The sequence below is a fragment of the Streptoalloteichus tenebrarius genome (assembly GCF_024171885.1).
In the GTDB taxonomy this organism is placed as follows: domain Bacteria; phylum Actinomycetota; class Actinomycetes; order Mycobacteriales; family Pseudonocardiaceae; genus Streptoalloteichus; species Streptoalloteichus tenebrarius.
This window is the reverse complement of record NZ_JAMTCP010000005.1, coordinates 115,344-164,248: the sequence shown is the minus strand read 5'-3', so window position 1 is coordinate 164,248 and position 48,905 is coordinate 115,344. Positions and strand designations below refer to the sequence as shown.

At 72.6% G+C, this 48,905-nt stretch carries 34 protein-coding genes; 18 read left to right on the top strand and 16 right to left on the bottom strand.

The window, feature by feature from the left end:
- The 9 genes from LX15_RS07500 to LX15_RS07460 all read left to right on the top strand — a co-directional run.
- Nucleotides 1-4,488: non-ribosomal peptide synthetase (locus LX15_RS07500; RefSeq protein WP_253668765.1), on the top strand; the 4,488-nt coding region annotated here is incomplete at its 5' end.
- Between the two features lie 79 nt (nucleotides 4,489-4,567).
- Complete coding sequence (locus LX15_RS07495) at nucleotides 4,568-7,873, top strand: non-ribosomal peptide synthetase (RefSeq protein WP_253668764.1); 3,306 nt, start codon at nucleotides 4,568-4,570, stop codon at nucleotides 7,871-7,873.
- The gene (locus tag LX15_RS07490) at nucleotides 7,870-12,363 is read left to right on the top strand and encodes a non-ribosomal peptide synthetase (RefSeq protein WP_253668763.1); all 4,494 of its coding nucleotides are present in this window, start codon (nucleotides 7,870-7,872) and stop codon (nucleotides 12,361-12,363) included. Before LX15_RS07495 ends, LX15_RS07490 begins: the two co-directional genes overlap by 4 nt.
- Nucleotides 12,364-12,408: 45 nt before the next feature.
- Nucleotides 12,409-13,476 (top strand): 3-methyl-L-tyrosine peroxygenase-related protein, encoded by a 1,068-nt coding sequence (locus tag LX15_RS07485; protein WP_253668762.1) that lies wholly within the window; start codon nucleotides 12,409-12,411, stop codon nucleotides 13,474-13,476.
- Nucleotides 13,473-15,863, top strand: coding sequence for a M20/M25/M40 family metallo-hydrolase (locus tag LX15_RS07480; protein WP_253668761.1), 2,391 nt, complete (start codon nucleotides 13,473-13,475; stop codon nucleotides 15,861-15,863). The genes LX15_RS07485 and LX15_RS07480 overlap by 4 nt, the downstream gene beginning before the upstream one ends.
- 23 nt (nucleotides 15,864-15,886) lie before the next feature.
- Nucleotides 15,887-16,087, top strand: coding sequence for an MbtH family protein (locus LX15_RS07475; RefSeq protein ID WP_253668760.1), 201 nt, complete (start codon nucleotides 15,887-15,889; stop codon nucleotides 16,085-16,087).
- A gap of 37 nt (nucleotides 16,088-16,124) precedes the next feature.
- Nucleotides 16,125-17,165, top strand: coding sequence for a methyltransferase (locus LX15_RS07470; protein ID WP_253668759.1), 1,041 nt, complete (start codon nucleotides 16,125-16,127; stop codon nucleotides 17,163-17,165).
- Between the two features lie 127 nt (nucleotides 17,166-17,292).
- Nucleotides 17,293-18,465, top strand: coding sequence for an SAM-dependent methyltransferase (locus LX15_RS07465; protein WP_253668758.1), 1,173 nt, complete (start codon nucleotides 17,293-17,295; stop codon nucleotides 18,463-18,465).
- Nucleotides 18,466-18,569: 104 nt separating this feature from the next.
- Nucleotides 18,570-19,139, top strand: coding sequence for an alpha/beta hydrolase (locus tag LX15_RS07460; protein WP_253668757.1), 570 nt, complete (start codon nucleotides 18,570-18,572; stop codon nucleotides 19,137-19,139).
- A gap of 83 nt (nucleotides 19,140-19,222) precedes the next feature.
- Here LX15_RS07460 and LX15_RS07455 read toward each other — a convergent pair whose 3' ends face one another.
- Nucleotides 19,223-21,820, bottom strand: a complete 2,598-nt coding sequence (locus LX15_RS07455; protein ID WP_253668756.1) for an excinuclease ABC subunit UvrA — start codon at nucleotides 21,818-21,820, stop codon at nucleotides 19,223-19,225.
- Nucleotides 21,821-22,512: 692 nt separating this feature from the next.
- Here LX15_RS07455 and LX15_RS07450 point away from each other — a divergent pair.
- The 3 genes from LX15_RS07450 to LX15_RS07440 all read left to right on the top strand — a co-directional run bounded on the left by LX15_RS07450 (nucleotide 22,513) and on the right by LX15_RS07440 (nucleotide 26,521).
- Nucleotides 22,513-23,694 (top strand): methyltransferase, encoded by a 1,182-nt coding sequence (locus tag LX15_RS07450; protein ID WP_253668755.1) that lies wholly within the window; start codon nucleotides 22,513-22,515, stop codon nucleotides 23,692-23,694.
- Between the two features lie 205 nt (nucleotides 23,695-23,899).
- The gene (locus LX15_RS07445) at nucleotides 23,900-24,373 is read left to right on the top strand and encodes an ester cyclase (RefSeq protein ID WP_253668754.1); all 474 of its coding nucleotides are present in this window, start codon (nucleotides 23,900-23,902) and stop codon (nucleotides 24,371-24,373) included.
- Nucleotides 24,374-24,949: 576 nt separating this feature from the next.
- Complete coding sequence (locus LX15_RS07440; RefSeq protein ID WP_253668753.1) at nucleotides 24,950-26,521, top strand: MFS transporter; 1,572 nt, start codon at nucleotides 24,950-24,952, stop codon at nucleotides 26,519-26,521.
- A 62-nt stretch (nucleotides 26,522-26,583) separates the two neighbouring features.
- Here the strand turns inward: LX15_RS07440 and LX15_RS07435 are convergent, their stop codons facing one another.
- Nucleotides 26,584-27,645: a methyltransferase gene (locus LX15_RS07435; protein ID WP_253668752.1), complete on the bottom strand. Its 1,062-nt coding sequence runs from the start codon at nucleotides 27,643-27,645 to the stop codon at nucleotides 26,584-26,586.
- Between the two features lie 438 nt (nucleotides 27,646-28,083).
- Here LX15_RS07435 and LX15_RS07430 point away from each other — a divergent pair, with 438 nt between their 5' ends.
- Entirely contained in the window at nucleotides 28,084-29,205 is a 1,122-nt protein-coding gene (locus LX15_RS07430; protein WP_253668751.1) for a 3'-5' exonuclease, read from the top strand.
- A gap of 646 nt (nucleotides 29,206-29,851) precedes the next feature.
- Complete coding sequence (locus tag LX15_RS07425; RefSeq protein ID WP_253668750.1) at nucleotides 29,852-31,870, top strand: hypothetical protein; 2,019 nt, start codon at nucleotides 29,852-29,854, stop codon at nucleotides 31,868-31,870.
- A gap of 166 nt (nucleotides 31,871-32,036) precedes the next feature.
- Here LX15_RS07425 and LX15_RS07420 read toward each other — a convergent pair whose 3' ends face one another.
- Both LX15_RS07420 and LX15_RS07415 read right to left on the bottom strand, forming a co-directional pair.
- Complete coding sequence (locus LX15_RS07420) at nucleotides 32,037-32,507, bottom strand: cupin domain-containing protein (RefSeq protein ID WP_253668749.1); 471 nt, start codon at nucleotides 32,505-32,507, stop codon at nucleotides 32,037-32,039.
- The gene (locus LX15_RS07415; RefSeq protein ID WP_253668748.1) at nucleotides 32,504-33,289 is read right to left on the bottom strand and encodes an SDR family NAD(P)-dependent oxidoreductase; all 786 of its coding nucleotides are present in this window, start codon (nucleotides 33,287-33,289) and stop codon (nucleotides 32,504-32,506) included. The genes LX15_RS07420 and LX15_RS07415 overlap by 4 nt, the downstream gene beginning before the upstream one ends.
- A 758-nt stretch (nucleotides 33,290-34,047) precedes the next feature.
- Between LX15_RS07415 and LX15_RS07410 the strand changes: the two genes are divergently transcribed.
- Nucleotides 34,048-34,572 carry a hypothetical protein gene (locus LX15_RS07410; RefSeq protein WP_253668747.1) on the top strand — a complete coding sequence of 175 codons (525 nt, stop codon included), beginning with the start codon at nucleotides 34,048-34,050 and terminating at the stop codon, nucleotides 34,570-34,572.
- 51 nt (nucleotides 34,573-34,623) lie between these two features.
- Here LX15_RS07410 and LX15_RS07405 read toward each other — a convergent pair whose 3' ends face one another.
- A complete protein-coding gene (locus tag LX15_RS07405; RefSeq protein WP_253668746.1) occupies nucleotides 34,624-34,836 on the bottom strand; it encodes a hypothetical protein in 213 nt (70 codons plus the stop codon).
- 408 nt (nucleotides 34,837-35,244) lie between these two features.
- Here LX15_RS07405 and LX15_RS32295 point away from each other — a divergent pair, with 408 nt between their 5' ends.
- Together LX15_RS32295 and LX15_RS07390 are read left to right on the top strand one after the other, a co-directional pair.
- Complete coding sequence (locus LX15_RS32295; RefSeq protein WP_301304170.1) at nucleotides 35,245-36,729, top strand: PPE domain-containing protein; 1,485 nt, start codon at nucleotides 35,245-35,247, stop codon at nucleotides 36,727-36,729.
- Nucleotides 36,730-36,812: 83 nt separating this feature from the next.
- On the top strand, nucleotides 36,813-37,634 hold the full coding sequence (locus tag LX15_RS07390) for an ESX secretion-associated protein EspG (protein WP_253668745.1): 822 nt from the start codon (nucleotides 36,813-36,815) through the stop codon (nucleotides 37,632-37,634).
- Between the two features lie 135 nt (nucleotides 37,635-37,769).
- Here the strand turns inward: LX15_RS07390 and LX15_RS07385 are convergent, their stop codons facing one another.
- The 6 genes from LX15_RS07385 to LX15_RS07365 all read right to left on the bottom strand — a co-directional run bounded on the left by LX15_RS07385 (nucleotide 37,770) and on the right by LX15_RS07365 (nucleotide 41,382).
- Nucleotides 37,770-38,084, bottom strand: coding sequence for a hypothetical protein (locus LX15_RS07385; protein WP_253668744.1), 315 nt, complete (start codon nucleotides 38,082-38,084; stop codon nucleotides 37,770-37,772).
- Nucleotides 38,081-38,410, bottom strand: coding sequence for a hypothetical protein (locus LX15_RS07380; protein ID WP_253668743.1), 330 nt, complete (start codon nucleotides 38,408-38,410; stop codon nucleotides 38,081-38,083). Before LX15_RS07380 ends, LX15_RS07385 begins: the two co-directional genes overlap by 4 nt.
- Before the next feature lie 33 nt (nucleotides 38,411-38,443).
- Entirely contained in the window at nucleotides 38,444-38,701 is a 258-nt protein-coding gene (locus LX15_RS07375) for a hypothetical protein (protein ID WP_253668742.1), read from the bottom strand.
- 1,210 nt (nucleotides 38,702-39,911) lie between these two features.
- Nucleotides 39,912-40,232 (bottom strand): hypothetical protein, encoded by a 321-nt coding sequence (locus LX15_RS07370; RefSeq protein ID WP_253668741.1) that lies wholly within the window; start codon nucleotides 40,230-40,232, stop codon nucleotides 39,912-39,914.
- Entirely contained in the window at nucleotides 40,178-40,507 is a 330-nt protein-coding gene (locus tag LX15_RS33485) for a transposase (RefSeq protein WP_372502474.1), read from the bottom strand. The genes LX15_RS07370 and LX15_RS33485 overlap by 55 nt, the downstream gene beginning before the upstream one ends.
- Nucleotides 40,508-40,908: 401 nt before the next feature.
- Entirely contained in the window at nucleotides 40,909-41,382 is a 474-nt protein-coding gene (locus tag LX15_RS07365) for a carboxymuconolactone decarboxylase family protein (protein ID WP_253668740.1), read from the bottom strand.
- A gap of 525 nt (nucleotides 41,383-41,907) precedes the next feature.
- Between LX15_RS07365 and LX15_RS07360 the strand changes: the two genes are divergently transcribed.
- Nucleotides 41,908-44,010: a HelD family protein gene (locus LX15_RS07360; protein WP_253668739.1), complete on the top strand. Its 2,103-nt coding sequence runs from the start codon at nucleotides 41,908-41,910 to the stop codon at nucleotides 44,008-44,010.
- Between the two features lie 119 nt (nucleotides 44,011-44,129).
- Here the strand turns inward: LX15_RS07360 and LX15_RS07355 are convergent, their stop codons facing one another.
- The 5 genes from LX15_RS07355 to LX15_RS07335 all read right to left on the bottom strand — a co-directional run bounded on the left by LX15_RS07355 (nucleotide 44,130) and on the right by LX15_RS07335 (nucleotide 48,636).
- Nucleotides 44,130-45,500: a lysine N(6)-hydroxylase/L-ornithine N(5)-oxygenase family protein gene (locus LX15_RS07355; RefSeq protein WP_253668738.1), complete on the bottom strand. Its 1,371-nt coding sequence runs from the start codon at nucleotides 45,498-45,500 to the stop codon at nucleotides 44,130-44,132.
- A 555-nt stretch (nucleotides 45,501-46,055) separates the two neighbouring features.
- Nucleotides 46,056-46,256: a DUF8847 domain-containing protein gene (locus LX15_RS33925; protein WP_253668855.1), complete on the bottom strand. Its 201-nt coding sequence runs from the start codon at nucleotides 46,254-46,256 to the stop codon at nucleotides 46,056-46,058.
- A gap of 143 nt (nucleotides 46,257-46,399) precedes the next feature.
- Nucleotides 46,400-46,753, bottom strand: coding sequence for a histone-like nucleoid-structuring protein Lsr2 (locus tag LX15_RS07345; protein WP_253668737.1), 354 nt, complete (start codon nucleotides 46,751-46,753; stop codon nucleotides 46,400-46,402).
- Nucleotides 46,754-47,699: 946 nt separating this feature from the next.
- Nucleotides 47,700-48,197: a universal stress protein gene (locus tag LX15_RS07340; RefSeq protein ID WP_253668736.1), complete on the bottom strand. Its 498-nt coding sequence runs from the start codon at nucleotides 48,195-48,197 to the stop codon at nucleotides 47,700-47,702.
- Nucleotides 48,198-48,426: 229 nt separating this feature from the next.
- Nucleotides 48,427-48,636: an MbtH family protein gene (locus tag LX15_RS07335; protein WP_253668735.1), complete on the bottom strand. Its 210-nt coding sequence runs from the start codon at nucleotides 48,634-48,636 to the stop codon at nucleotides 48,427-48,429.
- Nucleotides 48,637-48,905: the final 269 nt, after the last annotated feature.

The window sequence follows — 48,905 nt, the reverse complement described above, 5'->3', positions numbered from 1 at the left end:
GAGACGGACTCCCCCAGCGAGACGGACTCCCCCAGCGAGACGGACTCCCCCAGCGAGACGGACTCCCCCAGCGAGACGGACTCTCCCGGCGGGACGGACCCCGCCCGTGCGACGGAGCTCCGGCTGGTCGGCTGCGGCCGGGCGATCCCTGACCAGTCGGTCCTGGTCGTGGACCCCCTGACCCGCGCCCGGCTGCCGGAGGGGCGGATCGGCGAGATCTGGGTGACCGGGCCGAGCGTGGCCCTGGGCTACTGGGACGACCCGGAGGCCACGGAGGAGACGTTCCTGGCCCGGCTCGCCGACCCCGACGACCCGACGGCGTGGCTGCGCACCGGGGACCTCGGCTTCCTGGTGGACGGCGAGCTGTTCGTCACCGGTCGGCACAAGGACGTGCTGGTGGTCAGGGGCCGCAACCACTACCCGCAGGACATCGAGTCCACAGTGGAACTGAGCCACCCCGCGTTCCGCCCCGGCTGCTGCGCCGTGTTCCAGTCCCGCGACGCCAGGGGCGTCGACCGGCTCGTGGCGGTGCAGGAGGTGCGGCGGAACGCCGACGCGCGCGCCGTGGCCGACGCGGTGGCCGCGGTCCGGCGCGCGGTCGCCGCTCGACACGGGGTGGCCCTGGACGACGTCGTGCTGGTCGAGCCCGGCACGGTCCCCAAGACGTCGAGCGGGAAGATCCAGCGGAGCGCCTGCCGGGACGCCTACCAGGCCGGGGCGCTCCGCCGCGTCGAGCCCGCCGCGCCCGAACAGCCCTCCCCCGCGCGATCCTCCGCCGGCAGCCATCCCCTGCGGGACGCCCTGCGCCGCGCGCCCCGGGCGGCGCGACACGCCGTCGCGCGGTCGTTCGTGGCCGAACTCGTCGCCGGGCTCGGCGGTGTGCCGGTCGAGGCCCAGGACGAGCGCGGCGGACTGCTCGACAACGGGCTCGACTCCCTGGCCGTCACGGACCTCAAGCACCGGGTGGAGCACGCCCTCGACGTCACGCTGAGCCTGCGTTCCCTGCTCACGGCCCCGGACCTGGGCGCGGTCACCCGGCACGTCCTCGACCGCGTCGACCGCGTCGACCAGGATGACCAGGTCGCCCAGGACGACCAGGTCGACCAGGTTTCTCCAGCCGACCAGGGCGACCGGAGCGACCGCGTCGGCAGCTCGGCCGACGCCATCCCCACGGCCGCATCCCCCGCCCTCGGCGCGGCACGACCGGAGCGGGCACCCGGCCATCCCCTGCCCCTCAGCCAGGGACAACGCGCCCTCTGGCTGCTGGAGCAGCTCAACCCGCACGACCCCGCCCACACCATCGCCCGCGCCGTCCGCCTGCGCGGACCACTGGACGTCGCCGCGCTGCGGTCCGCGCTGCGGGTGCTGGTCGCCCGGCACGAGGCCCTGCGCACGACCTTCACCGTCGTCGACGGCGAGCCGGTCCAGGTGGTCCACGACGACCTCGACGTCCCGCTGGACGTCGAGATGGCCGGCGGCGGCCCGGACGGCGCGCGGCGCTGGGCGGAGGACAGGGCGCGCGCGCCGTTCGACCTCGCGCGAGGCCCGCTGCTGCGCACGGCCCTGCTCGCCGAGGCCCGCGACCGGCACGTGCTGGTGTTCTCCGTCCACCACATCGTCGCCGATCTCTGGTCGCTCGGGCTGCTGGTCGAGGAACTCCGCACGCTGCTGTCCTCGCCTCGGGGCGCGGTCGCGGTCGAGGGCGGCGACGCGGCGGCGCGCCTCCCCGCCCCCGCCCCCTACCGCGAGTATGTGCGTTGGCAGGAGCGGTACCTCGCCAGCCAGGAAGCCGAGCGGGACTGGGAGTACTGGCGGGAACGCCTGGCCGGCCCACTGCCCCGACTGCGTCTGCCCACGGACCGGGTGGACCCCGCTCCCCCGGGCCCGCCGCCGACACACCGGTTCACGCTGCCGCCTGACCTGACCGCGCGCGTGCTCGGCTTCTGCCGGCGGCACGCGGCCACCCCGTTCACCACGCTGTTGGCCGCCTACCAGGCCCTGCTGCACCGGGTGACCGGCGACGACGACATCGTGGTCGGGACGCACGTGGCCGACCGGGAGTGGGCCGGCGCGGCGTCCGTCGTCGGGTACTGCGTCAACACACTGCCGCTGCGGGTCGACGTCGCGGACGACCCCACCTTCGCCGCGCTGGTCCGCCGCACCGGGGCGGTCGTGCGGGACGCGCTCCTGCACCAGCGCTTCCCGTTCCCGCTCCTGGTCGAACGACTGAACCCGCAACGCGGAGCCGACAGCACGCCGTTCTTCCGCACCTCCTTCGCCTTCCACGGCGCACGCCCCGGCGATCGGGCCGGGTTCGCCGCGCTGGACATGGGCGTGCCGGGGGTGCCGCTGACGCTGGGTCCGGTGCGGGGCGAGGCGGTGCCGGTGGAGCCGGCGGGGGCGCGGTTCGACCTCGCGCTTGTTCTGTCCGAAGTGGACGGACAACTGGTCGGCCGGTGGGAGGCCGATCCGCGCCTGTTCTCCCCGGAGGCGCTCCGTCGGCTCGCCGGCTGCTACGTGGAGTTGTTGGCGGGTGCGACGGCGGACGCCGGGCGGGCGCTGTCCCTGCTCCCGGTGCTGCCGCCGGACCAGCGGGAAGAGGCCCTGGTCCGCTGGAACCGTACGGAGCGCGAGTATGACCTGAGCGTGCCGCTGCCCCTGCTCGTCCAGCGGCAGGCGCACCAGACGCCGGAGCGCGTCGCGGTGCGCTGGCGCGGCCACGAGGTGACCTACCGCGAGCTGAACCGCCGCGCGAACCAGGTGGCTCGGCTCCTGCTGGCGCGCGGCGTGGGCGCGGAGGACCTGGTGGCGGTCCGCCTGCCCCGCACCCCGGACCTCGTCGCCACCGTCCTCGGCGTGCTCAAGAGCGGCGCCGCCTACGTCCCCCTCGACCCCGAGCACCCCGCGCGCCGAACCACGGCCATCCTGCGCGACGCCCGGCCGTCACTGCTGATCACCAACGACGCGAGCGGCGGCTGGAGCGACGACGGCGATTCCGAGGAGGCGCACGGCCTCCCGCTCCTGCGTCTGCCCGATCCCGAGGAACGCCGAACACTGCCCGACGAGGACGTCGAGACGACGGAGCGCATCGATCCACGGAACCTCGCTTACGTGCTCTACACGTCCGGCTCCACGGGCACTCCCAAGGGCGTCGCGATCGAACACCGCAGCGCCAGCAACCTCATCCACTGGGCGCTCGACACCTACACACCCGACGAACTCGCCGGAACCCTCGCCGCCACCTCGCTCTGCTTCGACCTCTCCGTCTTCGAGATCTTCACCCCACTCGCCGCCGGCACCACCATCATCCTCACCGAGAACGCCCTGGAGCTGTCCTCCCTCGACGGCGCGGACGTCACCCTGGTCAACACCGTGCCATCGGCCATCGCCGAGCTGCTGGACGTGGGCGGGATCCCGAGCAGCGTGCGCACGATCAACCTGGCTGGAGAGCCGCTCCCGGCGCGGCTGGTCCGCGCCCTGTACGAGCGCACCTCCGTCCAGCGGGTCACCAACCTCTACGGGCCGTCCGAGGCCACCACGTACGCGACGTACCAGGACCTGGGTCCGGACACGGAGGAGCCCGTCAGCATCGGGCTTCCCGTCGCGAACACCCGCGCCTACGTCCTCGACCACAACCTCCAGCCCGTCCCCACCGGAACACCGGGGCAGCTCTACCTCGCTGGAACGCCGCTCGCCCGCGCCTACCACAACAACCCCGCTCAGACAGCCACACACTTCGTCCCCAACCCCCACGCCACCACACCCGGGGACCGCCTCTACCGCACCGGAGACCTCGCCCACCGAGACCACGACGGCCACCTCCACTACCTCGGTCGCACCGACCACCAACTCAAACTCCACGGCCACCGCATCGAACCCGGCGACATCGAAGCCGCGCTCCACCACCACCCCCACACCCGAGAGGCCGTGGTCATGGCCACCGGTTCAGGGGCCGACCGCCGGCTCGTCGCCCACGTGGTGGCCGACGAGGGAACACACCCCTCGGAGCTGCGGGCCTTCCTGCTCGACCGGCTGCCCCGCGCGTGGGTGCCCAGCCACTACCGGTTCCTGCCGTCGCTCCCACTGACTCCGAACGGCAAGGTGGACCGCGCCGCCCTGGCTGATCTGTCCACTGTGGACGATGGGGTGTCGTCCCTTGTCGCTGAGTACGTCGCGCCCCGCACGGAGGCGGAGGACGTGGTGGCCAGGACGTGGGCGTCGCTGCTCGGCAGGGAGCGGGTCGGGGCGCACGACAACTTCTTCGAGCTGGGCGGCAACTCCCTGCTCGGAACCCGGCTGGCCGCGCGGCTCAGCGAGGCCTTCGGCGTGCCGGTCCCGCTGCGCGCGGTGTTCCGGCACCAGACGGTCGCCTCCCTCGCCGAGCACCTGACCGCGCTCGCCGCCACGGCCGGCGGCCCCGGTGCCCGGGAGGCGCGCCCGATCACCCGACTCCCCCGCGTCCCGTTCGACCCGGGCGGCCAACCGTGACCGCCCCCGCACCACCCCGCGCCCGAGGGCCGGTCCGTCCGCGCCGGCGGCGGCCCACGGTCTCCCCCGAGGAGCCCCGATGACCGACACGGACCCGTCGCTGGCCGGAACGTTCGTGTTCCCCGCCTCCTCCGGCCAGGAACGCCTGTGGTTCCTGCGTGAGTTCGACACCTCCGGCGGGGCCGCCTACCACCTGCACGGCGCCTTCCGCGTGGAGGGGCCGCTCGACCGGCTGGCGCTGCAACGCGCGCTCAACCACCTCGTCGCGCGCCACGAGCCGCTGCGCACCCGGTTCGCCCACGTCGACGGGCGCCTGGCCCAGGTCGTCATGCCCGGCTCGCAGGTCACGATGTCCTATGTGGACCTCTCCGGGCTCGGGGAGCGGGAGGGGGACGCGGAGGCGCTGCGGGTGTCCGAACAGGACGGACGGCGCCCGTTCCCGCTGGACCACGGGCCGCTGTTGCGGGTCACCGTGCTGCGAACCGGCGTCGCCCGGCACGTCCTGCTGGTCACGATGCACCACATCGTCGCCGACGGCTGGTCCATCGGCGTCTTCCTCGACGAGCTGGCGACCTGCTACGACGCGTTCCGTCGCGGTGAGGAGCCGACCCTGCCGGACCTGCCGGTGCAGTACGCCGACTTCACCGCGTGGAACCAGGAGTGGGTACGAAGCGCGGAGTACGCCAGGGAACGGGACTACTGGACGACGCGGCTCGCGGGCGCGCCCCAGGTCCTCGACCTGCCCACCGACCACCGACGCCCGCCCGTGCAGAGCTTCCGGGGCGCCGCGACGACCGCCGTCGTGGACGCCGCGCGCACGCGCGTGCTCCGGGACCTGGCGCGGCGACGAGACATGTCCCCGTACATGGTGCTGCTGGCGGGCTTCCAGCTCCTGCTCTCGCGGTACTCGGGGCAGACCGACCTCCTGGTGGGCACCCCGGTGGCCAACCGGGACCACCCCGACCTGGAACCGCTGATCGGGTTCTTCGCCAACACGCTCGTGCTGCGGGCGGACCTCACGGACGACCCCACCGTCGACGAGTTCCTCGACCGCACAAGGAACGGCTGCCTCGACGCGTTCGCGCACCAGCGCTTCCCGTTCGAGGACCTGGTGCGCGAGCTGCGGCCGGAGCGCGCGCCCAGCAGGAACCCGGTGTTCCAGGTGATGTTCGCGTGGGAACCGGACGCCCTGGCCCGGCCGCGGCTGGGCGACGTGACGCTCACCCGCCTGCACACCCCGACCACGACCGCGAAGTTCGACCTGACGTTGTTCGTGGCGGAGGACGGCGACGCGCTCAGGCTCACCGCCGAGTACAACACGGACCTGTTCGAGCGGAGCACGGTCGACCGGATGCTCCGGCACTACCTCGTCCTCCTTGACGGGCTCACGGGGGAACCCGGGCGACGTGCCAGCGCGCTCCCCCTGCTGTCGGCCGAGGAGCGGGACGCGGCGCTCGCCGCGTCGGCCGGCCCCGTCCTCGTCCGGCCGGCGACCACCCTGCACGGCCTGGTGGAGGACCAGGTCGACCGCGCGCCGGGCGCGACCGCGCTCGTCCACCACGGCGAGCGGCTCACCTACCGCGAGCTGAACCGCCGCGCGAACCGGATCGCCCGCCGCCTCCTCGACCTGGGCGTGGGTGTCGAGGACCTGGTGGCGATCCGTCTGCCCCGCACCCCCGACCTCGTCGCCACCGTCCTCGGCGTACTCAAGAGCGGCGCCGCCTACGTCCCCCTCGACCCGAGACATCCCCCGCACCGGACGAAGGCCGTCCTGCGGGACGCCCGCCCCAAGATCCTCATCACGGACCACACCAACGACACCGACGACACCGAGGGGAGCCACGGCGTTCCGGTGCTCGTCCCGGACCAGGACCCGCCCGGTTCCTCGTTCGACGGGAACCCCGAAACCCCGGTGGCACCACGTGATCTGGCGTACGTCCTGTACACGTCGGGGTCGACCGGCACTCCCAAGGGCGTCGCGATCGAACACCGCAGCGCCACGAATCTCATCCACTGGGCGCTCGACACCTACACACCGGACGAACTCGCCGGAACCCTCGCCGCCACGTCGCTCTGCTTCGACCTCTCCGTCTTCGAGATCTTCACACCGCTCGCCGCCGGCACCACGGTCATCCTGACCGAGAACGCGCTCGACGTCCCCACCGACACCGACCCACCGGTGACACTGATCAACACCGTGCCGTCGGCCATCGCCGAGCTGCTGGAGGCCGACCTCGTTCCCCCGACCACGCGGGTGATCAACCTGGCCGGCGAGGCACTCCCGGCCGACCTGGTGCGCCAACTCCACGCGCGCACGTCGGCCACCCGCGTCCTCAACCTCTACGGACCCTCCGAGGCGACCACCTACGTCACCTCCGCCGAGTTATCTCCGGACACGACCGACCCGGTCAGCATCGGGCTCCCGATCGCCAACACCCGCGCCTACCTCCTCGACCACAACCTCCAGCCCGTCCCGACCGGAACACCAGGACACCTCTACCTCGCCGGCACACCCCTCGCCCGCGCCTACCACCACAATCCCCGCCACACCGCCACACACTTCATCCCCAACCCCCACGCCACCACGCCGGGCGACCGCCTCTACCGCACCGGAGACCTCGCCCACCGAGACCACGACGGCCACCTGCACTTCCACGGCCGCATCGACCACCAACTCAAACTCCACGGCCACCGCATCGAACCCGGCGACATCGAAAGCGCGCTCCACCACCACCCCCACACCCGAGAGGCGATCGTCGTCGCGCACGGCGAGCGCCGGGACCGGAAACTCCTCGCCTATGTCGCGCCCACCTCGCCGGACCTCGACCACGAGGAGCTGGCCCGCGACCTCCGCGCGCACCTGGTGGCCCGGCTGCCGCACTACATGGTGCCCGCCGGTTTCGTCTTCCTGAGCCGGATTCCCCGCAACCCCAACGGGAAGGTCGACAGGACCGCGCTGCCCCCGCCCGACGACGTGGTCCTGGCCACGCGGCGGCGGCACGTCGCGCCGAGGGACCGCACCGAGAAGCGCGTCGCCGCGGTGTGGGGCGACCTCCTCGGCAGGGACCGGGTCGGCGTCCACGACGACTTCTTCGACCTGGGCGGCAACTCCCTGCTGGCGGGCCGGCTGGTGCGGGAGCTGCACCGCGAGTTCGGCGTGCGGGTCCCGCTCCGGGAGATCTTCCTGAACGCCACCGTGGCGCACGTGGCCTCGGCCATCAACGACCTCCGCGCGCTCCCCGGCCCGACGGGAGCCGCGCGCGGGTCGGCCCGTTCCGACACGGCCCTGGACGACCTGACCGACGACGAGTGGGACGCGCTGCTGCCACACGGCGCGCCCGACCTCCCCGAACGAGCCAGCACGGCGAAGGAGTGGGACCGATGACGGCGCCTCTGGACCAGCCAACCCACCGGCAGGACGGCACGGGGCCGGCGCCCGAGGACTCCCGGCGGGCGCTGGTGAGCCGGGTACTCGACGAGCACGGCATCACCAACGCGGTGGCGCTGTCGCCGGAACAGCGCCGGCTGCTGATGCTCACCAGGATGGAGCCCGGGATGCCGGACCGGGTCGTCACCGGCTACCGACTGGTGGGCGCGCTGGACCTCCCCGTGCTGCAACAGGGGCTGGCCGAGGTGACGCGGCGGCACGAAACGCTGCGCAGCGCCTTCGTGGAGGTCTCCGGCCGCACGTTGCGCGTGGTGAACCCGGCGGGCGAGCTGAACCTGGTCGAGGTCGCGCGCGATCCCCGGGAGTCGCCGGAGGAGTTCGTCCGCCACCATGCCGAGCGCGAGCTGGCGCGGCCGTTCGACCCGGCGACCGGGCCGCTGGTCAGGGCCCGGCTGCTCCGGATCGACGAGCGCGAGCACGTCCTGGTGCTGGCCGCGCACGAGCTGGTCGCCGACGAGTGGACCCCGGACCTGCTCGTGCGGGACCTCGTCGCGGCCTGCCGCCGTCTGGCCGCCACCGACGACGACGCCGAGGCCCCAGCCGACGCACCGTCCTACACCGAATACGCCCGGTGGCGCCAGGAGCGGTCGCGCGGCGAGGAGCACTCACGGCAGCTCGCGTTCTGGCGGGAGCGGCTCGCGGACCTGCCCCCGCTGCCGCTGCCCACCGACCACGTCCGCCCCGCGACCAAGACCTACCGCGACAACTCCGTCCACATTGGACTGTCGCCGAGCGTGGCCGAGGCGGTGGAGGACCTCGCGCGCCGCCTGGCCGTGCCCCCGGAGACCGTGGTGCTCACCGGGTTCCAGGTCGTCCTCTCCCGCTACGCGCGCCACACCGACGTCACCGTGGGCGTCAGGACCTCGGTGCGCGGGGACCGGTGGCGGGACCTGCTCGGCCCCGCCGGCAACACCGTCGTGCTGCGCACGGACCTGTCCGGCGACCCCACCGTCGCCGAGGCGGTCCGGCGGGTCGCGTCCGTGGCCGAGGAGGCCGCGCGGCACGGCGAGGTCCTGTTCGGCGCGCTGGTGGACGGCCTCCAGACGCGCCGCGACGTCAGCCGGACCCCGTTCTTCCAGGTCATGTTCGCCTACCGGGACGCGAGGTGGACCCTGCGGGACGCGCGGGGGCTGACCGTCTCGCCGTACCCGCTGCCCGTCGGCCGGACCGCCGTCGACCTCGCGCTCACCGCCGTCCGCACCCCGTCCGGCCTGTCGCTGCGCCTCGACCACAACACGGACCTGCACGAGCCGGACACGGCCCGACGACTGCTCGGCCACCTCAGGACGCTGCTGTCCGCGATGACCGAGCCGGCCCGACCGGTCGCCGAGCTGCCCCTGCTCACCCCCGAGGAACAGGACACGGTCCTGCGCGCGTGGAACGACACCGCCGAGGACTACCCGGCCGACCTGCTGCTGCACCAGCTCGTGGAGGCGCAGGTCGCGCGCACCCCGCGCGCGGTGGCCGTGAGCTGCGGCGGGAACCAGGTGACCTACCGGGAGCTGAACGAGCGCGCCAACCAGCTCGCGCACCACCTGCGGGAGCGCGGTCTCGGCGTGGAGGGCCGCGTCGCGATCTGCCTGGAGCGGTCGGTGGAGATGGTGGTCGCGATGCTGGGCGTGCTCAAGGCCGGCGGCGCGTACGTGCCGTTGGACCCGGAGTACCCGGTGGAACGGCTGCGGTACCTGCTGTCCGACAGCGCCGCGCGGATCCTGGTCACCCAGCGCGAGCTGGTGGCCGGTCTGCCCGAGGGCGCCGCGGACCTGCTCCTGGTGGACGAGGACTGGCCGGAGGTGGCCCGCGCGCCCCGGCACGACCCGGAGCCGGTGGCCCGGCCGGACAACCTCGCGTACCTCATCTACACCTCGGGGTCCACGGGGCAGCCCAAGGGCGTGATGCTCACCCACCGGGGCGCGGTGAACAACCTGACCTGGCGGCAACGGCACTGGCCGCTCACCGCGGACGACCGCGTCCTCCAGAACCACTCGTTCAGCTTCGACCCCTCGCTGTGGGCCACGTTCTGGCCCCTGCTGGCCGGCGCGCGCACCGTGGTCACGTTGCCCGGCCAGAAGTACGACAGCACGGCGCTGGTCCGCCTGCTCCGGGAGGAGGGGATCACCCTCTACGCGGCGGTGCCCTCGCTCAACGCGGTCCTGATGGAGGAGCCGGGCATCGAGGAGTGCGTGAGCGTCCGCACCGTGCAGAGTGGGGCGGAGATGCTCACCGGCGGCCTCCAGCGCGCCGTCTTCTCCAAGCTGGACGCCGAACTCGTCAACTTCTACGGCCCGACCGAGACCACAGTGGACTCCACGGCCTGGGTCTGCCCCCGGGTGGAGGACCCGGGTCCGGCCCCCGTGGGCCGGCCGGTGGCGAACCTGCGGGTCCACATCCTCGACGACCACGCCCGCCCGGTGCCCGCCGGCGTCCCGGGACACCTCTGCGTGGGCGGCGTGGGCCTGGCCAGGGGCTACCACAACCGGCCGGGTCTGACGGCCGGCCGGTTCGTGCCCGACCCGTTCGGCATCGAGCCGGGCGGACGGCTCTACCGCACCGGCGACATCGGCCGCTACCGCCCCGACGGCGTGATCGAGTTCGTTGGCAGGGCGGACAACCAGGTCAAGGTCCGGGGTTACCGGATCGAGCTGGGCGAGGTGGAGGCCGCGCTGGCCCGGCACCCCGACGTCAGGGAGGCGGTCGCGCTGGCCAGGGAGGACACGCCGGGGGACCGGCGACTGGTCGGCTACGTGACCAGGGTCGAGGGCAGCGCCCTCCAGCCGAACGCGGTGTCGGCCTTCCTGGAGGAGTTCCTGCCGTCCTACATGGCGCCCTCGGCGATCGTGGTGCTCGACGAGTTCCCGGTCACCCCCAACGGCAAGGTGGACCGCGCCGCGCTGCCCGCTCCGGGAGACCTCGGGGCGGCCCACGGCGAGGTCGTGCCGCCGCGCACCCCGCTGGAGGAGGAGGTCGCCGCCCTGTTCGCCAGGGCGCTGGGCGTGGAGCGGGTCGGGGTGACCCAGGACTTCTTCGAGCTGGGCGGCTCCTCGCTGGTGCTCGCGCGCCTGGCCTCGCAGTTGCTCCACCACTTCCGGATCTCGTTGCCCGTGCACCAGCTCTTCAAGGTCCCGACCGTGGCCGGCGTGGCCGAGACCGTGCGGGAGGGCCAGCGGGACGGGGTCCGCACCGCGCTCACCGCGCAGCACATGACGCGGTTGGAGAACGACGCCACGCTGCCCGAGGACATCAGGCCGGACGGACTGCCGTCGGCGCGGTTCCTCGACCCGGACGTGGTGCTGCTGACCGGGGCGACCGGCTACCTGGGCGCGTTCCTGTTGGAGCAGGTGCTGCGCCGCACCCGCGCCGACGTCTACTGCCTGGTGAGGGCGAGAAGCCAGGAGCACGCGTTCGAGCGGTTGCGCGACACCATGCGTCAGTACCTGATCTGGGACGACGCGTACGCCGGGCGCATCCGCCCGTTGGTGGGTGATCTCGGGCGGCCCCGGCTCGGGCTGTCGGAGGAGCGGTGGCACGAGTTGTGCGGCGTGGTCGACTCGATCTACCACTGCGGCGCGACCGTCAACTTCGTCTACCCGTACTCCGCGCTGCGCAAGCCCAACGTGGGGGGAACGCGGGAACTGCTGCGGCTGGCCTGCACCGAGCGGCTGAAGGGCTTCCACCACGTCTCCACCGCCGACGTCGTGCTGGCCAGCCACATGCCCAGGCCGCTGCTGGAGGACGAGACGGCGTTGAGGACGCCCAGCGACGACCCTGGCGGCTACACCGGCAGCAAGTGGGTCGCCGAGAAGATCGCGAACATCGCGCGACGGCGCGGCGTGCCGGTGTCGATCTACCGGCCGGGCCTGATCCTCGGCCACACCACGACCGGCGCGACCCAGCCCGAGGACTATCTCGTGGTCTCCTTCCGCGGGTTCGTCGCGATGGGCGTGGTCCCGGACTACCCGCGCATCCTCGACGCGGTCCCCGTGGACTACGTGGCCGCCGCGATCACGCACATCTCCCTGCGCGAGGAGGGGATCGGCGAGATCTACCACCTGTTCAACCCGGCCCCGGTGAGCATCCGGCGGTTCTGCGACTGGATCCGCTCCTTCGGCTACGACTTCCGGATCGTGCCCTTCGAGGAGGCCAGGGAGCTGGCGTTGCGGGTCCGGCCGGGCCACCCGCTGTACTCCATGGTCCCGCTCATCAGGGACGCCGAGGTCGAGCCGCAGCGGTCGCTGGACCCCGAGCTGATCGACGAGGTCCGGCCGGAGCTGGAGTGCCGCAACACCCTGCGGTTGCTGGCCGGCAGCGGGATCTCCTGCCCGCCGGCCGACGAGCGGCAGGCGCACCTGGTGCTGCGGTACCTGGTCGAGCACGGCCACCTGGAGTCCCCGGAGGCCGCGCGCGCCGCCGCGCGGCCGCCCTCCTGACGTCCCCCACCGTTCGGCGCCCCCGTCCTGCCGAGGGAGAACCCGATGACCGTCAGCGACTTCTACCTGTTGCGCCCGCAGGACCTGCCGACCTCGGCGCGCGCCCTGGCGCCCGAGCCGGGAGGGGCGGCCGCCGCCGCCCTGGCCACCGTGCTCGACGGACCCCGCGACCGCTCCGACGAGGAGGAGTTGGCCGTGCTCCGCGCGGCGCTGCGCACCCTCGGGTTCTCCCCCGCCGAGGTCGCGGTCGTGACCGACGACCCCGAGGAGTCGGCGGGGAACCGGGCCAACGACAGCGCGTTCCGCTTCGTGCGGGTCAGGGGCGAGGTGTCCCGGGTGCTCACCCACTCCGTGCTCCAGGGGTACGCGACGCTGCTGGAGGAGGCGTTGACGACGGGCACCGACCTGTCCCCCGAGCGGTGGTGGCTGTTGCGCGGGGCGCTGCGCCAGCTCCTGCGCCTGGTGTCCGGGGACGTCACGGCGCTGCACGAACAGCGGGGGCCCGGCACCCCGCGCCTGCCGGCCAGGCCGACGGCCTACCGGAACAACGAGGCGCTGCGCCGCTGGACCAGGGGCCACCACGTGTTCATGGTCATCGTGCAGGGCCTGGTGATCACCCTCAACGGGTTCGCCCACCACGCGCGGCGCGGCGAGATCCCGGAGGCACAGCGGATGCTGGAGGTCGGCACGGTCGTCATGTGGGGCGCGGAGGGCGCGTTGCGCTTCACCGGCGACTTCCCGTACTCGGAGTACCAGCGGAGCATCCGGCCGACCCTGATGCCGCCGACGGCGCCGCCGGACATGAGCGGGTTGCGCTGGCGGGACCACGAGTACCTCGTCAGGGTGCTCGCCGGCATGCGCTCGTTGTTCGCCCGGCTCGACCCCCAACTGGAGCCGCAGCGGGCGAGGTTCCTGGAGGCGTTCACCGCGACCTACGACTCGCACCGCTCGGTGTGCGCGCACTTCGTGGGCACCGAGCAGACCAGCGTGCTCATGGCCACCCGGTCCTCCCGTTCGGCGGTGTCCACACTGGAGCACTTCAAGCGGGTCCGGAGTGGACTGATGCGGGCGAGGGAACAGGATCGGGGCGACGACTCCGGGACCGTCTCGTGAGCCCACCGAACCCGGCGTGGGGTGTGGCGGCACCAGTCGGCGGGGACAGCTCCTCCCTCGCCGCGCTGGTGGTGGTCGTGCTCGTCGTCGCGGCGGTCCTCGCGGCGTTCCGGGCCTTGCGGACCCCTCCGGTGGTGCCGGTGGACGCCGACGAGCGGGTCTTCTCGGCGCCGCGCGCGATGCGGCACGTCGAGGAGATCGCGCGGGCTCCCCGGCCGGTGGGGTCGGCCGAGCACACCAGGGTGCGTGAGTACCTGCTGGACCAGCTCTCCGCGCTCGGCCTCTCCCCGGAGACGCAGCAGGCGGTCGCGATCAACGAGATCGACGGCATGGAACGGGGAACGCGGTTCCGCGCGGCGGGCGAGGTGCGCAACGTCGTCGCGGTCGTGCCCGGCGCTCCGGGCGCGGAGACCCGCCCCGCCGTGCTGCTCGTGGCGCACTACGACTCGGTCCCGTCCGGGCCGGGAGCCAACGACAACGGCGCCGCCGTCGCGACGCTGTTGGAGACGGCCAGGGCGTTGCTGGCCACCACGACCCCACTCCGCAACGACGTCATCCTGCTGTTCACCGATGCCGAGGAGGTCGGGCAGCTCGGCGCGCGGGCGTTCGTCGAGCGGCACCCGCTGCGGCAGCGCGTGGGCGTGGTGCTGAACTTCGAGGCCCGCGGCAGCCGGGGGGCGGTGCTGATGTTCGAGACCGGTCCCGGCAACGCGCGCCTCGTGCGACTGCTCGCCGGGACGGCCCGTCGGCCGTACGCCTCGTCCTTGTTCCACGAGGTCTACCAGCGGATGCCGAACATGACGGACTTCGCCGTGTTCCGCGACGCCGGGCTCCCCGGGCTCAATTTCGCCTACATCGACGGCTACACGCACTACCACGGCGCGTCGGACACTCCAGGGGCGGTGAGCCGGGACAGCCTGCAACACCAGGGAGAACTGGCGCTCGGGCTCGCACGCCGGCTGGGAGAAGCCGATCTGACGAAATTGACCACCGGCGACGACGCGGTCTTCTTCCCGCTGCCCGGTGGGCTGGCCCGCTACCCCGCCTCCTGGTCGCCGCCGCTTACCGCCGGCACGCTCGCACTGTGGGCGACGGTCATTGTTTGGTCCATAGTGGACAGTGTTGGTCGGATCTGGGAGAGGTTTCTCGGCGTGGCCCTCGGCACGGCGGTCGGCGTGCTCTGGCTGGCCGTGGTGGTGCTCACGGTCGGGACACTGCTCCGAGGTATCGCCGCCAGGACTCCGGAGTTCCCGTTCTACGGCCATCCCCGGCGTGGTGGGCTCGCCTACCTCGTCGCCCTGGTGTCCGCGACAGTCGGCTCCTACGCCCTCCTGGTCGAGGCCCTGCGCCCCCATCTGGACCTCGCCGCACTGGCGGTCGGCGGGACGGTGTGGTGGGCGGTCCTGACGCTCGCGACCGCACGCCGCGTGGCCAGCGCGAACTACCTGGCCCAGTGGCCGCTCCTGTCCAGCGCTCTCGGCATGGCCGTCGCCCTCATGGCACCGGACGTCACGGTCGCCAGGCTCGTGGGGCTGGCGCTCTGTGTTGTCGCACCGGTCTTCCTCCTGGCCCCGCTCGTCCACCTCACCTTCGTGGGACTGCTGCTCAGGGGATCGGCCGTGCCGACCGCGGTGATCGGCCTGTTGGCGATGCTGCTGACACCGGCCGTCGACGTGGTCACCGCCGCCACCGGCTGGGCGCTGCCCGCCCTCGCGGGGCTCACCGCGCTGGTCAGCCTCGCCCTGGCAGCACGGGCAGCACTCACACCACCGTCCACTTCGGACGGTTTTGTCGGCGTCCTCTACGCGCTGGACGGGGACACCGGCGAAGCTCTCTGGGCGACGGTGGACGACCACCACCACGCACGCCTGGCTCCGGGAGAGAAGGTCGACCGCGACCGGCTCCGCGAGTTCCTCCCCCACTCGCTCCACCGGTACCGACGGCTCCCGGCTCCGGCGCTCCCCCTGCCCGCTCCGGCCGTGACGGTCGTCAACGACCGGACCGAGGAAGGCCGCCGCCGGATCGGCCTCGTCCTCACCTCGGCCAGGGACGCCACCGAGGCGGTCCTCGTCGTGTCCGGAGCACCCGTCCTGTCCTACGCCGTCGAGGGCGTCCCCGCTCCCGTCTCCCGCGAACCCTCGGCCGACTGGTGCCTGTGGCTGCACGCCCTCCCCCGCCGGGGCTACCGCGTCGACCTCGTCGTGCCCGAGGGGCGTCGCGTCGTCCTGCGGGTCGTGGACCGCCGACGCGGCCTGCCCCCGTCGGCCCCCTCGGCCCCGGCGGCCGACCCCGACCACCTCGCCGCACCACCGCCGGCGCCGGCGCCGACCCTCGGGCCGGGGACCGCCTGCGGGGCCACCCACGTCAGCACCACCACCAGCCTCTAGCCAACGAAGGAAAGGAGCCGCCCATGCCCGGATTCCTGGACGACGACGACACCACCGTGCGCTGCCGGGTCGTCGTCAACGACGAGGAGCAGTACTCGATCTGGCCCGCCGACCGGGAGAACCCACCCGGCTGGCGGGACGCGGGCTTCGCCGGCACCCGCCAGGAGTGCCTGGCCCACATCGAGCGGACCTGGACCGACATGCGGCCCCGCTCGCTGCGCTGACGCGCGCCCTCCCCCACCTCCCCCGAAAGGACCCCCGATGTCCGCCCACGCCGACCTCACGCTCGACGACCTCACGCCGATCCTGTTCGGCCACGCCGCCTTCCAGTGCCTCAACGCGGGGTGCGAGCTGGGCCTGTTCCCGCTGTTGCAGCGCGAGCCCCACCTCAGCAGGGAGGAGGTGCGCGACCGGCTCGGGCTCGCCGACCGCGCGGTCGACATCCTGCTGCTGGGCACCACCTCGCTCCGGCTGACCCGCAGGGTGGACGGCCGCTACCGCAACGCGCCCGTGATCGACCAGCTCTTCCGGGACGGCCAGTGGGAGATCTTCGCCAACGTGGTCGCGTTCGAGGCACACATCGTCTACGAGGGACAGGCCGACTTCGTGGCGTCGTTGCGCGACAACACCAACGTCGGCCTGCGCCGCATCCGGGGCACCGGACGGGACCTCTACCACCGGTTCGCCGAGAACCCGCACCTGGAACGGGTCTTCTACCGGTACATGCGGTCGTGGTCGGAGCTGGCCAACCCCGCGCTGCTCAAGGAGGTCGACTTCGGCGGCGTCAAGAAGGTGCTCGACGTGGGCGGCGGCGACGGGGTCAACGCCATCGCCCTGGCCCAGGCGCACCCGCACCTGGAGGTCACCGTGCTGGAGATCCCGGCGACCGGGCCGATCACCCGGCGCAGGGTGGCCGACAGCGGCCTGTCGGAGCGGATCACCGTGCACGAGTGCGACATGTTCCGCGACCCGTTCCCCACCGGGGCCGACTGCGTGCTGTTCTCCCACCAGCTCGTGATCTGGGACCCGGAGCGGAACGTGGAGCTGCTGCGGCGGGCGCACGCGGCGCTGCCGCCGGGCGGCCAGGTCGTCATCTTCAGCTCGATCTCCGACGACGACGGGGACGGCCCGCTGATGGCCGCGCTCGACAGCGTCTACTTCGCGGCGCTGCCCGCCGAGGGCGGCATGATCTACGCCTGGCGGCAGTACGAGGAGTGGCTGCGCGCGGCCGGCTTCGCCAGGAGCAGACGGGTCCCCTGCGCCTCGTGGACGCCCCACGGGATCCTCGTCGCCACCAGGTGACCGGGGTCGACGCGCGCGGTGCGTGCTCCCCGGCGCGCACTCGCGCTCCCCCACCACGGGCCTGGGCCGACGCATCGACCCGTTCCCCCTCCCCCGCTCCCAGGGCGCCCGATCGGAGTTCCGCGCGATGGCACGACCCCACGACCCCGCCGCCCCCGTCCCCCCGACACCGCTGCCGGTCGACGTGCCGGCGGCCGAGCTGCTCAACGGGTTCATCGGCAGCCACGTCCTCTACGCGCTCACGGTGACGGGTGTGCTGGACGCCCTGGTCGTCACCGGCCCCGCTCCCGTCCCCGTCGCCGACCTCGCCGAGGTCGGCGACGCGGAGCCGTCCGTCCTGCGCGCGTTGCTGCGGACCGCCCACCGGCTCGGGCTGGTGGCCCTCGACGAGGAGGGCGACGCGGTGGAGTTGACCACCGCCGGACACCAGGCGTACCGCGTGCGCGGGTACTTCACCGCCTCGGTGGGCGGGTTCGGCGACGTCTTCCGGCATCTGGACACGTTGCTCACGTGGCCGGACGAGTTCGGCAGGTCGGTGCTCCAGAACGGGCACTACACCGCGCTGGGCTGCGCGCAGAACTGGAGCTTCCAGCGGCCGATCTTCGACGAGGCCACCGGGGACCTCGGCTTCGCCAAGGTCGCCGACATCGGCTGCGGCGCGGCGGCGCGGCTCATCCACCTCGTCGGGGCGCGGCCGGACGCGGTGGGCGTCGGCGTGGACGTCAGCGGCGAGGCGTGCCAGCTCGCCAGGCAGAACGTCAAGAGCGCCGGGCTGGACGACCGGATCACGATCGTGCAGGCGGACATGAGGGACGTGGTCGCCTCGCCAAGGTCCTTCCCCCAGGTCGCCGACGCCGACCTGGTCACGTCGTACTTCATCCTGCACCACTTCGTGGGCGAGCGGGTGGGTGGACGGCCGTTCCTCGCGGCGCTGCGCTCGGCCTTCCCGCAGGCGCGGCACTTCGTCTTCGCCGACGGTTTCCGGGAGCCGGCGGAGGGCTCGGTCAGCACGGACTCCGTCGGCGGCGGCTCCGTGGGCGCGGACTCCGTCGGCACGGGCTCGGCGGGCACGGGCTCGGTGGGCACGGGCTCGGTGGGCACGGCGCCCGGCGGCGCGCCCTCCCCGTTGTTCACGCTGGCCTACCAGCTCTTCCACGACTTCACCGGCGTTCCACTGTGGACGCACGCCGAGCAGCGGGACATGTTCCTCGACACCGGCTACGTGATCGAGCGGGAGCTGCCGTTCGGCCATCCGCTGGAGTGGCTGTTCGTGCTGTCCCCCGCTCCTGGCCCCGCCTGACCGTGCCTGATCGTGCCTGACCGTGCTCTCCCCGCCGATCCCGACCCTTCCCGACCCTTCCCACCCTTCCCGACCCGGCGCGACGCCCGACGGAGGTGACCGAGGTGCCCACGCCGCCCACACGATCCACTGTGGACAAACCACGCGTCGTCTACGTCCACGGGAACCGCACCATGCGGTGGTCGACGGCGTGGGCGCCCTGGCTGCGCGACGAGCTGGCCGCGCTGGGCTTCGAGACCGTCTTCGAGACCTTCCCCGACTCGATCGCCGCCCGCCGGGAGTACTGGCTGCCCTTCCTGCGCGACCACCTCGCCGTCGGCGAGGACGACGTGCTGCTCGGCTGGTCCTCCGGCGCCGTGGCCGCCCTGCGCCACCTGGAGGAGCACCGGCTGCGCGGCGCCGTGCTCGTCTCGCCCTACACCAGCCTCGACGACGAGCTGGAACGCGCGAGCGGCTACTTCGACCAGCCGTGGAACTGGGAGGCGATCCGGGCCAACGCGGGGTCGGCGGCGGTCTTCTGGGGCTCCGACGACCCGTTCATCCCCCGCGAGCAGTTCACGTTCGTGGTCGACGCGCTCGACGCCACCTCGTTCGAGATCCTCGGCGGCGGCCACTTCGAGCACAGGACGGAGTTCCCCGAACTGCTCGAATACCTCCGGACGACGTACTCGTGAACCGGGGGGAGAGACGCGGCCGGCCGCGCCGCGCCGCCACGGCCCCGCACCGGGAACCGGTCGTGGCGGCGCGGCGCGCGGGCTCACACCTGCCCGGTCTCCAGCAGGCGGCGCAGGTGGCGCGCGGTCGGCCCCTCGCCGGCGGCCACCTCGCGGACACCGCCCTGGTTCACCAGGCGACCGCCCTCCACCCCGGCGCCGGGGCCCATGTCGAGGATCCAGTCCGCGCAGCCGGCGAAGTGCAGGTCGTGCTCGGCGACCACCACCGTGTTGCCCCCGGCCAGCAACGCCTCGAACGCGTCGACCATGCACTGCACGTTGGCCGGGTGCAGGCCGGTGACCGGCTCGTCCAGGATCACCAGGCCGTGGCTGTCGCCCCTGGTGCCCCGCATGATGGCGCTGGCCAGCTTGAGCCGCTGGGCCTCGCCGCCGGACAGCTCGGTGGCGCTCTGCCCGAGCTGGAGGTAGCCCAGCCCGACGCGCCGCATCGCCCGCAAGGTGGTGGCCAGGGTCTTCGGGCTCGTCAGCCGCTCGGCCGCCTCGTCGACGGTCAGGTCGAGCACCTGGTCGACGGCCATGCCCTGGTAGGTGACCTCCAGGACCTCCTCCCTGAACCGCCGGCCGTCGCAGGCGTCGCAGGTGACCCACACGTCGGGCAGGAAGTGCATCTCCACCAGGCGGCGACCGTAGCCCTTGCAGACCTCGCACCGGCCGCCCTCGGAGTTGAACGAGAACGACGAGCTGGTCAGGCCGCGCGCCCTGGCCTCGGCCGTGCCGGCGAAGAGCTGGCGGATCGCGTCGAACGCCTTGGTGTAGGTGGCCGGGTTGGAACGCGGGGTCCTGCCGATCGGGTCCTGGTCGACCACCGTCACCCAGTCGAGATGGCCCAGCCCCTCCACGCGCCCGACGGCCTCGGCCCTGCCGCCGTCCAGCCCCGCACGCACGGCCGCGGCGAGCCCCTGGTGCAGCAGGCTGCTCTTGCCGCTGCCGCTGACGCCGGTGATGCAGGTCAGCCGGTCCACCGGGAAGGCCACCCTGTCCAGGCGGACGTTGTGCGTGGCGACGTCGACCAGCGTGATCCACCGACCGGAGCCGGGGGTGACCGGGCGGCGCTCGCGCACGGCCCGCTTCCGGCCGTGGTCCAGGTACCGGCCGGTCAGCGACTCGGGGTGCGCGGCGACCTCGGCCGGCGGCGCGGAGGCGACGAGCCGGCCGCCGTCCCGCCCGGCCCCGGGGCCGATGTCGATCACCCAGTCCGCCCTGCGCACCAGCTCGGGGTCGTGCTCGACCAGCAGGACGGTGTTCCCGGCGTCCCTGATCCCGGCGAGGATCTCGAACAGCGGCTCCTTGTCCGCGGGGTGCAGGCCGGAGCTGGGCTCGTCCAGCACGAAGATGATCCCGGTCAACGCCGTGCCGAGCTGGGCGGCGACCCGCGCGCGTTGCAGCTCGCCCCCGGACAACGACGGCGCGTTCCTGCTGATCTGGACGTGCGACAGGCCGAGCAGGTTCAGCAGCCGCAGCCGGGAGGCGATCTCCGGCAGCAGCGTGTCGGCGATCTCCCGCTGCGCCGGTGTCAGCTCCCGGTCGACCGCGTCGACCCAGCGGCTGACCTGGTTCACGGGGAGGGTGATCACCTCCAGGTAGGTCAGCCCGCCGAGCCGGACGCTCCTGGCCGTCTCACCGAACCCGCTGCCCCCGCACTCCTCGCAGGTCACCTGGCGCATGAACCGCGCGTAGCGCTGCTTGGCCGTGTCGGTGGTGGCGGCGGCGAACAGCCGTTCCACCTCGGCCACCGCGCCCCGGAACCCCTGCTTGTTGTTGTAGATCCACTCCGACGCGGTGTTCCTGTTCGGGATGCGGATGCTGACCGCGATCTCCTCGTCGCCGGTGCCGTACAGCATGGCCTCCCGGAAGCGCTCCGGCAGCTCCCGCCACGGCACGCTCAGGTCGACGCCGTAGTGCTCGGCCACCGACGGCACGGCCGCCTGCTCCGGGGAGATCAGCTTCGCGTACCACGGCGAGGCGCCGTCCAACAGCGGCAGGTCGGGCCGGGTGATGATGAGGTCGGGGTCGGCGTGCAGTGTCCCCCCGGAGCCGTGGCAGGCGGGGCAGGAGCCCTCCGGGGTGTGCCGGTCGAAGTGCATGCTGGTCAGCAACGGCTCGCCGGCGCCGCCCGCGCCATCTGGGCCGTCTGGGCCGGTCGCGGAGGCGAACCTCGGCAGCCGCGAGTACATCAGCCCGAGGTAGGCGTCGATGCCGGTCATCGTGCCGATGGTCGAGCGGGCGTTGCGGTTCAGCTTGCGCTGGTCCACCGCCAGCGTGGCGCCCAGGTTGCTGATGCGGTCCACCTGGGGCCGGTCCCTGGGCGTCACGTACTGCCGGACGAACGGCGACAGCCCCTCCAGGTACCGGAGCTGGGCCTCGGCGTGCACGGTGTCGATCGCCAACGAGGTCTTGCCGCTGCCGCTGACGCCGGTGAACGCCACGATCCGCCCGCGCGGGATGCGCACGGTCACGTCCCGCAGGTTGTGGGTGCGGGCGCCGACGACCTCGATCCACCCGTCCCCGCCGTCCCCGCCGGTGCCGCCGGCGCGGCCGTCCCCGCCGCCGGCCGCGCCGCTCACGCGCGTCGCCTCGGTCGTGGTGTCCGTCGCCGTGCTGCCCGACATGTGCTCCTCCATGTCTCCCCCATCCCGCGCCCCGGGGTTCCCCCGTGGGTTTTCGGCCGCGTCGAGCATAGGGGTGCCGCGCACCCCGAATTCATCGAGCCCCACACACGGCAATCCGGCAAACATATTCACCCGAATGGCGGTATTGACCGACTGGGGAGAGCCACCGGAGGCCACCACTCCGGACACTCCACGCGTTTTCCTCACCAACCGTCGCAGGCCCGGCGCGGCAACCCCCTCACGCCGAGGAGAATGCGGGGAGCACACATCCGACAAGACGACACCACACCCATCGATGTGGCTTTGACCAGCTCAAACATGGCTCTCACGCAGGGCGCTCCCCCGCGGCGCGCGGGAACCGGAACGACGAGCGGCCAAGCCCCCACAACGCGGACAACCTCCGGCCGGAAACCGGCCAAGAATTACATGACAAAAACTGACATCGGCGCGGTCGAGGTGCCCGCGAGCCACCGAGCACACCTCGACTCCGCCCGTGCGCCACCCCGGTCCTCCTTTTCACCCAGAATCACTCACCCATCGTCCGGAGACCACGAGGAACTCGTTCAGCACAATCTCGGAAACACAACCGAAAAACGGACGTGCAGTCGCTTCGACGCGTTGTCCGCCCACCTTCACGACTCCGGACCCCACTCCTGCCACCACCCGCCAACGCACCCGTTCCGCACGTTCCCAGGAGAGCCGCGATGACAGACCAGACGACGAGCCGCACCCCGCGGGCGCGGCGACGGGACGACCTCGCGTTGGCGGCGCGGATGCGGGAGATGCTGTTCGCGCAGCTCGTGTCGCGCTGCCTGTGCGCGGTCACCCAGCTCGCCGTGCCCGACCTGCTCGCCCACGGCCCACTGTCGGCCGACGAGCTGGCCACGCGCACGGGCGCGCACCCCGCCGCGCTCCGCCGCCTGATGCGCGCGTTGGTGATGTTCGAGGTGTTCGCCGAACCCGCGCCCGACGTCTTCGCGCTCACCCCGCTCGGCGCGACGCTGCGCTGGGACGCGCCGGCGTCGGCCCGGCCGTCCGCCCTGCTCGTCGGCGACGTGGTCGGCACGACGTGGAACGAGCTGACCAGGGCGGTCCGCACCGGGAGGCCCGCCTTCCGCGAGGCCTTCGGCACGAGCTTCTTCGACTACCTGGAGCAGCGGCCCGAGGTCAGGGGGATCTTCGCCAGCTCGCAGGCCGAGGGGCTCGCGCTGGAGATCGACGAGATCCTCGCCCACGCGTGGTTCCCCGAGCGGGGCCTGATCGTCGACGTCGGCGGGGGCGACGGCGCCTTCCTGACCAGGGTGCTCGACGCCCACCCGCTGGCCAGCGGGATCGTGTTCGACCTGCCGGCCACGGCAGCGCTCGCCGCCCGCCGGGTGGCGGAGCGCGGGCTCGGCGACCGGTGCGTCGCCCGCTCCGGCGACTTCTTCACGGCGGTGCCGACCGGCGGCAACCTCTACCTGCTCTCCCACGTCCTGCACGACTGGAGCGACGCGGACGCCCTGCGCCTGCTGCGCGTGTGCGTCGCCGCCATGCCGGACCACGCGACGCTGCTCGTGATCGACCTCGTCACGGCGGAGCGCGGCGAGTCCGACCCCGGCTACCGATATGCCGCGTTGCTCGACCTGTACATGCTGTCGCTGTTCGGCGGGGACGGGGGCAGGGAGCGCACCAGGGGCGAGTTCGTCTCCCTGCTCAGGGCGGCGGGACTGGTCGACGTGCAGGTGCGGCGGCTGCCCAGCGGCATGGGCGTCATCACCGCCAGACCGGGCAGGACGGGCGCCGGTGGCGCCGATGCCACTGCCGGCGTCCGACCGGGGGCGACCGACAACGGGCACCCCGGCCCGGCGTCCGCGCGACCCGACCACGGCGCGGACCGATCTTGACCCTTCCGGCGTGGCGCCCTGACGTCGGAACTGTTTTCGTCTGTTCGCGCCGACCGTTCCTCCAGCCCGCGACTGAAATCGAGCGGACAATCCCCCTTCTTTTCCGAGGCTTTCCCCGCCGATGTTCGGCGGCGGAGTGCGACACGAGGACGCGATATCAGGAGAACCGGCGGACGACAGCGCCGAAACACGGGAAAGGAACGCCATGTCACACGACAGGGAAGCGATTGTCCGGTTGTACCGGCGGTGGATCGACGAGCTGTGGCACGCCGACCACGACCGCATCGCCGTGATCGCCAGGGAGATCTTCTCCGCCGACTTCGTCGGCCGGTGGCCGGAGGCGTCGGTGCACGGCCCCGACGAGCTGGCGGAGTGGCTGCGCGCGGGTCTGGTGTCGTTCACCGAGCCGAGGATGACGGTCGACCTCGGGCCGCTGGTCGACGGCGACCTGGTGGCCGCGCGGTGGACGTTCCGAGGCAGGTACGCGGGCGGCATCCCGGGGGCGACCGCCCCGGTCGGCACGGAGATCGCCTTCTCCGGCATGGAGTTCCTCCGGTACGCCGACGGCCGGTTCGTGGAGTACTGGGTCTCGTCCAACGAGGTCGACTCGCACCGCCAGCTCGGCTTCGCCGTCGCCGGCTGCTTCGAGATGGAGGCGGCTCCGACGACCACGACGTGACGGCGGCGGGCGGAGGGGCCGGGCCGACGCCGCCCCCGAGCCGGGGCGGGCGACGCCCGCCCCACCCGCCCGCGCGCCCCCCGAACGAACGAACGCGGCCGGGCGCCGCTGAGCGCCGCCGGGCGCGGACGAGGAGTGGACGAGGAGCGAGCGAGGAGCGGAGACGCGGGGAAGAATCACTGACATTCTCTGCCATTCTTCGCCACTCCTGTGAGTGAATGCGCGGCCCACGCTGGGGCTATTCGTGGGAAAAGTCGCCAACCCATGCCCGGAAATCCCCCCGAACGCGCCGCGGTGACGCCAGGAGGTCTAGGATTTCCGACTGCGGAACCGCCGGACGCGGTCATGACCGACGTCGATGTGGGGCGCGCGAAAGCCGGGCGAGTCACCAGCGGTCGTCGTCACGCCCGCACCGGCGCCGGACCGGCCGCGCGGTTCCGCTGGGGCGGGTGACGCGGCGTGGGCTGTCCTCGGCGCCCGTCCCCAGCATCGGCGTCCGCTCCGCCTCGCCAGCCCTCCGCGCCCAGTCCCCGCCCGCTCTCCACCCACTCTCTTCTCGTCGGAAAGGACCCGGGCATGCCCGCCCAGACACCGTCCGCACGCGGCCGCCTGATCCTCGTCGTGCTGTGCGCGGCCCAGTTCATGATCTCGTTGGACACCACCGTCGTCACCGTCGGGCTCCCCGTGATCCAGCGGGAGCTGGGCGTGGCGCCGGCCGAGCTCCAGTGGGTCACCACCGCCTACACCCTGACCTTCGGCGGCCTGCTCATGCTCGCCGGCCGGTTCGGCGACCTGTTCGGCCGGCGGCGGATGCTCGTCGTCGGGCTCGCCGTGTTCACCGCCGCGTCCCTGCTGTGCGGCGTCAGCCAGGCCGGCTGGCAGCTCTTCGCGGCCAGGGGGCTCCAGGGCGTGGGGGCGGCGATCGTCATCCCCGCGTCGTTGTCCGTCGTCACGACCTCCTTCGCCGAGGGGCCGGAACGCAACCGGGCGATGGGACTGTGGGCGGTGATCGCCACCGGCGGCGCGATCACCGGCTACGCCCTCGGCGGCGTGGTCGCCGGTCTGCTGGGCTGGCGGTGGATCTTCTTCATCAACCTGCCGCTGGGCGTGTTCGCGGTCGGGTCGGTGCTGCGGCTGCTGGCCGCCGACACCCCGACGCAGCGGCAGCGGCTGGACGTGCCGGGGGCGGCGACGATGACCGCCGGGTTGCTCCTGCTGGTCTTCGCCATCACCTCGGTGACGGGGCACGGCGTCGACGAGACCGTCGTCGCCGCCGCGACCGGGGCCGTCGTGTTGCTCGCCGCCTTCGTCCTGGTGGAGCGGGGCCACCCCGCCCCGCTCGTCCGGTTCGGGCTCTTCCGCAACCGCAACGTGGTCGCGGGCAACGTGATCAACGCCGTGAACGCCGGCACGTCGATGGTCGTCACGTTCCTCGCGACCCTGTACCTCCAGAAGGTGCTGGGGCTGCCGCCGTTCCTGGCCGGCATCGCGTTCGCCCCGGTGAGCATCCTGATCATGCTGGTCGGCAGGAGGACCGCGCCGCTCGTCGCCCGGTTCGGGGCCAGGACCCTGCTGCGGGCGGGGGCCGTGGTCACCGCCCTCGGCGCGCTCTGGCTGAGCCGGATGACGGTGGACGGCAGCTACCTGGTCACCGTCCTGCCCGGGATCCTGATGACCGGCCTGGGGGCCGGGCTGTCGTTCGCCCCGTCGATGATCGTGGCGACCTCGGGCGTGGCCGACGACGACCAGGGGTTGGCCTCCGGCCTGGTGAGCACCGCCCAGCAGGTCGGGGGCGCGACCGGGCTGGCGGTGTTCGCCACCGTGGCCACGGCCGGCATGGAGTCGGCCGGCGGGCCCGAGGAGCAGGCCTTGGTCTCCGGGTTCCACCTCGCCTACCTCGCGGTGATCATCCTGCCGGTCACGACGTTCGTGGCGACGACCCTGGTCCGCGTGCCGTCCGCGCCCGCCTCTCCGGCCTCCCCCGCGTCCTCCGTCTCCCCCGCGTCCTCCGCCGCCACCGGGTCCGGGACGGACCCGTCCGACACCCCCGAGGCCACGCCGGCCACCGGACCGGACGCCCGGACCAGGACCCGCGCCACGGGCGGAGACACCACCGACGGAGAACTGGCCGACCCGCCCCGATCCTGAGTCGGCGGCTCCGGTGTGGCCGGCGGCGACGGGGCCTCTCCGCCGGCCACACCGGAGGGCGATCACCGGGGGAGCCGGTACTCCACGAGGTACATGTGCGAGTAGTCGGTGGGCCGGGTCGCGGTCAGCTCCAGCCCCGCGGCCCGGCCGACCGCGCGGAACTCGTCCAGCTCCCGCTCCTTCCCGCCGAGCAGCAACAGGATGCGCAGGTTCGCGTCCCTGACGTGGAGCTGGTAGTCGTCGTCGGTCAGGATGCGTTCGATCACCAGCACGCGGCTGTCCCGCCCCGCGGCCTCCGCGCAGCGCCGCAGGATGCGGGTCGCGTTCTCGTCGTCCCAGTTGCGCAGGATGTTGGTCAGCACGTACGCGTCGGCGCCCTCGGGCAACGGATCGAAGAGGCTCTGGGTGACGGTGACGCAGCGGTCCCCGACCTCGGCCAGGGCGTCCCCCGCGCCCAGCGCCGTCTCCTCGGGGTCCTCCACGAGGGTTCCGCGCATGGTGGGGTGCTCGCGCAGCAGCTCGGCCAGGAAGGTTCCCGCGCCGGTGCCGCCGCCCACGTCCACCACGTGACCGAAGGAGGACCAGTCGTAGGAGCGGCGCAGGTCCGCGCCGAACCACCGCGTGTGCGAGGCCATGACCTTGTTGAAGGACAACGTCTCGTCCTGGTAGGCGTCCTGGTCCTTCCAGAAGCTCCGCCCGAAGACGTCGCGATAGACCGAGCGCCCGGTGCGGACCGCCGTCGCCAGGTGCGCCGTGACCTGGTCCAGGCGCGCGCCGAACCCGTTCTGGTCCAGGAAGGCGCGCAGTCCGATCGGATGGTCCTCGCGCAGCAGCTCGCCCAGTTCGGTCAGCTCGTAGCTCCGGGGCGCGGTCCGGCGGAAGACGTCGAGCGCGCTCAGGTAGAGCAGCAGCCGGTTCAGCGCGTCGGCGTCACTGCCCGTGCGGGCGGCCAGCTCGTCCGCCCCGGTCACGCCCCGGGCCACCAGGTCGGGCAGGCGCAGCGTGGCGGCGACCCGGATGGCCCACGGCGCCATGAGGCTCGCCATCCTGCCGATCTCGTTCAGCAGCCGGGTCTCGTCGGACGCCGGGGTCGCCGGGGGCGCGGGAGTCGCCTCGTCGGTCATGCTCGTCCCTCCACAAAGGACAGAAAAGCCACGGGCGGGAACGCGGACGGCGGTGGGCCGCCGAATCCGGCGTCACGCGGGGTCGCGGGACGCCGCGAACCACCGACGCGAGACCGCCGCCGTTTCACGGAACGGCGAAGCGGGGGAATTCCGTCGAATGCGGCGAACACGATCACGTCTGTCGCGACCGCGTTTTCCCGTGGTCTGGTACGGTGATCGCTGATCATTTCCGGTGATCGACCGCCCCATGGTCGCACCGCGCCCGCGCCGCGACGCGTTCCCCGGAAAGAAAACCGACAGAACCGCGCGCGGATCACGCGCCGCCGCACGGCGGGCCGCGCCCCTCGGGCCGTGTTCCCTGGGCTGATCGGGTGATCATCGCCACGTCCCGCCCGTCGGGCCGCCGTTCGCGGGGGTGTGGCGTCCTACCGTCGAGAGGTGCGCGCGCTGGTCCACGATCTCGCCCTCGCCAGGGACGGCGAGGTCCCGGCCCGTGACCTGGAGTTCACGGCGGTCGACTTCGAGACGACCAGCCTGGCCCCGCCGGGCCGGGTGATCGAGGTGGGCGCGGTGCGCATGCGGGGCGACGGCACGGTGCTGGCTGAGATGTCCACTTTGGTCGATCCAGGCCCCGGCGTCGCCCCCGGCGCGACCTGGGTGCACCGGATCACCCGCGAGCACCTCGACGGCGCGCCCACCATGGCCGAGGTGATCGGGGACCTGTTGTCGCTGTGCGAGGGCAGCGTCCTGGTCGCGCACAACCTGGCCTTCGAGGAGCGGTTCCTCGCGCACGAGCTGGAGCTGCTCGGCCTCACCGCGCCCCCGCTGCCCGGCCTGTGCACGCTCCGCGCCGCGCGGACGCACCTGGGGGCGGGCAGTTGCCAGCTCGGCGCCCTGGTCGAGGCGTTCGGGCTGCCCGCCGTGGCGATCCACGCCGCCCTCGACGACGCCAGGGCCTGCGGCCAGCTCCTGCTGGCCCTGCTGGCCCCGCCGCACGAGCTGCGCCTGGCGTCCCGGCCGCGCCACCACCGGCTGCCGGTGGTGCCCTCGTCCGGCCGGTCCCTGCCGAGGGCCGCGGCGCTGCGGGCCGGCCGACGCGGCTGGATGGCCTGCCTGATGGACCGCCTGCCGGCGCGTGGCCTGCACCCACCCCAGCCCGAGGGGGTCGCCGCCTACCGCGCGTTGCTGACCTCGGTGCTGGCGCAGGGGCGCATCACGGGGCCGAAGGCCAAGCTGCTCGCCCGCCAGGCCGGGCGGGCGGGGATGTCCCGGGCCGACCTCGTCCGGGTGCACCGGGCGGTCCTGGAGGAGGAGATCGCGCGCGCCGGCGGCCCCGCCGGCCCCGGAGGCCAGGACGGCCCGGACGGCGACCGGCTCCGCCGCCTCGCCGCGACCCTCGGCCTGCCGGACCTGTCGGACCTGTCGGGTCCGCCGGACCTGCCCGGCCTGCCGGAACAGGCGGTCGCGCCGCCGACCGAGCTGGTCGCGGCCCCGCCGTCCGGTGGGTGTTCGACGGCCGACACGCCGTCCGAACGGAGGCTTCCGACGTACCAGGGGTGAGGCGGAACGGGCCGACGGCAGCGCATCGTGTCCGTCGCCGCCCGTCCCACCGCCCCACCCCCGCTGATCGGGTGGACGATCGGCCGCCACTCTCCTCGCGCACCGTGACCAACTGATCAACTTCATGGTCACGAAGCGCGGTCGGCGGACGACGGCCCCCGGCCCGTCCTCCCGCGCCCCTGTCCCTCACCCGCGCAGCCCGGCTACTGATCGCGTTCACTCGCCTCGCCAGGTCCGGGCGCCGCCATCCGGGTGAGTGAAAAATCGGGTCCGCATTTGGAAAAGGACGGGGCGCCGGGTTTGGCCACACCCCCGTAACCAGTACAGGCGTTTCTTCGGATCTCGTCCTGTTCGCCGCTGCCGAACTTGGTAAGCAGTATTGGCGGAACAACGGTCCGCCTCCGAAAACTGATCAACAGCATCGGCTGGAGATCAACGACAACGCGACGACAACTCCACCAGTCCGCAGGACCACAGACCTGCCGAACCACCGGGCCCTCCCGAGGCCCGTCGCACGGACGACCGAGTCGGCAGCGCGTCGGCACGGAGATCCCGGGCGGTGTCCCTGATTCCGCGCCCCGACCGCGGCAGCCGCCAGCAAGGCCCGCCGGGTCCGCAGAACCCGGGGACAAGGAAAGGAAGTGCGATGTCGAAACAGATTCGCCGAGGCTTGGCCGTAGCCTCGATCGCGGGCAGTCTCTGGCTCCCCAGCCTGCTGTCCGCGGGCCCCGCGCAAGCGGCCGAACCACTGGAGGACGGGGCCAGGGCCCACAGCTCCCTCCAGTGGCTGCCGTTCCAGTTGCAGGCGGGGCACGCCGGCGGGGACGCGACCTTGGGCAACTTCGCGGACACCGGTGTCTCCGGTGACACCGGTGACGCGCTGACCTTCGGCGGCAATAGCTGGAAGAACGTCTGCAAGATCCTGGTGGGCGACGACACCGGCAAGCTCTGCGGCGGCGGCGCCCAGGAGTCCGGCAACGTCAACAGTGGCGACAGCGGGGACTCCGGTGACGCCGGCATCAACAGCCAGGCCCACGGCCGCAGCGGCCACGGGCACAAGGGCCACCACCACAAGGGCCATCACAAGGGTCACCACCACAAGGGGCACGGCCACCACCACAAGGGCCACCGCCCGTACCACCACTACGGCCACCACGGCTACTACGACTACTTCAGCGAGGAGGCCGCGAGCTGGAACGTCGCCGCCACCGGCGACACCGGCGACACCGGCGACGCGCTGACCAGTGGTGGCAACAACTACAACGACGTCGACTGCATCACCGTGGCCGGCGACGAGGACGGCACCACCTGCCTGGGCACGGTGGGCTCCGGCAACGTCGAGACCGGCGACTCCGGCGACTCCGGTGACGTCGACGTCGACAGCGTCACCACCACGGGCCACTGGTTCCACAAGTGGTTCAAGGGCCACAAGGGTGACAAGGGTGAGGCCGAGAAGATCTCCGACCGTGACGGGTACGGCCACCACCACGGCTACGGCCACCACCACAAGGGTTACGGGCACCACAAGGGCTACGGGCACCACAAGGGCTACGGCCACCACCACAAGGGCCACCGCCCGTACCACCACCACCACGGTTACGGCCCGTACTCCGAGCACTACGACTACTACGACAGCGACGCCACCAGCGGCAACGTCGGCGTCTCGGGTGACTCCGGCGACTCCGGCGACGCCATCTCGACCGGTGGCAACAACTTCGGCGACGTGCACTGCATCGCCATCGCCAGCGAGGACACCACCTGCGTGGGCGCCCTGGCCTCCGGCAACGCGGCCACCGGTGTCACCGGTGACTCCGGCGACGTCGACATCGACAGCGCCACCGCCGCCGGCTACGGCCACAAGCGGTTCGGTCACAAGGGCTACGGCGACCGGACCTACGGCCACAAGGGCCACGGCTACGGCCACCACGGCTACGGCCACGGCCACCACAAGGGCTACGGTCACCACGGCTACGGCCACCACAAGGGTTACGGGCACCACCACGGCTACGGCCACGACTCCGACGCCACCAGCGGCAACGTCGGGATCTCCGGTGACACCGGCGACTCCGGCGACGTGATCGCCGCTGGCGGCAACAACTACGGCGACGTGCACTGCATCGCGATCGCCAGCTCGACGACCTTCTGCAGTGGCGCCGTCGCCTCCGGCAACGCCGCGAGCGGCGACACCGGTGACTCCGGCGACGTCGACATCGACAGCGCCACCGCGAGTGGGCACGGCAAGGGCTACGGTCACCACGGCTACGGCCACCACGGCTACGGCTACGGCCACCACAAGGGCTACGGTCACCACGGCTACGGCCACCACAAGGGTTACGGGCACCACAAGGGGTACGGCCACCACCACGGCTACGGCCACCACCACAAGGGGTACGGTCACCACAGCTACGGCAGCTACGGTGACGACGACGCCGTCAGCGCCAACCTCTCCGCGAGCGGCGACTCCGGCGACTCCGGTGACGCCATCTCCACCGGTGGCAACAACTACGGCGACGTGGACGCCATCGCGATCGCCAGCGAGGACACCACCGCCATCGGCACCGCCGGCTCCGGCAACGCCGAGTCCGGTGACACCGGTGACACCGGCGAGTCCGAGGTGGACAGCGCCACCGCCGCCGGCTCCGGCAACAAGTTCCGCGACGAGTGACGGCCGAGGACCTGGCGACGTCCTGAGGTGCCTCCCACCGCGCGACGGTGACGCACCGACGACGTCCACCCGGGGCACAAGGGGCGATCCGGTTCCGCCGGATCGCCCCTTCCTCGTGTCCGGGGCACCCGTCGTCCTCAGTGGACGGACGAGGGGCCTCGGGGGATCAGGACCGGCTGAGCCGGCGGATGCGCTCCGCGTGCGCCGGGTGCCGCGCGGCCAGGTCGGCCAGGTCGGCCGCCCCGGCGAACTCCACGGCGTCGTCGGTGTAGGGCGGCGCCATGAACGTGCCCAGCAGGGTCCACGCGCCCAGCGTCTCGGTCGCCTGCCAGGCCCCGGCGGGCACGACGACCTGGGGGCGCTGGCCGGCGGCCAGGTCGGGTCCGAGCACCGGCTCCTCGACCCGGCGGTCCGGGCCCACCAGGAACATGCGGGCGGGCGCGCCGGCGTGGTAGGCGAAGACCTCCGGGTGGGCCAGCCGGTGGAGCGCGGAGAACTCCGGCGCCGCCAGCAGGTAGTAGATGGCCGAGCCGTGGTCGTCGCGCCAGGTCTGGGCCCAGTGCCCGCCCTCGACCGGGAGCGGGCGCAGGCCGAGCAGCTCCACGATCCGCGCGGCCTCCTGGTGCGTCCCGCTCACCACGCCGACCCCGCCGAGACCCCGCCGTCGACGACGAGGTCGTGCCCGGTGATCCAGGAGGCCAGCGGCGAGGCGAGGAAGACGCAGGCGTTCCCGACGTCCTCGGGCGTGCCCAGTCGGGTCAGCGGGGCCGACGCCCGCCACCGCCGGACTCCCTCCGGCCAGTCCCGCTCGATCCCCTCCCTGGTCACCAGGCCGGGGGAGACGCTGTTCACCCTGATGCCGTGCGGCCCGTACTCCACGGCGGCGGCGCGGGCGTGTATCCGCACCGCGGCCTTGGCCGCGCTGTAGTGCGCGTGCCCCACGGCGGGGTGGACGGCCTCGATCGAGGCGATGGAGATGACCGAGCCGCCGTCGCCCTGCTCGATCATGTGCCGGGCGGCCGCCCTGGTGGCGAGGAACGTGCTGTGCGCGTTGGCGGCCACCACCTCGCGCCACCGGTCGAAGTCCATCTCGGGCAGGGGTTCCACCGGCTGCACACCCGCGTTGTTCACGAGCACGTCGATCCGCCCGAACGTGCCCACCACGGCCTCCAGCAGCCGGTCCACGGCCACCGGGTCCCGCAGGTCCGCCTGTTCCCACGACGCCCTGCCGCCCTCGGCGCGGATGCCGGTGGCGAGCCGCCGGGCGCGGTCGGCGCTGGACCAGTAGTGGGCGACCACGGCGGACCCGGCCGCCGCGAAGCGCCGGGCGATCCCCGCTCCGATGTTGCCGCCGGCCCCGGTCACGAGGGTGACCGTGCCGGTCAGGTCGGGCAGTCCGGTGACGGGCGCGTCGGCCATCGCTGCCTCCCGGGCGAACGCTGGGACAGGGCTGGGACCTATGAGAACGGTCCCACATCGCCGCGGCGCCCGACGACGACCGACGCGGACGTGTCCGCGTGTTCGACAGGTCGTGGACAGGGAGGACACCGCTGCCGGGCGAAGTGCAGCCGGACGGACGCGGAGATCCGGGACGGACGCGAACGGCCACCACGTGTCCACTCCGAACCCACACGGGCCCAGCCAGCAGTATTCACCACACCGGCCCGGGCACATCCCCCGGTCGGCCCAATCCCGCCGGCCACCGAGCGAGATCTCGTTGGGGGAAGGCCGAAAGACGTCGGTGCGACCACCGTGGACAGCGGGGGTTCCCCGGTAACGGGTCGTCGGGGCGACACGATCCCAAGATCGCCCCACTGCGACGCGACGGGGGTGTTCGCCTCACGAGGGTGGTGGTCCGTGGCTGGTCGCCCAGCCATGTGTGGGCGCGAGGCCTGCGATCTCGCGCCTCCTCGACGGCCCGGGTCCTTCCCCGCACCACGGGGAAAGCGCTTCCCCACGGCGACCGCTCCCGCGAGCCGCGGGCGTGGAACCTCGCGCACACGAGAAGCACCAGGACCGGACGGGAGAGACGACGTGATCACCGCGCTACGACACGGGAATCGGCCCTACCGCGGCGCACTTCGGTCCATAGTGGACTCCGCGCCCGTCGGGCATGGCGCGGCCCCCTCAACGTTCTCTTCCTCGGGGTCGCCGCTCACGCGACGGGCGCGGCTCGGATGAGCCGGCATCGACTGCGGCTCGCCGGTCTCGTGTGCTGCGGTGTCGTCGCCCTGCTGGCGGTGGCCGGTGTGGCGGCGCGAACCCTGTACCCGGAGAACGGCTCGACCACCCCGCCTCCCCGCACGGCCGCCGCGGCCCCGCACGTCCTGCCGTTCACCGGCTCCACGACGTCTCCGTCCGCCGTCCCGGACACCTCGACAGGAGCGGACATCCGCGCCAGCACGGGGAACTGGGACACCGTCTCTGGCTCCCCGCCCCGCACCGGCGCGTCCGGTCCTCCCCCGGCAGCCCCTGAGCCGGCCCCGGCGGACGTTCCCGAGGGAGCCGACGGCTGCGACCACGCCTACGGCGAGCCTTCCCAGTGCGTGCCGTGGCGGTTCCCTCCGGGGACCGGCGAAGCCTGCGCCTGGTTGCGGGAGCACGGTTTCGGGCCGCTCGCCGTCCGGGGCAGGGATCGCCACCAGCTCGACACCAACCGCGACGGCGTCGCGTGCGGTCGCGGTGACGCCGGCGTCCCCTGAGCCGAGTCCGTTCGGCGCGACCGCCGCCCGGACGCGAGAGGGACGGCGCGCCTACGGGTCCATCCGCGCGCGGGCGCGGACGGCGGCCCGCAACTCCGCCCTGAGCGCTCCCGCCTGCAACGGCTCCAGCAGGACGCGCTCGCCCCGAGGCGTGACCACGACGATGCGCCGCCTGCCGTCCAGCTCCACCCGCAACCGCCCCCGGCGTGCCATCACCCGTCGGCAGCGCTCACGAACCCACCACCGCCACAGCCACCAGGTCATCCCGGCTCCCACACCCCGTCACGTTCCGACCGTTCCTCCGTCGCCGTCGGGAGGAATCCTTTCCACGATCGGACCAACAGGACGTCGGGGGCAGCGGCCATCCGGGCGAACCCGCTCCCCCGCTCCCCACACGACAGGGGAACGCGGGGCGTTGCCGGTGATCAGGGGCGGTCGACGAACCGCGTACCCCCTCCACGGAACTAGCCGGAAACATCCCTCTGGGTGGTTTCGCGCTGCTAACGTCGTTTGTCCGAGCCGTGACCTCGCAGGAGGGGCGATGGCGACCTCGTCGGACCGCGACCCCGGGGGAACGCCCGCGCCTGCTGACGCGGGACACGGGGACGCCGCCATCGGGATCACGACGCGGAGCGAGCCGACGCTGCCCGGACGGTAGGGGTGTGAGAGGCGATGGGCTTCTGGGATTCGGTCGGGGGAGGCCTCGACGACGCGGGCCGGTGGCTGACGGGCCGTCCCTCCCGGGACGAGGAGCGGCGCGCCAGGGACGCGCGGGAGCGGGGTGACGAGCAGCGCGACCGGCTGCACCGGGAGAACCGCCGGTACGAGGACGATGTCAGCGGCTACGACCCGCCGGCGATCAACGCGCGCGACAACTGGGCGTCCTGGGAGCACCAGCGCATCTACGACATGACCCAGAACTCCCTGAAGCCCGGCGAGATGAACGAGATCGCCGCGGCGTGGGAGAAGATCGGGACGAAGCTGACCGAGGCCGCCGGCGACTTCCGCACGGCGCTGCCCAACGCCATCAACGACCACTGGGAGGGGGACGCCGCGCAGGCGGCGGTCGCCGCGGGCGAGCCGATGGCGCGCTGGGGCGACCAGATGGCCGCCGCCACCCAGCTCACCGGCAACAAGCTGCGCGAGGCCGGATCAGCCGCCGAGCAGACCAAGAACACGGTGCCGCCGCCCAAGGAGCACAACTGGGGGCGCACCCTGCTGACGTCGGGGCTCAACCCCGTCGGCGGCGTGATGGACGCCTTCGCCCAGGCCCGGGAGCGGGAGGAGGCCAAGCAGCAGGCGGTGGCCGTGATGAACGCGGTCTACAGCCAGGTGTACCAGCAGGTCGACACGACGGTGCCGGCGTTCAGCCCGCCCGAGGACCCGTCGAAGCCGAAACCGCCACCACCACCTCCCCCGCCTCCGCCACCGCCGCCTCCCCCACCGCCTCCGCCACCGCCCCGCGTGGAGCGGCCGGTGCACCGGCCCTCGCCCGACAAGGACGGCGACGACCGGAGGCAGACGCCTCCGCCTCGGGTGGACCCGCCGCCGGTGACACCGCCCCCGGTGACGCCGCCGCCCCCGCAGCACCCCGACCCGTACCGACCCGATCCCTTCCAGCCGGACCCGCGCCGGCCGGGGCCGTACCAACCCGACCCGGCCGTGGTCGACCCGTCGAGGACGGTGACCCCGACGCCCACGCCAACCCCGGGCCGGTACGGCGACTTCGGCCCCCAGGGCGGCGGCGGGGGCGGCGAGGGCTTCGCCGGCGGCTTCCCTGGCGGTGGCTTCGGTGGAGGACTTCCCGGTGGCGGCGCGGGCGGATTCCGACCCGGCGGCCCCGGTGGCGTGAGCGGTGGCGGCCCCGGCGCCGGCGGTTCCGGCCCGAAGGGCAGCGGTCCCGGACCGGGTGGCCAGAGCGGCGCGCTCGGCGGCCAGCGCGGCGGCCCCGGTGGTTTCGGCCCCACCGGGCCGGGCGGCGCGGGAGCGGGGGCGGGTGGCCGCCCTGGTGCGGCGGGAATGGGCGCGGCGGGAATGGCCCCCGGCGCGGGACGGGGCGGCGCCGAGGACAAGGAGCACCAGCGCCCGAGCTACCTGGTCGAGACCGACGACATCTACGGCATCGACAAGGTCGCTCCCCCGGTCATCGGGGAGTGACGGGACACGTCGACGCGCGGGGCGGCGGCCGGTGACGGCCGCCGTGCCCGCGCGAGGGCACGAGAAGCGAACGAGGAGATCCCATGGCCCCGTCGTGGCGGCTCACCCCGAGGCAACTGGACCAGGTGTGGGAGTCGCTGGATCTCGACGGCTACCCGTTCCCGCTGGAGGTCCGGTCGCACGGCGACACCGTGGAGGAGCGGGCGGAGATCCGCCGGCGCGTGGCGGCCGAGCTGCGCTCGACCGGGCTGCTCCGGGGCGACCAGCTCGACCCGGACCTGGAGGACGCGCTGCGCGCCCTCGCCCGTCCCACCCTCTGGTTGGACGCGGTGTGGCTGCCCGAGCCCACCGCGGTCTCGCCGTTCCGGATGATCGCGGTGCACGGGAGGGACGGCGCGCTGGTCGCGGTGCAGGTCCCCGGCGAGTCCGAGCACCACGGCGGCGACCTGCACGTCGAGCACGTCCCCTCGGTCGACGCGGCCACGGCGGTGGTCGAGCGCCTGCCGGCGGCGCCGCCGGGGCCGCGCCGGGCCGTGAGCCTGCCGGCGGCGGCGCTGGCCCCCTCCGACCAGCGCCGCCGCGCCGACGACGACGAGTTCGGCGGCGTGCTGTCCGCCGTGCACCACGTCGACACGGCCGCGCGCGAGCGCAGGGCCTACGACGAGATCATGAACCAGCCGAGGACGCGGGGCGGGCAGATCGCGGCCAACGCGGTGGACCCGCTCGGCCGCCGGCACCGTTCCGCCGTGCTGAGCTGGTTCGACGTCGATCCTCCCGGGCGGTACGCGCTGCACGGCGACCCCGGCCCCGACGGATCGGAGTGGATCACGGTCGGCCCCGCCGACCCGGCCCGCCTGCGCGCCCGGCTCCACGTGATGGTTCAGAGCGTCCTGCCACGCCGTTAGGGCCCGCCCTCAAGGCCAGGTCGTGAGGGTCCGGAACTGCTTGAACCCGGTTGAAGCAACGCTCAACCACGTGGCGACACCGATAGAGAGCGGGCCGCAAGCCGGGGAACGACCATCTGTCCGGCCGCGACGCAGTCAGGCGGCTCGCTGGTCCCGGCGTTCGGGGATGACGGCCAGAACATCCCGTCCGCGCGGTTGAGTCCGGACCACATGGCTGGACCAACCCTTGTCCGCGATCTCCCGGTTGGACGGATCATCGGTCGGCCGTGCCCATCGCAGGCCAGGTGAATCTTCCTGGTGGGTCCACCGCAGAACCAGCCGACGACATGACCAACCGATTCGCGCCACCGCAGCGGTCAGGGTCCCGGCGCTGAACAGCATCCCGTCGATCACGCGGATACCTCGCAACAACGGCTCGATCGCCCACCCCTGCTCGCCCGTCAAACTCATGCCGACGCACGACACCCCGGAATCAAGACCGACCTCACCAACTGTGAGGACACGTCCTCAAGCCTGCCCTCAAAGCCAGCTCGGGACGGCGACGAGAACGGAGCGGCCGACAACATGACCAACCGGTTCGCCCCGGTGGTGCGCCGGTGGGCACGCACGGCGCCAGAGCCGACCCAGACCTCCCAGTGGCATTCGCTGATCTCCCCGACGATCACCCGCACCCACACCACCGCAGCGGTCAGGGCCCCGGAGCTGAACAGCATCCCCTTGATCACGCCGATGCCTCGCAACAGCAGATCGATCACCCAGGGATCGAGATCAGCCACACCAACTGTGAGGACACGTCCTCAAGCCTGCCCTCAAAGCCAGCTCGGGACGGCTACGAGAACGGAGCGACCGACGGCATAACCAACCGATTCGCGCCTGTGGTGTGCCGGTGGGCACGCACGCTGCTGGAGCCGACCCAGACCTTCCAGTTGAGGTCCATTGATCGCCTCGGCGATCACCCGCACCCACACCACCGCAGCGGTCAGGGCCCCGGAGCTGAACAGCATCCCCTTGATCACGCCGATGCCTCGCAACAGCAGATCGATCACCCAGGGATCGAGATCAGCCACACCAACTGTGAGGACACGTCCTCAAGCCTGCCCTCAAAGCCAGCTCGGGACGGCTACGAGAACGGAGCGACCGACGGCATAACCAACCGATTCGCGCCTGTGGTGTGCCGGTGGGCACGCACGCTGCTGGAGCCGACCCAGACCTTCCAGTTGAGGTCCATTGATCGCCTCGGCGATCACCCGCACCCGCGCCACCGCAGCGGTGCAGGGTCCCGGCGCTGAACAGCATCCCCTTGATCACGCCGATGCCTCGCAACAGCAGCTCGATCGCCTGTCCCTGCCCGCCGGTCAACTCATGCCCGCGTGCCGCGCCCCGGGGGTCGAGATCAGCCACACCAACCTTGAGGGACAACCCATCGGGTCTGCCCTCAAAGCCAGGTCGAGACGGCAACGAGAACGGGGCGACCGACGGCATAACCAACCGATTCGCGCCTGTGGTGTGCCGGTGGGCGCGCACGCTGCCGGAGCCCACCCAGACCTCCCAATCACGTTCGCTGATCACCCCAGCGATCACCCGCGCCACCGCAGCGGTGCAGGGTCCCGGCGCTGAACAGCGTCCCCTTGATCACGCGGATGCCTCGTAACAGCGGATCGATCACCCACCCCTGCTCGCCGGCCAACTCATGCCCGCGCACGACATCCCGGATTCAAGATCAGCCTCACCAACCTTGAGGACAACCCATCGGGTCTGCCCTCGGAAGGCCACGTCGGGAGGACGACGAGGACGAAGCGGCCCACAACATGACCAACCGGTTCGCCGCGGTGGTGCGCCGGTGGGCGCCCACGCTGCTGGAGCCGACCCAGACCTCCCAGTGGCATTCGCTGATCTCCCCGACGATCACCTGCACCCCACACCACCGCAGCGGTGCAGGGTTCCGGCGCTGAACAGCGTCCCCTTGATCACGCGGATGCCTCGCAACAGCAGATCGATCACCCAGGGGTCGAGATCAGCCACACCGACTGTGAGGACACGTCCTCAAGCCTGCCCTCAAAGCCACGTCGAGACGGCAACGAGAACGGAGCGACCCACAGCATGACCAACTGATTCTCCCCGGTGGGCGCGCACGCTGCTGGAGTCGACCGCCACCTCCCAGACACGTTCGCTGATCACCCCAGCGATCACCCGCACCCCACACCACCGCAGTAGTCGGAGTTCTGGCGCTGAACAGCATCCCGTCGATCACACGGATACCTCGCAACAGCAGATCGATCACCCACCCCTGCCCGCCGGCCAACTCATGCCCGCGCGCGACGCCCCAGGATCAAACGATCGGCCATCCTTGAGGACAAGCCGTAGGGTCTGCCCTCGAAGGTCAGGTCGGGACGGCGACGAGAACGGAGCGGCCCACAGCATGACCAACTGATTCGCCCCGGTGGTGTGCTGGTGGGCGCGCACGCTGCTGAAGTCGACCGAGACCTCCCAGTCGAGTTCGCTGATCACCCCAGCGATCACCCGCACCCGCACCACCGCAGCGGTCAGGGTCGCGGTGGGCGACCACCGCCAGAACCGGTTGTCGACACCGTCCTCCACGGCCCATACCGTGCCGGCGGGTCACGCCATGCCACACCCGTCTTCGCCTTGAACAGCAACCCGTTGATCACGCGGATGGCTCCTCCCCCCGGTGGGCGTCCCTTCCTGCCCGAGGCAGGCAACACCCGCTCGATCACCCACCCCTGCCCGCCGGCCAACGTGCGCGCGTACGACACCCGGGGATCGAGATCAACCACACCAACCTTGAGGACAACCCATCGGGTCTGCCCTCGAAGGTCAGGTCGGGACGGCGACGAGAACGGAGCGGCCCACATCATGACCAACTGGTTCGCCCCGGTGGCGTGCCGGTGGGCACGCACGACGCCGGAGCCCACCCAGACCTCCCAGTCACGTTCGCTGATCAGCTCGGCGATCACCCGCAACCGCGCCACCGCAGCGGTGCAGGGTTTTGGTGCTGAACAACATCCCGTCGATCACGCCGATGCCTCGCAACACCCGCCCGATCACCCACCCCTGATCGCCGGCCAACTCATGCCCACGCACGACACCCCGGAATCAAGATCAGCCTCACCAACTGTGAGGACAGGCCGTAGGACCTGGCAGGGCCTGTTCTCCAGGCGGCGGGTGTGCCGGACCGGCTCCCCGGCACCCGGAGAGGGCGCCCCGTGCCGCCGCTGGCGCGTGGCGGCACGGAGCGCCCCGACGGGCGCGCTCATCACCCGAACTGGCCGGGCTGGTAGTCGCCGGCGGGCTGCCGGACGATGACGTTCACCCGGTTGAAGGCGTTGATGAGGGCGATGAGGGACACCAGGGCCCCGAGCTGCTCCTCGTCGTAGTGCTTGGCGGCGTTGGCCCAGACCTCGTCCGAGACCCCGCCGGCCGCGTCGGCGATGCGGGTCGCCTGCTCCGTCAGCTCCAGGGCCGCGCGCTCGGCCTCGGTGAACACCGTGGCCTCCCGCCACGTCGCGACCAGGTTGAGGCGCACCGACGTCTCCCCGGCGTGCGCGGCCTCCTTGGTGTGCATGTCCGTGCAGAAGCCGCAGCCGTTGATCTGGCTGGCGCGGATCTTCACCAGCTCCTGGGTCGCGGCCGGCAGCGACGAGTCCGCGACGACCCTGCCCGCCGAGATGATCTGCTTCAGGAACCGCGTCGCGACCGGGTTGTCGAAGAGGTTCAAGCGAGCATCCACAGTGCGCTCCTTGCTTGCCGTTGTTGGCGCTTGCACCTTCCTGACGGGACAGCTCGGCAGGACGTGACAGGATCCGATGTGACCTACGTCTCTCCGCCTCACTCGGCCGGCGGAGCCGAGCCCGCCGTCGGCCGGTGTCCACCGTGGACGGACCATCGCCCCGTGGACGGGGCGGCCGGGCCGGCCAGGTGATCAATACACAGTGGACGTTCCCCTGCCAGGAGCCGCCTCCCGCGGCGACCGCCGGAGGGCCACGGGATGTGTCCGCGCGATCACCCAGGATCAGGCGGAACCGGCGAGGAACAGCAACGAGCCACCCGCGTGAGCGTGACTGACAGTCAGTGCATGACCCAGATCGGGTGAGAAATCGTCCCAAACCAGGGGTGTTTCGCCTCCGGTGTGGACACCACCCAGCCTACCTCCGTCACCCCACCGGGACACCCCCCGGTGCTTGGTTCCGCGCCGACGGGGAACACGTACTGTCGCACTTCCGTCTTCCGTCGATCCGTACAGGAGAGAGCCGCGTTGTTGGACGCGTCCATCAGGCAGGCCGAGATCGCCGCCGAGCAGGAGCACGTCGACCGGGTGTACGCCCGGCTGGCCGAACTGCGGGCCGAGGCCGAGACGATGCGGGCGAAGGGCTACGAGCTGGCCCACGGCGCCGGCCAGGAGGCCGCCTTCGAGCAGGCCGCCATGCTGTTCGACAGGGACGCCATGGTGCGCTACGCCAACCGGCTGCTCCAGGCGCTGGACACCGAGCACGAGGGGCTCGTGTTCGGCCGGCTCGACCTGGCCGACGGGCAGGCGCTGCGGATCGGCCGGCTGGGCGTGCGGGACGCGGAGCACCACAACCTGGTGACCGACTGGCGGGCACCGGCCGCCGCCGCGTTCTACCAGGCGACCCCGCAGGAGCCGATGGACGTGCTCCGCCGCAGGGTGATCCACTGCTCCGGCGAGACGGTGACCGACGTCGACGACGAGCCGCTGATGCCCGAGGCGCTGCCCGAGGGGATGCCGATCGTCGGCGAGGGCGCGCTCATGGCCGCGCTGGGCCGCGCCAGGGGCGAGGCCATGCACAACATCGTCGCGACGATCCAGCGCGAGCAGGACGAGGCGATCAGGGCCCCGGCCGGCGGCGTCACCGAGATCACCGGCGGGCCCGGCACCGGCAAGACCGCCGTGGCCCTGCACCGCGTGGCCTACCTGCTGTACCGGGAGCGGCGCCGCCTCGGCACGGGCGTGCTGGTCGTGGGTCCGTCGCCGGTGTTCACCAGCTACATCTCCCGGGTGCTCCCCTCGATGGGCGAGACCAGCGCGGAGCTGCGGTCGCTGGGCGAGCTGCTCGACGGCGTCCGCGCCACGCGGGTCGACCCGCCGGCGGTGGCCGCGGTGAAGGGCTCCTCGCGGATGGTCCGCGTGCTGCGCCGGCTGGTCCGCCAGACGCCACCGGACACGCCCACCGAGATGCGCATCGTCTACGGCGGCGAGGTCATCCGGCTCGACGCGCGGGAGCTGGACCGGGTGCGGCGGCGGGTGCACCGGGCCGGCCAGCCCAACCAGCACCGGGTCGACGCGGCCGAGGCGCTGCTGGAGGCGCTGGCCCGCAAGGCGGAGGAGTACGCCGACGACACCTTCCGCCCCGACCGGGCGGAGATGATCCACGAGCTTGGCGAGCGGATGGAGTTCCACCGCTTCCTCGTCCGGTGGTGGCCGGTGCTGAGCCCGACGTGGGTGCTGAGCTGGCTGCGGGACCGCGACCGGCTGACGCGGGCCGCCAAGGGCGTGCTGAGCCAGGAGGAGGTCGAGCTGCTGGCCGGGGCCGTGGCCGACGGGGACGGCTGGTCCACGGCGGACGTGGCGTTGCTGGACGAGCTGCGGGTCCTGCTGGGGCCGCCGCCGAAGCGCCGCCGGCGGGGCGGCGCGGCGCAGTGGGACCAGGGGTCCTCCGACGGCCGTCCCCGGCGGCCGCAGCACTACGACGAGTACTCGCACATCGTGGTCGACGAGGTGCAGGACGTCTCGCCGATGCAGTGGCGCATGCTCGGCCGGCGCGGCCGCTACGCGAGCTGGACGCTGGTCGGCGACCCCGTCCAGACCTCGTGGCCCACGCCGGAGGAGGCCGAGGAGGCCAGGGACGAGGCGTTGGGTTCGGCGCGGACCCGGCGCAGCTACCGGCTGCGCACCAACTACCGCAACTCGGCGGAGATCTTCGCGGTGGCCGCGTCCGCGTTGGGCGACCTCGCCTCGGCCGAGGAGCTGCCGAGGGCGGTGCGGTCCACCGGCGTGGAGCCGGTGGTGAGCGTGGTGGAGCCGGACGCCCTCGCGTCGGCGACCAGGGAGGCCGCCGCCGAACTGCTGTCCACTGTGGACGGAACAGTGGCGGTGATCCCGGCCATGGACAGGGTCGGGGAGGTGCGCTCCTGGGTCGACGGGCTGGGCGACGACCGGCTGCGGGTCGTCGGCAGCCTCGACGCGAAGGGGCTGGAGTACGACGGCGTGGTGCTGGTGGAGCCGGGCGATCTGCTCGCCGAGTCGCCGACCGGGCGCCGCGCGCTCTACGTCGCGTTGACCAGGGCCACGCAGCGGCTCACGGTCCTGGCCACTGACGGGTCCTGGTCGGCCCGCTGACCAGAGGCGGGGTGGGGACGGGCGCGTCCTCCCCACCCCGCTCGAACCAACGACCAGCGACCGGACGTGGCCGGCGGCGGCTGGCGGTAGCTGGCGGTGGCTGGCGGCCGGAGCGCGGCTCAGGCCGGATTGCCGCTCAACGCGTAGGCCGGACGGGGCGCCGCCGTCGGTCGGCGGCCGTGGTCGATGATCGAGTTGAGGATCTCGCCGACCCGGACGGCCGTGGTGGACAGCAGCGTCGAGGTGATCCCGTGCGTGTGCTCGGTGGCCCCCTGGACGTAGATGCCGGCCCGCACCGCGTCGTCGGTCACCACGCGGTAGTCCCGGCCGATCCTCGGCCGCCCCGCCTCGTCCCGCCGACACAGGCCGGCCAACGGGCCGAGGAGTTCCAGGGGATCGCTCGGCCGGTACCCGGTGGCGTAGACGACGACGTCCGCGTCGAGGGGCGTGCGCCGACCGGTGGGGAGGAACTCGACGGCGGCGCGGACCCCGTCCCCGGTCTCCCGCACGTCCACCAGGCGCGAGGCGTGCAGGATGCGCAGGCGCTCCCGCCCCGACACCTTCTCCGCGTAGGTCCTGCGGTAGAGGTCGTCGATCAGGTCGACGTCCACCACCGAGTAGTTGGTGTTGCGGTGGTAGTCGACGAGCATCCGCTTCACCGGCTCCGGCGCGGCGTAGAAGGTGTCGACCGCCTCCGGGTCGAAGATCCGGTTCGCGAACGAGCTGTCGTCCGCCGGGCTGTAGCCGTAGCGCGCGAACACCGCGCACACCTCGGCCGAGGGGAACGTCCGGTGCAGGTACTCGGTGGTCTCGGCCGCGCTCTGCCCCGCGCCCACCACCACGAACCGGCGCGGCGTCCCGGTCAGCCCCTCGATCCGGGAGAGCAGGTCGTGGTTGTGCCAGATCCGCTCCGACAGCCGCACGTCGGCCGGCAGGTGCGGGCGCAGGCCGGGGGCCAGCACCAGGTTCCTGGCGCGGTACCGGTCGGCGCCCCCGTCGCCGCGCCGGACCGCCACGTCCACGGCCACGACCTCCCCGTCGTGGTCCGTCACGGGCTCGACGGCGACGACCTCGGAGTCGTACCGCGCCAGGTGCCCCACGCGCGCGGCCGCCCACTCCAGGTAGTCGTGGAACTCCGTGCGCAACGGGAACAACGTCTTGTGGTTGACGAAGTCGACCAGGCGACCGCGCTCCCTGAGGTAGCACAGGAAGCTGTACGAGCTGGTCGGGTCGCGCATCGTCACCAGGTCCTTGAGGAAGGACACCTGCATGGTGGCGTCGTCGAGCAGCATCCCGCGGTGCCAGCCGAACCGGGGCTGTCGCTCCAGGAACACGGCGTCGACCCGCTCCCCCGCCGGCGACCGCCGGGCGTGCTCCTCGACCGCGACGGCCAGCGCCAGGTTGGACGGACCGAACCCGACGCCCACCACGTCGCGGACGACGCCGTCACCCTCGCCGCCGGTCGGTCCCTCGCCCGCCCCAGACGTCACCGCTACCCCCAGTCCTCGACGGTTCCCGCAGGTCCCGTCCCTCAAAAGTAGGTTAGGCTCACCTAATATCGCCGTTGATGTTGTTGTCAAGCGGACCGACAGGGCACGGCATGGGAGACGCGTCACGACCGACCAACCGACGCGACGGCCGGCGACGCGACAGGTTCCGGAAGGGGGTTGGCGTGATCTCGGCAAGTGCCGGCGGGCACGGGCCGGGAAGGGGACCAGAACCGCCGGAAGGGATCACGAAGATCGACCGGGACGGGGAACGGCCGGGGTTCGGCGGAACCGCCGAACATCACGAACACGGACGCCGGACGAACCCGGATGAACGCGGGAACCCCCGGAACCCGAGGAACCGCGCACGCCAACGACGGGAACGCGCGCCGAACAGCACCCGACGCGACGACGAACGTGGCGGCACGGCGTCAGCGATCACGCCGGGAGAAGGAAACCCCAATGGCGGAACGGGCAACACGAGTGCCCGATCGGACCACCACCGGGGGTGGAGACGACAACGTCCGGGCCCGCGATGGAACGGGACCCGGACGTTGACTACGGAACCGGCCGAAGCCGGTACTCCCAGCCCTGTTCCGCGTTGTACTCAAGGTCGTAGTGGTGCAGGATCTTCGGACCGTTGTGCAGGTGCACGTGGGTGACCGTCCGCAAGGGTGAGCCGGACGGCGCCGAAAACGTCTCCCAACGCCCGTCCAGCGGCCCACCGACAAAGCGGGCGAGATACGTTTGCGAGCCCACGGCCCTCCCATCCACGGTGTCCACCAAAACCCAGGGTACGCACCGTGGATCGAATGGCGACAGCCTCGCGGTGTCACCCGTCCCGCACCAGGCCGACGCCCGGCGGCGGCGTCACCCGCCGCGGCCGACCGCCGACCCGACCGTCACTCGTTGGCCTGGTGGTAGGCGTTGAGCACCTCCGTGGAGATGCGCCCCCGCTCCGAGACCTTCATCCCGCGCTTGCGGGCCCACTCCCGAATCGCCTGGTTCTGCTCGCGATCGGCGCTGGCGGGACGACCGCCCCCCTTGCGCGCGGTGGTGGCCCCACCCCGCTTGCGCCCCCCGCCGGCCCGGCGCGCGCTCGCCACGAACGTGGCCAACGCGTCCCGGAGCTTGCCGGCGTTCGTCGCCGACAGATCGATCTGGTACGCGACACCGTCCAACGCGAACTCGACGGTCTCCTCGGCCCGGGTGCCGTCCAGATCGTCCACGAGTTCCACGGTGACCTTCTGTGCCATCCGCCTCGCCCTCCCCGATAACCGCGCATTCCACGCGGCGACTTGTGCGTCAGGGGCGCTCACCATACTCCGACGGCGAGTCGCATCGCAATTATGACGCATTTCTGGCCTTCGGCGACAGGGGTTTGCACGCGGACGGCCGACGGAGAGGCGGCAACCCGGCGACACAGCGGCGCCCGACACTCCACCAGGCGTTATCGAAAGGGGGAGAGCCGGGATGCGGGTGTGAAATAGTGTGCACGTTCCGGCCGGGTCCAGCGACTCGATCCCCTGTCAAGCCCCGGCCGCACCAATCGACCTCGGGTGTTTTGCCTGACCGGACATGCCGCCACCCACCGGACGCGCACCCGCGTCCGGCCGCGCCCGAACGACCCACGGCCCGCCCGCCGACGGCGGGTCCGCGCGGCTGACCTGCGCCCGGGGAACCCCCGTCGCAGCCGTCCCCGCCGTCCGGCCCCGGACCGTCCGGCCGTGACCGCCCCGCCGAACGCCCCCGAGCCCGGTCATCCCTGGTCAAACCGGTCATCCCCGGCGGTTCTCCTGGCACGTGATTCACGCCACGGACCGGGGATCGCCGCCCGGAACCCCCGCGCGACAAGGCGACATCGCTTCCGACGATGTTGTTGTTTGACAGGGGAACGGATCTCCGGCGGGCCCGTTCCCCCATGATTGCCGCGCCGTCGGCCGCCGGTTCTCCAGCCGTTGACGAGCCGCTTCCCAGGCCGTTCAGGGTGTTCGGGTGGGATGATTCCCCGCTCGTTGACCGCCGCGCGGCCAACCCGACGACCGCGGCGTTGGCCGGCCGAAGGGTGAATGGAACGCGCTCGGGGCGCGGCCGTCCGAGTGTCGCGCGCCCTCCGCGGCGACCGCCCGGCACTCGTGCCACCGCCCAGCCGGGCGCGTCCCCGCACCGCGGGGAGGTGCGGGGACGGGGCCGGACGCCGGATCAGGCGGTGGGCGGGACGGAGGGCTCGCCGTGCTGCCGGGACCTCCTCGGCGGCGGCAGCACGACGACCGGGCACCGGGCGTGCCGCACGCAGGTCGTGCTCACCGAGCCCAGAGTGATCTCCCGGAGCAGGCCGCCCCGGTGCGCGCCCACGACGAGCAGGTCCGCGTCGGTCGCGGCGTCGAGCAACACGGCGGCGGGCGGCCCCTGCGCGACGCTGATCCGGACCACCGGCGGCTCGGGCAGCTCCGCGAGCAGCTCGTCCACCTCGCGGCGCAGGTCCTCCTCAAGCTCGCCGGGCACGTCCCTGGTGGAGGCGAAGGCGAACTCGGTCAGCGGCTCCGGCACCCACGCCGTGACCACGCGGACCGCGCAGCCACGGACCAGCGCCTCCTCGACGGCCCAGCGCAGCGCCCGCTGTCCCGCGTCCGAGCCGTCCACGCCGACGACGATCTCCCGCGACCGCCCCGACTCGTCACCGATGGCGGAACGCTCCATGAACACCTCCGGGCTGGCCTGTCACGGTCCCACCCAGTCCAACACCGCGCGACGGCAGCCGCGCGGCGTGGCGGGCGGCCGGCACGGCGACCACGCCACCCACGCCGCTGCCCGGCGGCCGCAGGGGCGGACACCGGGCAGCGTGACGAGCGGGACGCGACGAGCCGCGACTCGCCGCGCCGGGACCGGCGTCGCGGCCTCAGGCCGATGGCGTCCGTGGACGGGCGCCTCAGCCGCCCATGGCCTCGATCAGGCTCTTCGGCCGCATGTCGGTCCAGTGGGTGTTGACGTAGTCGAGACAGGCCTGGCGGCTGTCCTCGCCGTGGACCACCGCCCAGCCGGCGGGCACCTCGACGAAGGCCGGCCACAGCGAGTGCTGGCCCTCGTCGTTGACCAGGACGAGGAACCGCCCGTCCTCGTTGTCGAAGGGGTTGGTCACGCCTGTTGCTCCTCTCCGCCTCGGCCGGGCTCCGGGAGGTCCGACCACCGCCGTCCGCGCACCCCGCGCCGGGCCGGGTGGACCACGGACCACGTCCACCGCCGGCGCCACCGGCCGGGGAGCGCGGAGTTAGCCTACCCTTACTTCGTTCGGGACCGGAGTGCGAGAACGGGTGAGCGTGGCCGCTCCCCTACACCACCCGATCGTGGCCGCCGGGACCAGCCCCACGACGGACGCGCCAAGTCCTCAGTAGACAGAAATGTCCTCAA

Bases quoted from the DNA above. Each gene is read 5' to 3' on its own strand.
- LX15_RS07495 (WP_253668764.1), top strand. From the start codon at position 4,568: ATGACCGACACGGACCCGTCGCTGGCCGGAACGTTCGTGTTCCCCGCC.
- LX15_RS07345 (WP_253668737.1), bottom strand. From the start codon at position 46,753: ATGGCACAGAAGGTCACCGTGGAACTCGTGGACGATCTGGACGGCACC.
- LX15_RS07465 (WP_253668758.1), top strand. From the start codon at position 17,293: ATGGCACGACCCCACGACCCCGCCGCCCCCGTCCCCCCGACACCGCTG.
- LX15_RS07435 (WP_253668752.1), bottom strand. From the start codon at position 27,645: ATGACCGACGAGGCGACTCCCGCGCCCCCGGCGACCCCGGCGTCCGAC.
- LX15_RS07390 (WP_253668745.1), top strand. From the start codon at position 36,813: ATGGCCCCGTCGTGGCGGCTCACCCCGAGGCAACTGGACCAGGTGTGG.
- LX15_RS07455 (WP_253668756.1), bottom strand. From the start codon at position 21,820: ATGGAGGAGCACATGTCGGGCAGCACGGCGACGGACACCACGACCGAG.
- LX15_RS33485 (WP_372502474.1), bottom strand. From the start codon at position 40,507: ATGTGGGCCGCTCCGTTCTCGTCGCCGTCCCGACCTGACCTTCGAGGG.
- LX15_RS07425 (WP_253668750.1), top strand. From the start codon at position 29,852: ATGTCGAAACAGATTCGCCGAGGCTTGGCCGTAGCCTCGATCGCGGGC.
- LX15_RS07475 (WP_253668760.1), top strand. From the start codon at position 15,887: ATGCCCGGATTCCTGGACGACGACGACACCACCGTGCGCTGCCGGGTC.
- LX15_RS07405 (WP_253668746.1), bottom strand. From the start codon at position 34,836: ATGACCTGGTGGCTGTGGCGGTGGTGGGTTCGTGAGCGCTGCCGACGG.
- LX15_RS07490 (WP_253668763.1), top strand. From the start codon at position 7,870: ATGACGGCGCCTCTGGACCAGCCAACCCACCGGCAGGACGGCACGGGG.
- LX15_RS07445 (WP_253668754.1), top strand. From the start codon at position 23,900: ATGTCACACGACAGGGAAGCGATTGTCCGGTTGTACCGGCGGTGGATC.
- LX15_RS32295 (WP_301304170.1), top strand. From the start codon at position 35,245: ATGGGCTTCTGGGATTCGGTCGGGGGAGGCCTCGACGACGCGGGCCGG.
- LX15_RS07450 (WP_253668755.1), top strand. From the start codon at position 22,513: ATGACAGACCAGACGACGAGCCGCACCCCGCGGGCGCGGCGACGGGAC.
- LX15_RS07385 (WP_253668744.1), bottom strand. From the start codon at position 38,084: ATGAGTTTGACGGGCGAGCAGGGGTGGGCGATCGAGCCGTTGTTGCGA.
- LX15_RS07470 (WP_253668759.1), top strand. From the start codon at position 16,125: ATGTCCGCCCACGCCGACCTCACGCTCGACGACCTCACGCCGATCCTG.
- LX15_RS07410 (WP_253668747.1), top strand. From the start codon at position 34,048: ATGAGCCGGCATCGACTGCGGCTCGCCGGTCTCGTGTGCTGCGGTGTC.
- LX15_RS07440 (WP_253668753.1), top strand. From the start codon at position 24,950: ATGCCCGCCCAGACACCGTCCGCACGCGGCCGCCTGATCCTCGTCGTG.
- LX15_RS07485 (WP_253668762.1), top strand. From the start codon at position 12,409: ATGACCGTCAGCGACTTCTACCTGTTGCGCCCGCAGGACCTGCCGACC.
- LX15_RS07340 (WP_253668736.1), bottom strand. From the start codon at position 48,197: ATGGAGCGTTCCGCCATCGGTGACGAGTCGGGGCGGTCGCGGGAGATC.
- LX15_RS07415 (WP_253668748.1), bottom strand. From the start codon at position 33,289: ATGGCCGACGCGCCCGTCACCGGACTGCCCGACCTGACCGGCACGGTC.